A 47,333-nucleotide genomic window follows, 5' to 3' on the forward strand; every position below is an offset into this window, starting at 1 on the left:
CGTTTCAACTCCTTGTTGGGTTTTGTTTGGTCACTTACCTATTCGGAGTTGCCGATGGCTTTTCCTCTTTTCTATTTTTGCGAACTTAATTATACGTGATCTTCTGGCACATCAGAGGTGCAAAAGTGGACGAAAGCTAAGTTTTCTAATTAATAAGGAGGTGACGCAGCGCGTGTTCAAGCGTTTGCGTGAGGATCTGGCTGTCGTGTTTGATCAGGATCCAGCAGCCCGTCATTCGTTAGAGATTATATTGACTTATTCGGGATTACATGCGATTTGGGCGCATCGGTTAGCGCATTGGTTTTATAATCGTAAAGCGGTATTTATTGCACGAGCGATCTCGCAATTTAGCCGATTTCTAACAGGGATTGAAATTCATCCTGGTGCAAAAATCGGTCGTCGTTTCTTTATAGATCATGGAATGGGTGTCGTGATTGGGGAAACCTGTGAAATTGGTGATGATGTCACATTGTTTCAAGGAGTGACCCTTGGTGGAACAGGTAAGGAAAAAGGCAAGCGGCATCCAACACTAGGCAATAATGTTCTCATTGCTTCGGGAGCTAAGGTATTAGGCTCTATAACCCTAGGCGATAATGTGAAGGTTGGTGCTGGATCTGTAGTATTAAAGGATGTTCCAGCCAATTCGACTGTAGTGGGAATCCCTGGACAGATTGTCCGGCAAAATGGCATGAAGGTCAGAAGAGATTTGAACCATAGAGATTTACCTGATCCAGTGAATGAAAAATGCTACCAAATGGAAGAGGAAATCAAATGGTTAAAGCAAGAAATTGAACGGTTAAAGGAAGGGCGTGAAGTCAGTGACACTAAAAGTTTATAATTCGCTTACTCGACAAAAAGAGATTTTTAAGCCCATTGAAGAGGGCAAGGTTAAAATGTATGTCTGCGGTCCAACGGTCTATAATTATATTCACATAGGCAATGCCCGTCCTGCTGTCGCATTTGATACGGTCCGTCGTTATTTAGAATATATTGGTTATGATGTATTATATGTATCTAATTTTACAGATGTTGATGATCGTTTGATTAATGCATCTAAAGAACGTGGAGAAAGTGTATTAGATATTGCTGAGCGCTTTATCGGAGCCTATAAAGAGGATGTGCATGCACTCCATGTTAAGGAAGCTGATATTCATCCAAGAGCGACGGAAACGATGGATGAGATTATCCTGTTTATTGAACGCTTGATAGAAAAGGGTTATGCTTACGAATCGGGTGGCGATGTTTATTTTCGAACAAAACGCTTTAATGGCTATGGAAAGCTCTCGCAGCAATCTATCGATGAGCTCAAGGTGGGGGCGCGTATAGAGATTGGTGAGCACAAGGAGGATCCTTTGGATTTCACCCTTTGGAAGACGGCAAAGCCTGGCGAGATCAAATGGGAAAGCCCTTGGGGAGAGGGGAGACCAGGCTGGCATATTGAGTGCTCGGCAATGGTTGAAAAATATTTAGGAAACACTATAGATATTCATGCTGGCGGTCAAGACCTTGCATTTCCACATCATGAAAATGAAATTGCGCAATCCGAAGCTTTACATGATGAAACGATGGCTAATTATTGGATGCATAATGGGTATATACGGATCAACAACGAAAAAATGTCGAAATCACTTGGAAATGTGATTCTGGTTCATGATTTGGTTCGGCAGTATGATCCTAATGTCGTACGCTTTTTTATTCAGACGGTTCACTATCGTCATCCCATTAATTTTAGTGATGATTTGCTTAAAGGGGCTGAACAAGCCTTTGATCGTCTGCGTACTACCTATAATAATCTCTTACACCGCTTGGAAGTGAGTGCGGATCTATTAGATGCGGAGACAACTGACGCATACAAAGAAACCATTGCTGAGCTAAAAGCGCGCTTTATAAAAGAAATGGATGATGACTTTAATACAGCTAATGCTATATCTGTTTTGTTTGATGCTGCCAAGGAAGCAAATAAAGTGATGCAGGCGGATAATTCTTCAAGAGACCTTTTGCAACGGTTCATTGATTTATTTGATGAATTGACAGGGGTGTTAGGATTTGAGCTAAAGCAAGCTGTCTTGTTAGACGAAGAGATTGAACAGCTGATTGAACGACGAGAAGCGGCAAGGAAAACTCGTGACTTTCAAACGGCGGATAGCATCCGTGATGCATTGAAGGAAAAAGGCATTGTTCTAGAGGATACACCTCAAGGAGTTCGTTGGAAAAGGGCGCTTGTGAATGAGTAAAACAAAGGAAGATGTGAAACAAATCAATAGTTTGGCATTGGCGTATATGGGGGATGCAGTGATTGAACTCCATGTGCGTCACCATCTTATCGATCATGGTCATGTTAAGCCTAAAAAGCTTCATGAGCATGCGATTGACTATGTGTCCGCCAAAGCTCAGGCTTCCTATTTGTTCTATCTGATGGATCATCGCATTCTCACTGAGGAAGAAGAACAAGTCATCAAGCGTGGACGAAATGCCAAGTCCTACACAAAACCGAAACATACAGATGTTCAGACCTATCGCTACAGCACAGCTTTTGAAGCCTTGATTGGTTATCTTTATTTTTTGGATCAATCAGATAGAATTCAGTTTCTTATGGATAATATGTACCAATTTCAAGAAGAGGAAGGAGGGCTGAACCGTGGAAAAGTCAACAAATGAGTTCATTATTGGACGACATCCTGTTACAGAAGCACTGACGAGCGGACGTGAAATTAATAAAATTTGGATCAACGAGAAGAGCAAGGGATTTGACCCTAAAGTACTTAAAACAATAAAAGAAAGTAAGATTAAGTTTCAATTTGTTCCAAAGCAGAAGCTTGATCAGTTGGCCGGTACGAGCTCGCATCAAGGTATTGTGGCATCCGTAGCTGCTCATCAATATGCAAGCATTGACACGTTGTTTGAACGTGCCGAAGCTAAGGGAGAGCTCCCATTTTTCATAGTGCTAGATGGGCTGGAAGATCCACATAACTTAGGATCTGTATTAAGAACGGCAGATGCAGTTGGAGCGCATGGTGTGATTATACCGAAAAATCGCGCGGTTGGTTTAACATTAACTGTAGCGAAGGCCTCTACAGGGGCCATCGAGCATATTCCTGTGGCGCGCGTGACGAATCTTGCGCGCACAATGGACAAGTTAAAGGAGCGAGGGGTATGGTTTGTTGGCACTGCTGCGGAGGCAGAGCAAAGCTTCAAACAAATGACAACCGATGTCCCTTTATGCATGGTCATTGGTAATGAGGGGAAAGGCATATCACGACTCATTCGGGAAAAGTGTGATTATTTGGTGAGCATTCCTATGCGTGGACATGTGACATCTTTAAACGCATCCGTAGCTGCAGCGCTTTTGATGTATGAGATCTTTGATCAGCGCCATTTAACAGGAGAAAAATAATCATGGATGTGCTCCTAGTGGATGGCTATAATATTATCGGTGCTTGGCCGGACCTCCAAGCCTTGAAGAAGCAGGATGATTTTGCTGCAGCACGAGATCGGCTGATTGACAGGATGTCAGAATATAAGGCGTATACAGGGATGCGTGTGATTGTTGTGTTCGATGCTCATTTTGTGCCAGGAATCGAGACAAAGGTGAAGCAATATCAGGTAGAAGTGATTTATACAAGAGAAAAGGAAACGGCTGATGAGAGAATTGAGAAGCTCGTTTCTGTCTTAAAAAATATAAAAACACAAATCTATGTTGCCACTTCGGATTACACGGAGCAGTGGACTGTTTTTTCTCAAGGCGCACTTCGAAAATCAGCGCGAGAGCTCTACAATGAAATGCAGCATATCGATCGACAAATCACTGCAAGGGTTGTGCAGCAACAGCAGCAACAAAAGCGATCGACAATAACCTTTAGTGAAGATATTAAAAAACAGTTTGAGAAATGGCGACGCGGGCAGTAATTTGTTGACGATTCAAAATATTTTGTTGTACAATAGGTGGTATATTAGGCTTGTTTACGCTCGGGGGGATTTTTGTGAGTTTGGAAGTAGAAGCTAACGAGATCAGGTATAGAGCGATGGAAGACGATGATGTGGTCAAATGTGTTCAAGAAGGAGATCTGCAAGCTCTAGAATACATGATTAATAAGTACAAAAATTTTGTCCGTGCCAAGGCCAAATCCTACTTTTTGATTGGAGCCGATCGAGAAGATGTGATTCAGGAAGGGATGATCGGTCTTTACAAGGCGATTCGTGATTACAAAGGGGACAAGCTATCAACGTTTAGAGCCTTTGCAGAGCTTTGCATCACCCGCCAAATGATTACCGCTGTCAAAACAGCCACTCGTCAAAAACACATTCCTCTCAATTCCTACGTGTCTTTGGATAAGCCCATTTTTGATGAAGAATCCGATCGAACGCTATTAGATGTGATCTGTGGCTCTAGAGGAGCTGACCCCATGGAGATGATCATTAATCAAGAAAAGCATGATGATATCGAAGTCAAAATGTCCGAAATTTTAAGTGACTTAGAGCGTAAAGTATTAATGCTATATTTGGATGGCAGATCTTATCAAGAAATCTCTGTCGATTTAAAGCGGCATGTCAAGTCTATAGATAATGCGTTGCAGAGAGTCAAAAGAAAGCTTGAGCGTTACTTAGAGGTCAAGGAAATCAGCCTGTAAAAACTAAAGGTCAAGACGCAGCCGCGTTGACAGCCTTTGCTTAGCTGTGATAAAGTTTAACAAGCTATTACCAGTTTTATTATCTAGAAAAGGTGCCAAAATGCGAAAAAAAGCGATTCTAGCTTGTGAGGTTTGCAAGCAGAGAAATTATACGACTACGAAGAATACACAAAAGCAGACTGAGCGCATCGAAGTAAAGAAATTTTGTGGACGTTGTAATAAACATACCATCCATCGAGAAACCAAGTAGTTTATTACAGCATCGTGGATGTTGGAGGGCATTGGTTATGGCAGGCGTTTTAAAAAAATCAAACCAATTTTTTCGGAATGTTTTTAGCGAATTAAAAAAGGTAAAATGGCCCACGCGCAAAGAATTGGTGAGTTATACGATTACTGTTCTTGTTACCGTCGTCATTTTAGCTATTTTCTTTGCTTTAGTAGATTTAGGTGTGTCTAAAATCCTGGATTTAATTACAGATTAAACGTAGAGCCGATAGATGAGGCATTTTGGCACTTCGTAATGCTATAGATGGTTAGGGAATAAGGTGTTTAAGGAAAGGATTTTTTTGTTTATGGAAAAAAATTGGTACGTTGTCCACACCTATTCGGGATACGAAAATAAAGTCAAAACAAATCTCGAAAAGCGCGTCGAAACAATGGGTATGACCGATAAAATTTTCCGTATACTCGTTCCTATGGAAGAGGAGACGGAAATGAAAAATGGTCAGAAAAAAACAGCAATGAAGAAAGTGTTTCCGGGGTATGTCTTGACCGAGATGATCATGACAGATGATTCATGGTATGTTGTCCGCAACACGCCTGGAGTAACAGGGTTTGTAGGATCTGCTGGTGCGGGGTCTAAGCCTACGCCGCTTTTACCAGAAGAAGCGGATGCTATTTTGAAGCAAATGGGTCTAAAAGAAAAGAAAACAGAAGTCGACTTTGAGATTAAGGAACAAGTCAAAGTTAAAGAAGGGCCGTTTGCCGATTTCGTTGGGACCATTGAAGATATCGATTTTGAAAAAGAAAAAATCAGGGTTCATGTCAACATGTTTGGGCGCGAAACGCCTGTTGAATTAGATTTTGGTCAGATAGAAAAAATCTAATAAGCCCTTGCGTTATTGCTCATAAAATTGTATACTTTTTATGTTTGTGACAATACTTCATGGTTTTTTAGGGTATTGTCGTATTTAAATGGTTTACCGAACGCCCTATAAGCAGGCGAGATAGAGTGGGAGGGGACAACCCCGTACCACATCACGGACTAAGGAGGTGTGTCTCGTGGCTAAAAAAGTCATTAAAATTGTAAAGTTACAAATTCCTGCAGGTAAAGCCAATCCAGCACCACCAGTAGGACCAGCACTTGGTCAAGCAGGTATCAATATCATGGGATTCTGTAAAGAGTTTAACGCTCAAACATCAGATCAAGCAGGCATGATTATTCCGGTTGAAATTTCGGTATTTGAAGACCGTTCATTTACATTTATCACGAAAACTCCACCAGCTGCTGTACTTCTTAAAAAAGAAGCAGGCATTGAATCTGGTTCAGGAGAGCCAAACCGTAATAAAGTCGCTACTGTCAAACGTGACAAAGTACGCGCAATTGCTGAACTTAAAATGCCCGACCTTAACGCAGCTGATGTTGAAGCGGCTATGCGCATGGTTGAAGGTACAGCGAGAAGCATGGGTATTGTTATTGAAGACTAACGCATGTCGTTTATAGGGGTTGCGGGTTCGAAGCTCGCAACCTTGTTTTAAGGTGGGAGGTCAAACCGTTAATACCACAAAAGGAGGAAGCTATAATGGCTAAAAAAGGTAAACGTTATATTGAGGCATCCAAAAAAGTGGATCGCCAAACAACTTATAGTATTGAAGAAGCAATCAAATTAGTAAAAGAAGCAGCTTCTGCCAAGTTTGATGAATCTGTTGATATTGCTGTGCGTTTGGGTGTTGATACACGTAAAAACGACCAACAAGTACGTGGGGCGGTTGTTTTGCCACACGGAACAGGTAAAAGTCAACGCGTGCTTGTTCTTGCGAAAGGTGAAAAGGCAAAAGAAGCCGAAGCGGCCGGTGCGGATTATGTTGGTGAATCAGATTATATCAATCAGATCAACCAAGGGTGGTTTGAATTCGATGTGATCGTTGCTACACCAGATATGATGCCTGAAGTCGGTAAGCTTGGTCGGGTATTGGGACCAAAAGGCCTCATGCCTAACCCAAAAACAGGTACAGTGACAATGGATGTTGCCAAAGCTGTTAATGAGATCAAGGCTGGTAAAGTTGAGTACCGTGCACACAAAGACGGTAATGTTCATGCACCGATTGGTAAAGTATCTTTTGGTGAAAAAGAACTTGCAGAGAACTTCACAGCACTTATGGATGCTATTATTAAGGCGAAGCCGGCGGCATCTAAAGGCACCTATGTTAAAAACATCGCGATTTCATCAACGATGGGTCCTGGTGTGAAAGTTGCTACTCCAGCTAAATAAAAAGCTTGACAACAAAGTATATTATCCAGTATGATAAGTGCTGGTTAAACAATATATGGAACAGCCATAGACAGCAGGTGCGAGGATTCGCTTAATTTCCTGCCGAGGTGAAGAATTGATCGTTCGGTATTTTTGATGTCCGGATTAATACGCCTTCGTGTCTATGACATGAGGGCGTTTTTTGATAATGCCTCAGGCAACATGTTCCGATTAGGAGGTGGAAGTGTGAGCGCAATAATCGAAAAGAAACAACAGGTTGTACAAGAAATCGCTGAAAAGCTAAAAAATAGCGTTTCAACAATTGTTGTAGATTATCGTGGGCTTAATGTTGATGAAGTAACAGAACTTCGCAAACAGTTACGTGAAGCTGGCATTGAATTCAAAGTTTATAAAAACACATTGATTCGTCGTGCGACTGCTGAAACGGAATTAACTGATTTGGATGAATATCTTGTCGGCCCAACTGCTGTTGCTTTCAGCACAGAAGATGTTGTTGGTCCAGCAAAGATTATCCATTCATTTGCAAAAGAGCACGAAAACCTAGAAATTAAAACTGGCGTTGTTGAAGGTTCAGTCGCTAGCGTTGATCAAATCAAGGCGTTGGCTGAATTGCCATCTCGTGAAGGATTGCTTTCTATGGTACTCAGCGTGCTTCAAGCTCCAATCCGCAATTTTGCATTGGCTACAAAAGCTGTTGCTGAACAAAAAGAAGAACAAGGTGCTTAATCACCTAACTTATTAAGGAGGATCTAATAATGAGTAAAGAAGAAATCATTAGTGCGATAAAAGAAATGTCAGTATTAGAGCTTAACGATTTAGTTAAAGCAATCGAAGAAGAATTTGGTGTAACTGCTGCAGCTCCAGTTGCTGTCCAAGGTGGAGCAGGTGCCGCTGGTGGCGCTGAAGAACAAAGCGAATTTGATATTGTTCTTGCTGACGCTGGTAGCTCAAAAATTAAAGTCATCAAAGTGGTTCGCGAAATCACTGGTCTTGGCTTGAAAGATGCTAAAGAACTTGTTGACAATGCTCCAAAGCCAATCAAAGAAGGCGTTGCTAAAGAGGAAGCAGAAGAACTCAAAGGCAAGCTTGAAGAAGTTGGCGCAACCATCGAATTAAAATAGTAGGAATTAAAAGCCCGCCTTTTTGCGGGCTTTTTTCCACTAAAAAGATGCCGGGCGCTTAAGCGATTAGGGCGTTGGTGTAAAAGGTGTTGAGATCGCAACAATTGCTCTATCCTCTAGCTGCTTCGTGACTTCCTTAAAGTGACAAGCTTTTATTTCACCTTATTGGGGGGAACAGAATGAGTGATCATTATTACTCCGAAAGTCCGAACTCAGAAAGTCAACCGAGACAATTCCAGACAAAACTCAAGGGTGAAACATTCGTCTTTAACGGTGATAGAGGTGTTTTTTCCAAAACTGAAGTGGATTTTGGTTCGCGTTTACTCATTGAATCATTAGAACTACCCGACGTAAAAGGACCTGTTCTAGATGTTGGGTGTGGCTATGGGGCGATAGGAATAACCATTGCGCGTTTGTGGCAGAATCGTCAAGTCACCTTGATCGACATTAATGAAAGAGCGGTTGATTTGGCTCGGATGAATTGCCGGATCAATCATGTCAATGCCGAAGTCTTACAGAGTAACCTTTATGAAAAGGTAGAAGAAGGGCGCTATGCTCTTATTGTGACAAACCCTCCAATTCGCGCAGGGAAGCAGGTTGTTTTTGATATTTTTGAAGGGGCCAAAGCGCGATTGCTTAGAGATGGTGAGCTTTGGGTCGTTATTCAGAAGAAGCAAGGTGCGCCTTCAACGTTAGAAAAGTTAAAAACACTTTTTGGTGAGGTGGAGGTTGTGGTGAAAAAGAAAGGTTATTTTATTATAAAGGCAAAAAACATTGACGCGTCTATTTGATTATGATATTATAATTAAATGCCAATCTAACTAAAAAAATAGTTGTGTTTATTTTTTTAGAGATTTGGAAAAAATACTTAAAAATGTGTTATTTAACGGGAAACTTTTTGTTTGCCGGTTTTCAATATGTATGTATTGAGGGGTGAATTAGTTGACAGGTCAACTCGTACAATACGGACGCCACCGCCAACGCAGGAGCTATGCTCGAATTAAGGAAGTTTTGGAGCTCCCCGATCTTATTGAAATCCAAACGTCGTCGTATCAAGAATTTCTTGATGAGGGCATTCGTGAAATGTTCCAAGACATTTCACCGGTTGAAGATTTTACCGGAAACCTTATGCTGGAATTTGTCGACTATAGTTTGGGTGATCCAAAGTACAGCGTCGATGAGTCAAAGGAGCGCGATGTTACATATGCAGCGCCTTTGCGTGTAAAAGTCCGACTCATTAATAAGGAGACGGGCGAAGTTAAGGAACAAGAGGTTTTTATGGGTGATTTCCCATTAATGACTGAAGCGGGTACCTTTATTATTAATGGTGCTGAGCGTGTCATTGTTTCACAGCTTGTGAGATCTCCAAGTGTATACTTCAATCCAAAGTTTGACAAGAACGGTAAAAAAGGTTATACCGCGACTGTCATTCCAAACCGTGGTGCGTGGTTAGAATTTGAAACGGATGCAAAAGATGTTGTCTATGTCCGTATCGATCGTACCAGAAAATTGCCGATAACAGTATTGTTAAGGGCTTTGGGGTTTGGTTCTGATCAAGAAATCATTGATTTGATTGGCGAAGATGAGTATCTCAGAAATACTCTTGAAAAAGATAATACGGATGGGACAGATAAGGCATTAATTGAAATTTATGAACGTCTCCGTCCAGGTGAACCACCTACAGTGGATAATGCGAAGAGTTTGTTAGAAACCCGATTCTTCGATCCTAAAAGATATGATCTTGCTAACGTTGGACGTTACAAGATTAATAAAAAGCTTCATATAAAAAATCGTCTGTTTAACCAGAAGCTGGCCGAAAAACTTGTGGACCCTGAAACGGGCGAGGTGCTTGCTGAAGAAGGTACGTTGCTCGATCGCCGTACGCTGGATCGGTTACTTCCTGTAATTGAGGCCAAATTGGGCTTCGGTCAATATACCCCCACAACTGGAGTGGTTGAAGGTCAAGAAATTACCCTTCAATCCATTAGCATCTTTGCTCCTGATGATGAAGATGGTGAAAATGTCTTAAAAGTCATCGGTAACGGTGGTGTTTCTGAAAAAATTAAGCATATTACTCCGTCTGATATTATTGCCTCCGTTAGCTATTTCTTTAATCTTTTGCATAACGTTGGAGATACAGATGATATCGATCATCTAGGAAATCGTAGATTAAGATCAGTTGGTGAGCTGTTACAAAACCAATTTAGAATTGGTTTGTCGCGGATGGAACGTGTTATCCGCGAAAGGATGTCCATTCAGGATACGAATTCTATTACGCCGCAGGCGTTGATCAATATTCGCCCTGTCATTGCATCAATCAAAGAATTTTTCGGAAGCTCTCAGCTTTCTCAGTTCATGGATCAAACCAATCCATTAGCTGAATTGACACATAAACGTCGTTTATCTGCTTTAGGACCAGGTGGTCTTACTCGTGAACGCGCAGGTTTTGAAGTGCGTGACGTTCACTATTCACACTACGGTCGCATGTGTCCGATTGAAACGCCGGAGGGACCGAACATCGGATTGATTAACTCTTTATCATCCTATGCTAAGGTCAACAAATTTGGGTTTATCGAAACGCCTTATCGAAGAGTCGATCCTGAGACTGGTAAAGTGACAGGACATATCGATTATTTGACAGCTGATGAAGAAGACAACTATGTTGTTGCCCAAGCGAACGCCTTGCTTAATGAAGATGGATCATTCGTTAATGATTCTATCATTGCGCGTTTCCGTGGTGAGAATATTGTGGTTCCTAAGGATCGCATCGATTACATGGACGTTTCACCAAAGCAGGTCGTCTCAGCGGCCACTGCGTGTATTCCGTTCTTAGAAAACGATGACTCTAACCGTGCGTTGATGGGAGCGAACATGCAGCGTCAAGCTGTTCCGTTATTACAGCCTGAAGCCCCAATTGTAGGTACAGGTATGGAATACGTATCAGCACAGGATTCAGGGGCTGCTGTTCGTGCAAAGCGCCCAGGCAGAGTGGAATATGTGGCTTCTAATGTCGTTCGTGTTCGTACTATCGAAGAGGTTGATGGTAAGGAAGTTGAAGGTGACGTTACTTCATATAAACTTTTGAAATATGAGCGTTCGAACCAAGGAACTTGTTATAACCAACGTCCGATTGTGTCGGTAGGGGACCGCGTTGTAAAAGGAGAAATTCTTGCCGATGGTCCTTCTATGGAAAAGGGCGAGCTTGCACTCGGCCGTAATGTGCTCGTCGCATTTATGACATGGAATGGTTATAACTATGAAGATGCGATTATCATGAGTGAACGTCTTGTTAAAGACGATGTTTATACGTCTGTTCATATTGAAGAATATGAATCAGAATCACGTGATACGAAACTAGGACCTGAAGAAATTACAAGAGACATCCCCAATGTTGGTGAGGATGCTCTGAAAAACCTAGATAGCCGTGGCATCATTCGTATAGGTGCTGAGGTTAAAGATGGAGACATTCTTGTTGGTAAGGTCACGCCTAAAGGTGTTACCGAGTTAACAGCTGAAGAACGCCTCTTGCATGCTATTTTTGGAGAAAAGGCTCGTGAAGTGCGTGACACATCATTGCGTGTACCGCATGGTGGCGATGGCATTGTTCATGATGTGAAGATATTCAATCGTGAAGATGGCGATGAGTTACCACCAGGAGTCAATCAATTGGTTCGCGTCTTTATCGTTCAAAAGAGAAAAATTCACGAGGGCGATAAGATGGCTGGTCGTCACGGTAACAAAGGTGTTATATCCAAGATTTTACCAGAAGAAGACATGCCATTTATGCCTGATGGAACACCTGTCGATATCATGCTTAATCCACTAGGTGTACCATCGCGTATGAACATTGGTCAGGTACTTGAGTTGCATTTAGGAATGGCCGCTAGACAGTTGGGTATTCACGTGGCTACACCTGTATTTGATGGAGCGCGCGAAGAGGATGTCTGGGAAACTCTTGAAGAAGCTGGACTTCCTAGAGATGGTAAGACCATTCTTTATGACGGACGGACAGGTGAACCGTTTGATAACCGCGTATCTGTTGGTGTCATGTACATGATTAAGCTTGCCCACATGGTAGATGATAAGTTACATGCACGTTCTACCGGTCCATACTCACTGGTTACTCAACAGCCATTGGGCGGTAAAGCACAATTCGGTGGTCAAAGATTTGGTGAGATGGAAGTTTGGGCGCTTGAGGCTTACGGTGCTGCTTACACACTTCAAGAGATCTTAACCGTAAAATCTGATGACGTCGTTGGACGTGTGAAAACCTATGAAGCCATTGTCAAAGGTGAAAATGTACCAGAAGCAGGGGTTCCTGAATCATTTAAAGTATTGATTAAGGAATTGCAAAGCTTGGGTATGGATGTCAAGGTCCTATCAAGTGATGAAGAAGAAATCGATATTCGTGAACTTGATGATGAAGATGAAACAACCAGTGAAAATTTAAATGTCAATGCTTGATCGGAAACTCAACCAATAATCTAGGAATATAAGGGAGGTCTCCCCCTTGTTGGATGTCAATAAATTTGAGTTTATGAAAATAGGTCTCGCTTCCCCTAACAAGATTCGTTCATGGTCACGTGGAGAAGTAAAAAAACCTGAAACAATAAACTATCGGACTCTAAAGCCTGAGAAGGATGGACTTTTCTGCGAACGAATTTTTGGTCCGCAAAAGGACTGGGAATGTCATTGTGGTAAATACAAACGCGTTCGCTATAAAGGCGTAGTTTGTGATCGTTGTGGCGTCGAAGTAACACGTGCAAAGGTAAGAAGGGAACGCATGGGGCATATCGAGCTTGCTGCCCCTGTTTCCCACATTTGGTATTTCAAGGGCATTCCAAGTCGGATGGGTCTTTTACTAGACATGTCTCCAAGAGCGCTAGAAGAGGTCATTTACTTTGCTTCTTATGTCGTTACTGAAACAGGTGACACACCACTTGAGAAGAAACAGTTATTATCTGAGAAGGAATACAGAAGTTATCGTGAAAAATACGGTTCTTCTTTCAAAGCAGGAATGGGTGCTGAATCCATTAAAAAGCTGCTTCAAGATATTGACTTAGAAAAAGAAGCAAACCTACTAAAAGAAGAGTTGAACACAGCACAAGGCCAAAGACGTACACGTGCGATCAAGCGCTTGGAGGTCATTGAAGCCTTCCGCCATTCCGATAATGATCCATCTTGGATGATTTTAGAGGTTCTACCGATTATTCCACCAGAGTTAAGACCAATGGTTCAGCTTGATGGTGGTCGTTTTGCTACAAGTGACTTGAACGATTTGTATCGTCGGGTTATCAATAGAAACAACCGACTTAAAAGATTATTAGATCTAGGTGCACCTAGCATCATTGTGCAAAATGAGAAACGCATGCTTCAAGAAGCGGTTGATGCACTCATTGATAACGGACGTCGCGGACGCCCGGTAACTGGGCCTGGTAATCGTCCTTTGAAATCTCTTTCGCACATGCTTAAAGGGAAGCAAGGACGTTTCCGTCAAAACCTTCTTGGGAAACGTGTTGACTATTCAGGACGTTCCGTTATCGTTGTAGGACCAAACCTACACATGTACCAATGTGGTTTGCCAAAAGAAATGGCTATTGAGCTTTTCAAACCATTTGTAATGAAGGAGCTTGTCAATAAAGGCATCGCTCATAATATTAAGAGCGCAAAACGCAAGGTTGAAAAGGTACATCCAGATGTTTGGGGTGTGCTTGAAGAGGTTATCAAAGAGCACCCAGTGCTACTTAACAGAGCACCGACCTTACACAGATTAGGTATTCAAGCTTTTGAGCCTACGCTTGTTGAAGGACGTGCTATTCGTTTACACCCACTCGTTTGTACAGCTTATAATGCTGACTTTGACGGTGACCAAATGGCCGTTCACGTACCGCTGTCTGCAGAAGCTCAGGCAGAAGCCCGATTATTAATGCTTGCTGCCCAAAACATCCTAAATCCTAAGGATGGAAAACCGGTTGTTACGCCTTCTCAGGATATGGTTTTAGGTAACTATTACCTCACCCTTGAGAGAAAAGGGGCAACAGGTGAAGGTCGGGTCTTTAAAAATGCCGATGAAGCCTTGATTGCTTATCATAACGGTTATGTGCACTTGCATTCTCGGATTGCTATTCCTGCGAAAGTGTTGAATAACCCTTCATTTACAGAAGAGCAAAACAGCCAATATTTAATCACGACCGTTGGTAAGTTAGTATTCAATCGGATTTTGCCAAAATCCTTCCCGTATATTAATGAACCAACGACGTATAACTTAGAGGTTGCTACGCCAGAAAAATATTTTGTTCCTAAGGGAACCGATATTAAGAAGGAAATTGCAAGCCGTGAAGAGGTCTCACCATTTAAAAAGGGAATTTTGGGGGACATTATCGCCGAAGTTTTCAAGCGATTTAAAATCACTGAAACCTCAAAAATGCTTGACCGCATGAAAGCATTGGGCTTCGCTTATTCAACAAAAGCTGGCATAACGATCGGTGTCGCTGATATCGTTGTCTTACCAGATAAACAAGAGATCTTAGAAAAAGCTGAAGAACAAGTGACTAAAGTGATGAAGCAGTTCCGCCGTGGTTTGATTACGGAAGAAGAGCGCTATGAACGCATCATTTCGATATGGAGTGGCGCTAAAGATACCATTCAAGAAAAACTCATGGGATCGTTGGATAAACGCAACCCAATCTTTATGATGAGTGATTCTGGAGCGCGTGGTAACGCTTCTAACTTTACACAATTGGCGGGGATGCGTGGATTGATGGCTAACCCTTCAGGACGTATTATCGAGTTGCCTATTCGCTCAAGCTTCCGAGAAGGACTTACCGTTTTGGAATACTTTATTTCAACACACGGTGCGCGTAAAGGACTTGCTGATACTGCGCTCAAAACGGCTGACTCAGGTTATCTTACAAGACGTCTCGTAGATGTTGCCCAAGATGTTATCGTTCGTGAAGATGACTGTGGCACAGATCGTGGCCTTTTGGTTAGAGCGATTAAAGAGGGCAACGAAGAAATTGAAAGCTTATATGACCGTCTAGTTGGTCGTACAAGTAATCAAGACATCTACCATCCAGAGACAAAAGAATTGCTTGTTGCCAAAGATGATGTCATCACAGAAGATCAAGCAAGAATTGTAACTGAAGCAGGTGTTACAGAAGTCAATATACGTTCAGTCTTTATGTGTGATACTCCGCATGGCGTATGTAAGAAATGTTATGGCCGCAACCTCGCTACCGGATCAGAGGTAGAAGTAGGAGAAGCTGTTGGTATTATTGCTGCTCAATCCATTGGTGAACCAGGAACTCAGTTAACCATGAGAACCTTCCATACCGGTGGTGTGGCTGGTGACGATATTACGCAAGGTCTTCCAAGGATTCAAGAGCTCTTTGAAGCGCGTAATCCTAAAGGTCAAGCGACTATTTCTGAGATTGCAGGTACAGTCACCAACATTTCTGAACAAAAGGATAAGCGTGAAATCACTATCCAAGGCGAGATTGAAACACGCACTTACAATGTTAACTTGGGTGCTCGTTTGAAAGTTGCTGAAGGAGATACAGTAACACCAGGACAGGTGTTAAACGAAGGTTCTATTGATCCTAAGGAATTGTTGGTTGTCTCTGGTGTAGAAGGCGTTCAAGCTTACCTTTTACGTGAAGTGCAAAAGGTTTATCGCATGCAGGGTGTTGAAATTGGTGATAAACACGTTGAAGTTATGGTAAGACAGATGATGCGTAAGATTCGCATCGTGGATTCTGGAGACACAGATGTCTTGCCAGGAGCGTTAGTCGATGTCCAGGCCTTTAAAGAAGTCAATAAGAAGGTCTTCCTAAACAATGGCAATCCTGCTACAGGTCGCCCATTGTTACTCGGAATTACAAAGGCATCTCTTGAAACAGAATCATTCTTATCAGCGGCTTCCTTCCAAGAAACCACTCGCGTCTTAACCGATGCTGCGATTAAAGGTAAGCGCGACGAGCTTCTAGGGTTGAAGGAAAATGTCATCATTGGTAAATTGGTTCCTGCTGGAACAGGTATGAATCGTTATCGTCGCATCAGCGTTCTAAAACCTACCGAAGCAGAGGAACAAAGTCTTGAGCTACAAGAGGATGAACTTGTGAATCAAGAAAGCTGATTTCTAGTATTGACAAGGAGGAGCGCTCGGTGTTATTATAACTGAGTGCTCCAGAACCCTTGTTACTTTGGAGGGCTGTAAGAATGTCTTATGATAAAGTAACACAGGCCAATAACAATATTATTATCGGTACCAAACAATCTTTAAAGGCATTAAAAGATGACCGCATCAAAGAAGTTGTCATTGCTGCTGATGCAGATGTTTATATTACCAGTCGTGTCGTAGATTTGGCAGAGGAAAAGCAGGTCCCTGTTTTTACTGTGGATTCGATGAAAAAACTTGGTAAGGCATGCGGCATTGATGTTGGTGCAGCGGTTGTTGCCATTAAAAAATAATCAAAGCTTGGGATTTCCCATGCACATTTTTTTGCCCGATAATGATTCACCTGGATCTGTGGGTCTAGTAAAAGATATTAAGAAGGGAGGAAAACGAAATGCCAACAATTAACCAATTGATTCGCAAAGGTCGTCATTCAAAAATTAAAAAGTCTGACTCACCAGCGCTTAACAAGAGCTATAACAGCCTTGAAAAGAAAATGAACGATCTATCTTCACCACAAAAGCGTGGCGTTTGTACCCGTGTTAGTACGATTACTCCTAAGAAGCCTAACTCGGCGTTGCGTAAAATTGCCCGTGTTCGTTTAACTAACGGAATTGAGGTAACGGCATATATTCCTGGTATTGGTCACAACCTTCAAGAACACAGTGTTGTTCTTATTCGTGGAGGCCGTGTAAAAGACCTTCCTGGTGTGCGTTATCACATTGTGCGTGGTGCATTAGATACTGCCGGTGTTGAAAACCGCCAACAAGGCCGTTCAAAATACGGTGCGAAAAAGCCAAAAGCTTAAGTTAGAGTTTCTATATATGAATCAGTTTGAAAGGAGGGTATCTTAAATGCCACGTAAAGGTCCAGTAGAAAAACGTGATGTCTTACCAGATCCGCTTTATAATTCGAAGTTGGTTACGCGTTTAATCAACCGCATTATGAAGGATGGTCGTAAAGGTAAGGCACAAACGATTTTATATCATGCATTTGATCTTGTGAAAGAACGTACGAACCAAGAACCAATGGAGGTTTTTGATCAAGCGATCAAGAACGTTATGCCAGTATTAGAGGTTCGTGCAAGACGTGTAGGTGGTTCCAACTATCAAGTACCAGTTGAAGTTCGCCCAGAGCGTCGTACAACACTTGCTCTTCGTTGGTTAGTTAACTATGCGCGCCTACGCGGAGAGAAAACCATGGTTGAGCGTTTAGCTAACGAAATCATCGATGCAGCGAATAACACAGGTTCAGCAGTTAAAAAGCGTGAAGATACGCACAAGATGGCTGAAGCGAACAAAGCATTCGCACACTATCGTTGGTAATAGACTTTACAGTAGAAAGGAGAGTTACCAATGGGAAGAGCCTTCTCACTCGAGAAAACAAGAAATATTGGTATCATGGCGCACATTGATGCTGGTAAAACGACCACGACAGAACGCATCCTTTTCTATTCAGGACGCATTCACAAAATTGGTGAAACCCATGAAGGTGCGTCCCAAATGGACTGGATGGAACAAGAGCAAGAACGCGGGATTACCATTACATCTGCGGCAACAACAGCGCAATGGAATGATCACCGTGTCAACATCATTGATACACCAGGACACGTAGACTTTACTGTTGAAGTTGAACGTTCATTGCGTGTATTAGATGGTGCTGTTGCTGTTCTTGATGCTCAGTCAGGCGTTGAGCCACAAACAGAAACTGTATGGCGTCAGGCCACAACTTATGGGGTTCCTCGTATTGTATTTGTTAACAAAATGGACAAAATCGGTGCCGATTTCCTTTTTTCAACAAATTCATTGCATGAACGCCTCCAAGCCAATGCACATCCTATCCAATTGCCAATCGGCGCTGAGGATGATTTTCAGGGCATCATCGATCTAGTGACGATGAAAGCTTATTTCTATGAGGATGACCTTGGAACACGTACTAAAGCTGAAGATATTCCCGAGGAATATCTTGATCAAGCACAAGAATATCATGACAAACTTATCGAAGCGATAGCTGAATTCGATGAAGAGCTTATGATGAAATATCTTGAGGGCGAAGAACTTACAGTTGAAGAGATCAAAGCTGCAATTCGCAAAGCGACTTGTAGCGTTAACTTCTTCCCAGTACTTTGTGGTTCGGCCTTCAAAAATAAAGGTGTTCAGCTTGTTCTTGATGCGGTTATCGACTACCTCCCATCACCACTTGATGTTCCTGCTATTAAGGGTGTCATTGCTGGTACCGAAGAGGAAGTGGAACGCAAAGCGGATGATAATGGTCCTTTCTCGGCCTTAGCATTTAAGGTTATGACGGATCCATTCGTAGGTAAGTTAACCTTCTTCCGTGTTTATTCTGGAACAGCTACGGCGGGTTCTTACGTGAAGAACTCTACAAAGAATAAAAGAGAACGTCTTGGACGTATTCTTCAAATGCACGCTAACACTCGCGAAGAAATCAAAGAGGTTTTTTCAGGGGATATTGCAGCGGCAGTTGGTTTTAAAGATACATCAACTGGAGATACTCTTTGTGATGAAAAGGATAATGTCATCCTTGAGTCCATGGAATTCCCAGATCCAGTTATCTCTGTAGCAATCGAACCTAAGACAAAAGCTGACCAAGACAAAATGTCAGTGGCTCTTGGTAAGCTTGCTGAAGAGGACCCAACATTTAAAACTGAAACAAACGAAGAAACCGGTCAAACCATTATCTCTGGTATGGGTGAGTTACACCTTGACATCATTGTTGACCGTCTAAAACGTGAATTTAAAGTTGAAGCTAATGTTGGTTCACCTCAGGTTGCCTATCGCGAAACCATTCGCAAAGCAGGTAAAGCTGAAGGTAAGTTCGTACGTCAATCTGGTGGTCGTGGACAATATGGTCACGTATGGATTGAATTTGAACCTCTTGAAGAGGGTGGCGGCTTCGAGTTTGTTGATAAAATTGTTGGTGGTGTTGTTCCACGTGAATACATCCCATCGGTTGAAGCAGGTTTGAAAGATGCGCTACCAAATGGTTTGCTGGCAGGTTATCCATTAATTGATGTCCGTGCGACACTTTATGATGGTTCATATCACGATGTCGACTCTAACGAAATGGCGTTCAAGATCGCTGCTTCTATGGCTTTGAAAAAAGCGCGTGAAGTGTGTGATCCTGTTATTCTTGAGCCAATCGAGAGAGTGGAAGTGGTTATCCCAGAAGAATACTTGGGTGACATCATGGGTGATATCACAAGCCGTCGTGGCCGGGTTGAAGGTATGGAAAGCCGTGCAGGTGCCCAAGTGGTTAAAGCATTTGTACCACTTTCGGAAATGTTCGGTTATGCAACAACCTTACGTTCAGCCACACAAGGTCGCGGTGTTTACACCATGCACTTTGATCACTATGAAGAAGTGCCAAAGAGCATTGCAGAAGAAATTATTAAAAAGGCAACTGGACAATAATATTCTTGCTGATCACATAAGTTTATTGTAAGCTAGGGTAGACGAGCAATCGTCCTATCTTAGATCACATATTAAAAAAATAATTGGTTATATAAAAAGGAGGAAATTTTCTCATGGGTAAAGAGAAATTCGACCGTTCTAAACCACACGTTAATATTGGTACAATTGGACACGTTGACCATGGTAAAACTACTTTAACAGCTGCTATTACAACTGTTCTTCATAAGCGTTTTAACCGCGGTACTGCGATGGCTTATGATTCAATCGACGGTGCTCCAGAAGAAAGAGAACGCGGTATCACAATCGCAACTGCTCACGTTGAGTACGAAACTGACAACCGTCACTATGCACACGTTGACTGCCCAGGACACGCTGACTATGTTAAAAACATGATTACTGGTGCGGCACAAATGGACGGCGCGATCTTAGTTGTTTCTGCTGCTGATGGCCCAATGCCACAAACACGTGAACACATTCTACTTTCTCGTCAAGTTGGTGTACCTTCCATCGTTGTTTTCTTGAACAAAGTTGACATGGTTGACGATGAAGAGCTTCTTGAATTAGTAGAAATGGAAGTACGTGACCTACTTACTGAATATGAATTCCCTGGCGACGATGTACCAGTAGTTGCTGGTTCTGCTCTTAAAGCACTTGAGGGTGACGAAGCTTATGAAGAAAAAATTCTTGAGCTAATGAACCAAGTTGATGAGTACATCCCAACTCCAGAACGTGACACAGACAAACCATTCATGATGCCTGTTGAGGACGTCTTCTCAATCACTGGTCGTGGTACGGTTGCTACAGGTCGTGTAGAACGTGGTCAAGTTAAAGTCGGCGACGAAGTTGAAATCCTTGGTCTTCATGAAGAAAACAAAAAGACTACTGTTACTGGTGTAGAAATGTTCCGTAAATTGCTTGACTATGCTGAAGCTGGGGACAACATTGGTGCGTTGCTTCGTGGTGTTGACCGTGAAGAAGTAGAACGTGGCCAAGTTTTAATCAAGCCAGGTACTGTAAATGCTCATAAAGAATTTGAAGGTGAAGTATACGTATTGTCAAAAGAAGAAGGTGGCCGTCATAAGCCATTCTTCACAGGTTACCGTCCTCAGTTCTACTTCCGTACAACTGATGTAACAGGTACAATCGAACTTCCAGAAGGTACTGAAATGGTAATGCCTGGCGATAACGTATCAATGAAGGTTTCACTTATCGCTCCAATCGCTATCGAAGAAGGTACTAAATTCTCTATCCGTGAGGGTGGACGTACTGTAGGCGCTGGCGTTGTTACTAAAATTACTCAATAATAAAGTTGTTTTAAGGAAAAGCACTCTTCTCAGAGTGCTTTTTTCTTTGTTTTGTTAGATCATACAAGACCGAAGTTAAAGTCTTTATAATTAAGAGTATTAAGTAAATTACGTTATTATTCGAGAATCCCATAAAGTCTTGTCATTGGGTATAAAACTCTATATAATGGGGGAATGTTGCTAAAGAGATCGACGCATTATGTAGAATATTAAAGGTGATGAGGGCTTTTTTATAAGATAAAAGTTTTGGTGGGGAAAATTCACTACTGGAACTTGTGAGAAATACTTAATGAATCTGCTAAAAACAGTTGCAATTGCCTTATATTTTTTATATAATAGGAAATGTTGGTTTCAGCAATGATGCGGAAGGTTGCGGATACACCCGGCCCCTTTGCCATGGCTAGTGTATGCGGATATTTTCGTGGAGCAAGTCTATTTATAAAAATGGGCGAAAAGGAGGGAGTAAAATGGCAAAACAAAAAATACGTATTCGTTTAAAAGCTTATGATCATCGTATTTTAGACCAATCAGCAGAAAAAATCGTAGAAACGGCTAAACGTTCTGGTGCGAAGGTTTCAGGACCAATTCCGTTACCTACAGAAAAATCTATTTACACAATCTTAAGAGCTGTTCACAAGTACAAAGATTCTCGCGAACAATTCGAAATGCGCACGCATAAGCGTTTGATCGATATCGTTGAGCCAACGCCACAAACGGTAGATTCACTCATGAGACTTGATTTACCATCCGGCGTTGACATCGAAATAAAACTATAATCATGACAATACACAAATGTAGGAGGTGTTACGGATGACCAAAGGAATCTTAGGTAAAAAACTTGGCATGACTCAGATCTTCAGTGAGAACGGAGATGTCATTGCTGTCACAGTAGTAGAGGCTGCACCAAGTGTTGTTTTGCAAAAGAAAACAGTAGAATCCGATGGCTATGAAGCGATACAAATCGGTTTTGACGATAAGAAAGAAGTCAGAACGAATAAAGCAGAAAAAGGCCATTCTGGTAAAGCAAATACTGCGCCTAAGCGCTTCATCAAGGAAATCCGTGATGTGAATCTTGACGACTATGAAGTCGGCCAAGAGGTTAAGGTTGATATTTTCAAAGAAGGCGACATTATCGACGTAACGGGCCAATCCAAAGGTAAAGGATTCCAGGGCTCTATCAAGCGTCATAATCAATCACGTGGGCCAATGAGCCACGGTTCTCATTATCATAGAGCACCGGGTTCTATGGGGGCGGTTGATCCAATGCGCGTCTTTAAAGGAAAAGCTCTACCAGGACGTATGGGTGGAGAACAAGTGACTGTGCAAAACCTTGAAGTTGTAAAAGTGGACGTAGAGCGTAATCTTTTGCTTATTAAAGGTAACGTGCCAGGCGCGAAAAAGAGTTATTTAACGATCAAAAGCGCGATCAAGAGCGCTGAAGCCAAATAAGAAAGGGGGATGCTTCCATGCCAAAATTAACAGTATTAGATAAATCCGGTTCTAATGTTGGAGAAATTGAATTAAAGGACTCCGTATTTGGTATTGAACCTAATGAACACGTGATGTACCAAGCGATTATCATGCAACAAGCTTCTTTACGACAAGGAACACACGCTGTTAAGAATCGTTCTGCAGTAAGAGGCGGAGGCGTTAAACCATGGCGCCAAAAAGGAACGGGTCGTGCACGCCAAGGTTCTATTCGTTCACCACAATGGGTAGGCGGCGGTGTTGTCTTCGGGCCAACTCCACGTAGTTATAGCTTTAAGTTACCAAAAAAAGTTCGTCGTTTAGCAATCAAATCAGCGCTTTCTTCTAAAGTGAAGGATAACGAAATCATTGTTTTGGATGATCTTACACTTGATGCTCCGAAAACAAAAGAATTCGTCAATGTGCTTAGCAACTTATCCATTAATGAAAAAGCATTAATCGTGACAAGTGAGCTTCATGAAGCGACTGCTTTATCGGCGAGAAACATCCCAACTGTTAAACTTGTAACAGCAGATCAAGTCACAGTTTTAGATGTCGTTAACTATAACAAGCTTATTTTGACAAAAGCTGCTGCAGAAAAGCTAGAGGAGGTGCTTGGATAATGAAAGATCCACGCGATGTTATTAAGCGCCCCATTATTACAGAACGTTCAACTGAACAGATGGCAGACAAAAAGTATACTTTTTCTGTAGACCGTCGTTCAAACAAATCCGAAATTAAACGTGCTGTGGAAGAAATCTTCGGCGTGAAGGTTTCCAAAGTAAACACGATGAATTACAAAGGTAAACTCAAACGCTATGGCCGTTATTCGGGTTATACTGCACAACGTAAAAAAGCTATTGTTACACTAACACCTGACAGCAAAGAATTAGACTTCTACGAAGGTGTTTAAGCCAGAATCAATAGTGAAGGAGGGAAAAAACCATGGCGATTAAGAAGTATAAACCAACATCCAATGGCCGTCGTAACATGTCATCATTGGATTTCAGTGATATCACTACAGATCAACCAGAAAAATCGTTGCTTGCTCCGCTACCTAAAAAAGCTGGACGTAATAATCAAGGTAGGCTAACTGTTCGTCATCAAGGCGGCGGTCATAAGCGCAAATATCGTATCATCGATTTCAAGCGTAATAAAGACGGAGTACCAGGACGTATTGCTACTATCGAGTACGATCCAAACCGTACAGCAAACATTGCTCTTGTTCATTACGCCGATGGTGAAAAACGTTATATCCTTGCACCTAAAGGTGTTACAGTGGGTACAGAGATTATTTCAGGCCCTGATGCTGACATCAAACCAGGGAATGCACTTCCACTTAAGAACATCCCAGTAGGTACAATCATTCATAACATCGAGCTTAAGCCAGGACACGGTGGACAACTTGTACGTTCTGCTGGTGCAGAAGCACAGATCCTAGGTAAAGAAGAGAAATATGTTCTTGTTCGTTTGGTATCTGGCGAAGTGCGTATGATTCTTGATACTTGCCGTGCAACAGTCGGTCAAGTCGGAAACCTAGAACACGAGCTTGTTACAGTTGGTAAAGCTGGTCGTTCACGTTGGAAAGGCATTCGTCCTACAGTTCGTGGTTCTGTTATGAACCCTAATGATCACCCACATGGTGGTGGTGAAGGACGCGCACCAATCGGACGTAAATCACCAATGTCACCTTGGGGCAAACCAACTCTTGGTCTTAAGACAAGAAAGCGCAACAAGCCATCTGATAAATATATTGTACGTCGTCGTAAGAAAAAGTAATCGAATTTATGTAAATAAACGGAGGGAGGTTGACCCATGGGTCGCAGCCTGAAAAAAGGACCATTCGTTGATGATCATCTCATGAAAAAAGTTGAAGGTCTCAATGAAAACAACGACAAGAAAGTGATCAGAACATGGTCAAGACGTTCAACAATCTTCCCAGAGTTCATTGGACATACGATCGCAGTTTATGATGGACGCAAACATGTACCAGTCTATGTTACTGAAGATATGGTTGGTCATAAACTAGGAGAGTTTGCACCAACTCGGACATATCGTGGACACTCCAAAGACGATAAGAAGACAGGTCGTTAAGTAATCCCGAGAGGAGGAAAGAAACATGGAAGCAAAAGCTATTGCACGACAAGTTCGTGTTGCTCCTCGTAAAGCTCGCCTGGTCGTAGACCTTATTCGCGGTAAAGCTGTTGGTGAAGCTTATGCAATCTTAAAGAACACACCAAAGGCAGCTTCGCCGATTGTTGAGAAGCTATTAAAATCAGCTATTGCCAACGCAGAGCATAACTATGAGATGGAAGCCGACAGCTTGTTCGTTAAAAGTGCATTCGTTGATGAAGGCGTTACGTTGAAACGATTCCGTCCACGTGCCCAAGGCCGTGCAGGAAGAATTAATAAACGCACAAGTCACATCACCATCATCGTTTCAGAAAAGAAGGAGGGATAATGCGTGGGTCAAAAAGTAAATCCTAATGGTTTTCGTATTGGATACATCCGTGATTGGGAATCCAAGTGGTATGCGGATAAAAACTATGCCGATTACCTACACGAAGACATCAAAATTCGTGAATATATCGAAGAACGTTTAAAGGATGCTGCTGTGTCATCTATTGAATTAGAAAGAGCAGCTAATCGTATTAATGTCACTATTAAAACTGCTAAGCCTGGTATGGTTATCGGTAAGGGTGGATCAGAAGTAGAAGCACTTCGCAAATCCCTTAATGCTTTAACAGGTAAAAAAGTTCATGTGAATATTTTTGAAATCAAACAAGCCGATCTTGATGCTAAGCTTGTTGCTGAAAATATCGCGCGTCAGCTAGAAAACCGTGTAGCATGGCGTCGTGCTCAAAAACAAACTCTCACTCGTACAATGCGTGCCGGTGCTAAAGGTATTCGTACACAAGTCTCTGGACGTCTTGGCGGTGCTGATATTGCTCGTTCTGAAGACTACAGCGAAGGAACTGTTCCGCTTCATACACTTCGTGCAGACATCGATTATGGCACTGCAGAAGCAGACACCACTTACGGTAAGCTTGGTGTAAAAGTATGGATTTATCGCGGCGAAGTCCTTCCGACGAAAGGGTCGAACAAGAAGGAAGGAGGACAATAATATGTTGATGCCTAAACGCGTTAAATATCGTCGTCAACATCGCGGCAGAATGAAAGGCCGTGCGAAAGGCGGCACTGAAGTTAGCTTTGGTGAATTTGGTTTACAAGCAACAACATCTTCATGGATTACCAGCCGTCAAATCGAGGCTGCGCGTATTGCCATGACACGTTACATGAAGCGTGGCGGTAAAGTATGGATCAAGATCTTCCCACAAAAGCCGTACACTAAAAAGCCTCTTGAAGTCCGAATGGGTTCTGGTAAAGGTGCTCCTGAAGGCTGGGTTGCTGTTGTTAAGCCTGGAAAAATAATGTTTGAAATCGGAGGCGTTTCTGAAGAGGTTGCTCGTGAAGCGTTGCGTCTTGCCTCTCATAAACTCCCTGTTAAAACTAAATTCGTAAAACGTGAAGAAGTGGGTGGTGACGTCAATGAAGGCTAATGAAATTCGTAATTTGACCACTGCCGAAGTTGAACAAAAGATTAAATCGTTGAAAGAGGAGTTATTTAATCTTCGCTTTCAATTGGCAACAGGGCAGTTAGAAAACCCAGTTCAACTCAGTAAAGTCCGCAAGGATATTGCTCGTGCAAAAACTGTTCTACGCGAACGTGAACTAAAAATACAAAACGGCTAACAGAAAGGAGGCAATCCTGAATGGCTGAAGAACGGAACAGTCGTAAGACATATGTCGGTAAAGTCATTTCCGATAAAATGGATAAAACCATTACGGTGCTTGTTGAAACATACAAAAAGGCTCCGTTATATGGCAAACGCGTAAGATATTCCAAGAAGTATAAAGTGCATGATGAACAAAACACTGCCAAAATTGGTGATGTTGTTCGAATTATGGAAACTCGTCCATTATCTAAAGACAAGAGATATCGTCTCGTCGAGGTTGTGGAAGAAGCCGTAATTATCTAATGCGTTCGGAAAGTTATCCGAAGGGAGGTCCTTTGAATGATTCAACAAGAAACCCGATTGAAGGTTGCTGACAATTCAGGTGCTCGTGAAGTTTTAACAATTAAGGTTCTAGGTGGATCTGGTCGTAAGACTGCTAATATTGGTGACGTCATCGTTGCAACGGTAAAACAAGCAACACCAGGAGGCGTTGTCAAAAAAGGTGAAGTTGTTAAAGCTGTTGTTGTTCGTACACGCAGTGGTGTGCGCCGTGCTGATGGCTCCTATATCCGTTTCGATGAAAATGCTGCCGTAATTATCCGTGATGATAAGAGCCCACGTGGGACTCGTATTTTTGGACCGGTAGCCCGCGAATTGCGCGACAAACAATTCATGAAAATTGTCTCGCTCGCTCCGGAAGTTTTATAATATGTTGGTTTGACCAAAAGGAGGTGCGTGATTCACAATGGCTAGTATGCATGTGAAAAAGGGAGATAAAGTACAAGTTATCTCAGGAAAAGATAAAGGCAAACAAGGAGTTATCCTCGAAGCCTATCCAAAGAAAGATCGTGTCTTGGTTGAAGGCGTAAATATTGTCAAAAAACACGCCAAACCTTCACAAGTTAATCCACAAGGTGGTATTACAGACATCGAAGCACCAATCCATGTTTCCAATGTCATGCCACTTGATCCGAAAACGAATGAACCAACACGTGTTGGTTACCAAACAGTGGACGGTAAAAAGGTACGCGTTGCAAAAAAATCTGGCGAGCCTTTGGATAAATAAGAATTGTTTCTGAAAGGAGGTCACTGGCTTGAATCGTTTAAAAGAGAAGTATAACAGTGAAGTCGTTGCTGCATTAACTGAGAAATTTAATTACAGCAATAAAATGCAAGTTCCAGGTGTTGAAAAGATCGTTATCAACATGGGAATCGGTGATGCGGTTCAGAATTCAAAAGTGCTTGATGAAGCCGTTGAAGAACTGACTGCACTTGCAGGTCAAAAACCTGTCGTTACACGCGCTAAAAAATCTATTGCGGGCTTTAAGCTTCGTGAAGGTATGCCTATCGGTGCAAAAGTGACATTACGTGGCGAAAGAATGTATGAGTTCTTAGATAAATTGATCTCAGTATCATTACCTCGTGTGCGTGATTTCCGTGGTGTTTCTCCAAAATCATTCGATGGTCGTGGAAACTACACATTAGGTGTTCGTGAACAGCTTATTTTCCCGGAAATTGATTACGATAAAATTAATAAAGTCCGTGGAATGGATATTGTAATTGTTACAACTTCCAATACTGATGAAGAAGCAAGAGAGCTTCTTACATTGCTTGGAATGCCATTCAGAAAATAGGGAAGCAAGGAGGGAACGCATTGGCTAAGAAATCAATGATTGCAAAAAACAATCGTCCAAAAAAATTCAAAGTACAAGATTATACACGATGCCAACGTTGTGGACGTCCGCATTCTGTCCTTCGTAAGTTTAAACTTTGCCGCATTTGCTTCCGCGAATTAGCTTACAAGGGTCAAATCCCAGGCGTCAAAAAAGCCAGCTGGTAAACCCCAAGTTAGGGAAGGAGGTCACTCAAATGGTCATGACAGATCCGATAGCAGATATGCTTACTCGTATCCGGAATGCAAATAATGTGCGTCACGAATCATTAGAGCTTCCAGGTTCGAGAGTGAAAAAAGAAATCGCTGAAATTTTAAAGCGTGAAGGTTTTGTAAAAGATGTGGAATTTGTTGAAGATGACAAGCAAGGCGTACTTCGCATTTTCTTAAAATATGGTCAAAATCAAGAACGTGTTATCACAGGTTTGAAACGGATAAGCAAGCCTGGCCTAAGAGTATATGCAAAAGCTGACGAGGTTCCTCGTGTTCTCGGCGGACTTGGTATCGCGATTGTATCTACTTCAAAAGGTATCATCACGGATAAAGAAGCCCGTCAACAAAAAGTCGGCGGCGAAGTTTTAGCATACGTTTGGTAATCGTCTATAAGGGAATGGAGGTGTCATTACATGTCTCGTGTTGGTTTAAGACCTACAGAAGTACCACAGGGTGTAACGGTCACAATTGATGAAAAAAATCATGTGGTTGTAAAAGGACCAAAAGGAGAATTAGCCTTTACTTTTCATCCTGATATGAAAATTAATCTTAACGACAATGTAGTCACTGTGGAACGTCCAAGTGATTCAAAACAGCATCGCTCATTACACGGAACAACCTCTAGCATCATCAGCAATATGGTTGAGGGTGTAACAAAGGGTTACGAAAAAACGCTTGAGCTTGTTGGTGTCGGTTATAGAGCGAGCAAACAAGGGAAGAATCTTGTATTAAATGTTGGTTATTCCCATCCGGTTGAGATCGTTCCTGAAGAAGGAATTGAAATAGATGTCAACGGCAATAACAAAGTTATTGTTAAAGGGATTAGTAAAGAACGTGTCGGCGCTGTTGCAGCTAACATTCGTTCTGTACGTTCACCTGAGCCTTATAAAGGTAAAGGGATTCGTTATGAAGGCGAAGTTGTACGTCGTAAAGAAGGTAAGACCGGTAAATAGTCATCTGTAACAGAAAGGAGTGACTAGAATATGATCACGAAACCAAATAAAAATGCGATTCGTAAAAGAAGACATAAGCATATTCGTCGTCGTGTAGCCGGTACGGCTGTACGCCCACGTTTAAATGTATATCGTTCATCTAAGCATATCTATGCGCAAGTTATCAACGATGAAACAAGTGAAACTTTAGTGGCTGCTTCTTCATTAGATAAAGAAGTTGGTCTTGAAAAGGGTTCAGATATCGAAGCTGCAAAAAAGGTTGGCGCACTTGTTGCCAAGCGTGCTCTTGAAAAAGGCGTAAAAGAAATCGTCTTTGACCGAGGGGGCTACCTCTACCACGGTCGCGTAAAAGCTCTTGCAGATGCAGCTCGTGAAGCTGGATTAACATTCTAAGAAAAGGGAGGGAAATACATGCAATCTCGTGAGCGTAACAAGTCTGAATTAGAAGAACGTGTTGTAGCCATCAATCGCGTAGCAAAGGTTGTAAAAGGCGGTCGTCGTTTCCGTTTTGCTGCGTTGGTTGTTGTTGGTGATAAAAAGGGCAATGTTGGCTTCGGTATGGGTAAAGCACAGGAAGTACCTGAAGCTATTCGCAAAGGCGTTGAAGCTGCGAAGAAAAATATGATCAATGTACCGATCGTTAATACCTCTATTCCTCATCAGGTCACTGGTAGATACGGCGCAGGTAGTGTGCTTTTAAAACCAGCTGCAGAAGGTACTGGAATTATCGCTGGCGGACCTGTTCGTGCCGTTCTTGAACTTGCAGGGGTTGGCGATATCCTTTCTAAATCCTTAGGCTCAAATAATCCTATCAATATGGTTCGGGCAACGATTCAAGGCTTACAAAGCTTAAAGCGTGCAGAAGATGTTGCAAAGTTGCGTGGTAAATCCGTTGAAGAATTGTTAGGATAAGGGAGGGATAAAGAATGGCTAAAAAATTAGAAATCACCCTCGTTCACAGTGTGATCGGACGTCCTAAGAGTCAAAGAATTACGGTAAAAACTCTCGGTTTGAAAAAAACGAACCAAACTGTAGTACAAGAAGATAATCCCGCGATTCGTGGTATGATTAACAAAGTCTCACACTTGTTAAAAGTGGAAGAAGTCGCTGAATAATCAGCGTCCTCCGCGCAAACGTGGTTGATCGATAAATGTATGCATTGCATTGTCAATGAAATATTGTACGTTAAGTACACATTCATTGACCATTATAGAAGTAGGAGGTGCCGAAATGAAACTACATGAGTTGAAGCCTGCTGAAGGTTCCCGCAAAGAGCGCAAACGTGTTGGTCGTGGTTACGGATCTGGTTTAGGTAAAACCTCTGGCCGTGGTCAAAAAGGTCAAAAGTCACGTTCAGGTGGTGGTGTGCGTCCAGGATTTGAAGGCGGACAATATCCATTAATCCAACGTGTACCTAAACGTGGATTTACGAATCCAACAAGAAAAGAATATGCAATTGTTAACTTAGCTACCCTGAACCGCTTTGCGGAAGGTACTGAAGTGACACCTGAGTTATTGATTGAGGAAGGGATCGTTAGCAAAGCCAAAGACGGCATTAAGATTCTTGGTAAAGGCCAGATCGAAAACAAGCTTACAGTAAAAGCTCATAAATTCTCTGAGTCTGCTAAGAGTGCAATCGAAGCTGCCGGTGGAACAGCTGAGGTGATTTAATGTTTGAGACGATCTCCAACATACTGCGTGTGGGTGATATACGACGCAAAATCATTTTCACTTTGCTAATGCTCATTATTTTTAGAGTAGGAACTTTCATACCTGTTCCTAAGGTAGATAGCAGTGTTATTAATCTCGAAAGCAATCAGGTTTTCGGATTTCTGAATACATTTGGTGGTGGGGCATTACAAAACTTCTCAATCTTTGCATTGGGAATTATGCCTTACATTACCTCCTCTATCATTGTTCAGCTTTTGCAAATGGAGGTCGTACCAAAGTTCACTGAGTGGTCAAAACAGGGTGAAATGGGCCGGAGAAAGCTAGCACAGGTCACACGGTATGGAACGGTTATTCTAGGATTTATTCAAGCGATTGGAATGGCATATGGCTTTAATGCTCAATTTCCAGGTCTTGTCCAAAGTCCTAGTATTGCAACCTACGTACTCATCGCCCTTGTCTTAACTGCAGGTACCTCTTTCCTGATGTGGCTTGGAGAACAAATCACTTCACATGGTGTAGGAAATGGCATATCTGTTATTATTTTTGCAGGCATTGTTGCACGCATACCGAATGCGGCCAATCAGCTTTATGCCCAAAAGATTCAAGGTGCAGATAACTTATTTTTACAGCTTGTTTACTTGCTGATCATTTTGGTGGTTATCATCGCGATTATCGTTGGAACCATCTACATCCAACAAGGGATGAGAAAAATTCCAATTCAATATGCAAAGCGTACAGCAGGACGTAATACTTACGGTGGGGAGTCGACTCACTTGCCGATTAAAGTCAATGCTGCAGGAGTTATTCCTGTTATCTTTGCCATCGCCCTTTTGATTACACCAAGAACAATAGCAAGCTTTTTTTCACAGAATGCAGTGACGAACTGGATCATTAAAACCTTTGATTATACCCATTTAACTGGGATGATTATCTACGCTGCATTGATCATTGCTTTCACGTATTTCTATACGTTTGTTCAAGTTAATCCGGAAAAGATGGCCGATAACTTGAAAAAGCAAGGTGGTTATATACCAGGAATACGCCCTGGAAAGCAGACGGAGAAATATATCACGCGTATACTTTACCGTTTGACTTTAGCGGGTTCTATATTCTTGGCAATCATTGCAGTCTTGCCAATGCTTTTCGTTGATATTGCTCAGCTTCCTGCCAATATCCGTGTTGGTGGAACGAGTCTTTTAATTATCACAGGTGTTGCGCTAGACATCATGAAGCGGATTGAGAGTCAATTGATTAAACGTCATTACCGAGGCTTCATAAGAAAATAGGTAAGACGACCTTACGCCAACCTAGACCAGAAATTCATTGAGGAATGTGGAGTGGTGGCATGAACCTAATACTAATGGGACTTCCCGGTGCAGGAAAAGGCACACAAGCAGAGCGCATCGTTGAGCGCTATGGCCTTCCCCATATTTCTACAGGGGATATGTTCCGAGCAGCCATAAAAGAAGAAACCGAATTAGGAAAAAAAGCAAAGACATTTTTAGATGCTGGTGAGCTGGTGCCTGATGAGGTCACGAATGGAATCGTTAATGAACGTCTAAAAAAAGACGATTGCCGCAATGGTTTTTTGTTAGATGGATTTCCACGAACGATCGCTCAGGCAGAAGCTTTAGAAGATATGCTGAAACAAAGCGACCGCCAAATTGACGCCGTGCTTTACATTAATGTTGATGAAAGCATGCTACTCGAACGCCTTACTGGTCGACGGGTATGCAGCAAATGCGGCGCGACTTATCATGTCATCTTTAATCCACCAAAGGTTGAAGGGGTTTGTGATAAGTGTGGCGGAGAGCTTCTTCAAAGAGATGACGACAAAGAAGAAACTGTGAAGGCACGTCTCGAAGTGAATATTAAACAGCAAGAACCGCTTCTATCTTTTTATAGAAATAAAGGCAGTTTACATGAGATCGACGGCAACCGGAACATCGATGACGTATTTCAATCCATCGAAGCGATTCTAGGGGACCTCTAGCAGGAAAACTTTAGGGCTTGAAATCAGCGGTTGACTAGTATATAGTATACTGTCATCTGGACTGTGATAGTCCTAACAAGGTTCACCTTGTCGATATAACGAGATGTCAACAGGATGACGATCTAGGTTGAGACAGCTGCCAGTTCTAAAAAGCCTTAAGTGAAGGTGATGACTGATTGGTTAGCGAATCGGATACAACTCCCATACCCGGTCAAATCGTTCGTATAGTAAGGGGCAGAGACGCAGGGAAATATTGTGTCGTTGTGGATATTATAGACAACCGTTTCGTAAAAGTAGCTGATGGTGATAAGCGGAAGTTTGATCGGGCGAAAAAGAAGAATGTGAATCATTTGGAGCTCCATTCCGAAATATCGGTAGAAGTGAAGAATAGTATCGATGAAACCGGTAAAGTCACAAACGGTAAATTGCGATTTGCCATTGCGAAGTTTTTAGAAGAAAATGATAGTGACCTAAGGAAGGGTGAATCGATCGATGGCTAAAGAAGACGTCATTAAAGTAGAGGGTACGGTTATCGAGCCTTTACCTAATGCTATGTTTCGTGTTGAGCTAGAAAATGGCCATAAGATCCTAGCTCACATATCGGGTAAACTGCGTATGCACTATATACGAATTTTACCTGGAGATCGTGTGACGATAGAATTGTCACCGTACGATTTATCGCGCGGCAGGATCACTTATCGTAATTAATAAGAGCCTGCGCTCTAAGGAGGTTTTTTAAGTGAAAGTTAGACCGTCGGTAAAGCCCATATGTGAAAAGTGTAAGGTCATCCGTCGTAAGGGCACCGTCATGGTGATTTGTGAAAACCCAAAACATAAACAAAAACAAGGATAACCGTTAGGAGGTGTACGCATTTGGCACGTATTGCAGGTATTGATATACCAAGAGAAAAACGCATTGTCATTTCTTTAACCTATATATATGGTATCGGAAAAACGACAGCGCAAAGCATCTTAAAAGACGCAAATGTTTCAGAAGATACGCGTGTACGTGATTTAACTGAAGAAGAGTTAGGTCGCATTCGTGAACAAGTCGACAAGTACAAAGTTGAAGGTGATCTTCGTCGTGAGGTTTCCCTAAACATCAAACGCTTGATCGAGATTGGTTCCTATCGTGGTATTCGTCACCGTCGCGGCTTACCAGTTCGCGGACAGAACACTAAAAACAATTCTCGTACGAGAAAAGGTCCACGTCGGACCATGGCAAACAAGAAAAAATAAGGGAGGTTAAACAGTTATGGCTAAACGTAATGATAATCGTACAGGACGTAAGCGTCGTGTCAAAAAGAATGTCGAGAGCGGTATCGCTCATATTCGTTCAACATTTAACAACACGATTGTCACAGTAACAGACCCACATGGTAACACGGTTTCTTGGGCAAGTGCTGGTGGTCTTGGATTCAAAGGTTCACGTAAATCCACTCCATATGCTGCGCAAACTGCTGCTGAAACGGCAGGAAAAACAGCGATGGAAAATGGTATGAAATCCATTGAAGTTTCCGTAAAAGGCCCTGGTGCTGGTCGTGAAGCTGCAATCCGTGCTTTGCAAGCAGTAGGTCTTGAAGTAACGGCAATTCGTGACGTGACACCCGTTCCTCATAACGGATGCCGCCCGCCAAAACGCCGTCGCGTCTAATACCCGTATTAAAACCGTCATTTCTGTCTATAATGGCAAGTATGTGTAAAGGACGAGATAGCTTTTCAAAGAGGCTCAGGCTGCATGCCCATATTTTTGGGCAAGCTTCTTGCTCTGAGTTTCTACGATTGAAGGAGGGTTTAGTTGAATGATTGAAATCGAAAAGCCGTGATGCGAAGTATGGCAAATTTGTCATAGAGCCGTTGGAACGTGGATATGGTGCGACAATGGGGAACTCCCTTAGACGTATTCTATTATCCTCCCTCCCGGGTGCAGCAGTGTCTACTGTCCAGTTTGATAACGTACTGCACGAATTTACAACAATGGATGGTGTTGTTGAGGATGTCACCGCGATTATCCTTAACATTAAGAATCTCGCAATGAAGATTTACTCTGATGAAGAGAAAACACTCGAGATTGATGTCCAACGTGAAGGAATTGTAACGGCAGCAGATATCATTCATGATAGTGATGTGGAGATCCTTAATCCTGATCTTGTAATCGCAACACTAGCAGATGGTGCTCGATTCCATCTGAGAATGACAGCGAGAAAAGGTAGAGGATACGTTCCGGCAGAAGGCAATAATCATGATGATCTGCCAATTGGTGTCATTCCTATTGACTCGATTTACACGCCTGTTTCTCGAGTCAATTACCAAGTAGAAAACACGCGTGTCGGTCAAGTCACCAACTATGATAAGTTAACCCTCGATGTGTGGACTGACGGTAGTATTAGACCTGAAGAGGCGGTTTCTCTAGGTGCTAAGATTTTAACAGAACATCTTAATATCTTTGTTGGCCTGACTGATCAAGCACAAAATGCTGAAATCATGGTCGAAAAAGAAGAGGACCAAAAGGAAAAGGTTCTAGAAATGACGATCGAAGAACTTGATCTTTCCGTAAGGTCTTATAACTGTCTTAAGCGCGCTGGTATCAATACAGTTCAAGAGCTTGCTCAGAAGTCTGAAGAAGACATGATGAAGGTTCGAAATCTAGGTCGTAAGTCACTTGAAGAAGTGCAAGAAAAGCTCGCCGATTTAGGCTTGGGCTTAAGAAGTGAAGATTAAACCTGTCCCAACTTTCTTTTTTGCGCAAAAAAGAAACTAGACTGATGAAAAGGAGGGTTCTTTAATGGCATACGCAAAATTAGGTCGAAATACTTCTGCACGTAAGGCGTTATTTCGAGATTTAGCTACGGATTTAATCATCAATGAAAGAATTGTGACGACTGAAGCCAAAGCTAAAGAATTACGTCCTATCGTTGAGAAGTTGATCACTTTAGGTAAGCGCGGCGATTTACATGCCCGCCGTCAAGCCGCTTCATTTGTTCGTAATGAAGTTGCGAATGAAGAAACAGGACAATATGCTGTCCAAAAATTATTTGATGACATTGCATCTCGTTACCAAGAACGTCAAGGTGGATATACACGCATCCTTAAGCTAGGACCTCGCCGTGGTGACAACGCGGAACAGGCTATCATCGAATTAGTATAAACATCAAAAGGGCAAAGCGGGTTGATAAGGCCTTGGCTTTATTGCCCTTTTTTTCTTTATACTTTCAGAATTTATAACTTCTCTTACGCTCATAAAGGAAGAGAGCATAAGTTCAGGCTTCGACTTTCGCCATCTGAGAACTTGCGGGCCACCTTAATGTATGATTTGAAACATCATATGAGGCGTACCAGAGGGGTTTCCTTTCTTTACACTCACGTTCTATGCGAGGGGTGATTCATTGGATAAAGAGACGATCATCACCATAGATAATGTATGGTTTAGATATGCGGATGATGCAGAGGATTGGGCGCTTCAGGATATTCATTTAGATGTGTATTCAGGGGAATGGTTAGCGATTACCGGACACAATGGGTCTGGCAAGTCGACGCTGGCTAAATGTCTCAATGGGCTATTAATGCCGGAAAAGGGCGAGATCAAGGTGAGGGACAATGCCATCACAGATGCTAATGCGCTTTGGGAAATTCGCAGGCTTGTTGGCATGGTCTTTCAAAATCCTGATAACCAATTTGTTGGGACGACGGTCAGAGATGATGTGGCTTTTGGGATGGAAAACCACGGGATAGAGCGCGGGGATATGCTCAAACGTCTTGAGGCGTCCCTAAAGGCTGTCGATATGCAGGAATTTGCAGAGCGTGAGCCTCACCGTTTATCAGGAGGACAGAAGCAGCGTGTGGCGATTGCTGGGATCATTGCTTTAGAGCCCGCAATTGTTATTTTAGATGAAGCGACATCGATGTTAGATCCGCGGGGGAAAAAGGATGTCCTCGATGTCATGCGGCGTTTGAATGAGGAAAAGGGGATAACCGTGATATCCATTACCCATGATTTAGAGGAAGCCTCTAGTGCTGATCGCATGGTCGTCATGGATCGCGGCAAAGTGGTACGAGAAGGTCAGCCTTCTCATATTTTTATGGAGCCAGAGGGGCTTGTTGAACTTGGATTGGATTTGCCTTTTACGGTGAAGCTGCGTCAAGCGCTTAAAGAACATGGTCATATTCAATTATCTGATAAAGCTTTTACGCAAAAGGAATTGGTGGACGAACTGTGGACATTATCATCAAAAATTTAACTCATGTTTATCAACCGAATTCTCCTTTTGAACGTATTGCCCTTCAGGATATTAACGTGTCAATTGCCTCGGGTACCTTTTTAACGATTATTGGACATACGGGCTCTGGAAAGTCCTCGCTCCTGCAGCATCTCAATGGCCTATTAAAGCCAACCCGGGGTGAAGTGATCGTTGGCAATACCGTGCTTGCCTCAGGCAGCAAAACAAAGGATTTGAAGGCTTTACGGCAAAAGGTAGGTATGGTCTTTCAATACCCTGAACACCAGTTGTTTGAAGAAACCGTTGAAAAAGACATCATGTTTGGCCCGATTAATTTTGGTGTTTCAACGGATGAGGCGCGGCGAAGAGCGCATAAAGCCGTTGAGCTTGTGCATCTCCCTAAGACAATTCTGGAAAAATCCCCCTTTGATTTAAGCGGCGGACAAATGCGTCGGGTAGCGATCGCCGGTATTTTGGCGATAGAGCCAGAGGTACTTATACTCGATGAACCGACGGCAGGGTTAGATCCTAGAGGGCATCGCGAGATCATGGATTTATTTGTTCATTTAAATAAACGTGAGGGGCTGACAACGATAATGGTCACTCACAATATGGATGATGCAGCGCTCTACTCTGATGAGGTCATGGTCATGGATCGGGGACATCTGGTGGTTAAGGACCGCCCGGAGGTTGTCTTTCAGGATGTGGATCGTTTAAATCAGCTTGGTTTAGATATCCCGCAGACCATGCGATTCCTGCAGCTTTTGAGCGCAAAGGCAGAGAAAGATTTTGTCACGCCTCTCTTCGGCATTGATGAGACAGCGGATTACATTGCTGAGCGTTTGAAGAAGGAGTGGGATGGGGTATGAATATCATTATCGGACAATACGTACCGGGTCAATCGGTCATTCACCGTATGGATCCCCGCTCCAAGCTCATTGCTGTCTTTGCCTTTGTCATCATCGTTTTTATCGCCAATAGCTGGTTAAGCTATGCTGTTTTAGCTGCTGTAACCTGTGCCGCGATTTTGCTTTCACAAGTTCAGTTAAGATTTATTTACAGAGGGTTAAGGCCAATTTTATTTGTGATTATCCTTACGTTCTTATTAAATGCTTTTTTTACACGAAGCGGCCATGAACTCTTTGGCTATGGGTGGTTTCAATTAACGACAGGCGGGTTGCGGCAGGCGGCACTCATTTCAATTAGACTGTTGATGATTGTCATCTCGACCACCTTGTTGACCCTGACGACAACGCCAATTGATATCACTGATGGATTAGAAAGCCTGCTGGGACCCTTGAAAAAAATTCGTTTCCCCGTCCATGAATTTGCATTAATGATGTCTATTTCGCTACGTTTTATTCCGACGCTTATGGAGGAAACCGAAAAAATCATGAAGGCCCAAGCAGCAAGAGGAGTAGAATTCTCTTCTGGACCGCTCCTGCAGCGTATAAAGGCGATCTTACCTTTGCTTATTCCATTATTCATCAGTGCCTTTAGACGGGCTGAGGATTTAGCCATGGCCATGGAGGCGCGGGGGTATCGGGGGGATGAAGGGCGGACAAAATTACGTGTATTCCATTGGGGTCTACGTGATACGAGCCTGCTCATTCTCATTTTTCTATTAATTCCTGTGCTATGGCTGTTAAGGAGTTGACCTTATTGGCGCGATTAAAATGTGTGATAGCCTACGATGGGACGAGATTCTCGGGCTATCAGGTTCAGCCTAATCAGAGAACGGTCCAGGAGGAGCTGGAAGCAGCTCTGAAGCGGATGCACAAGGGAAAGGCTATCCGAGTCACTGCATCAGGTAGAACTGACGCTGGCGTCCATGCTGTCGGTCAAACCATTCATTTTGATAGTCCTTTAGCGATTCCAGAGGAAAATTGGTGCAGAGCGCTGAATACATTGCTTCCAGATGATATTTTAATTAAGCAGGCTCAGGGTGTTGCCGATGATTTTCATGCCCGTTTTGACGTGAGTCAGAAGGAATACCGCTATCGGATTCTGAATCGCAAGGAAGCAGACCTGTTTCGGCGCTTCTACACTTATCATGTCCCTGATATTTTAGATATTCAAGCTATGCGCGAAGCCACTACACATATCATAGGGACCCATGATTTTTCAGCCTTTTGTGCTGCGGGCACGCAGGTGGTAGACAAAGTGAGGACAGTCTATGATGTGCGGATTGAGCAGCAGGGAGATGAGCTCGTCATCGCTATGGTGGGCAGCGGCTTTCTCTACCAAATGGTCCGGATTGCGGTGGGCAATTTACTGGCTGTTGGGCAAGGCAAGGCGCCTCCTGCAGCTATTGCTGCAATCCTTGAGACGAAAGATCGCAGGAAAGCTTTTGCTACAGCGCCACCACAGGGGTTATATCTCTGGGAGGTTGGCTATGACACGGATAATTCACATGCTGTAAATGCAAATTGACCTTGACATAAAGCCGTATTTATTATATATTATGATGTGGCATTTCTATAAATGAACCACTAATAGCCCCGTAAACTATATAGATGGATTTTTATAAAGAAATGACGCCTTTAGAGGAGGGAATACTGTGCGTACCACTTATATGGCAAAAGCACAAGACGTAGAACGCAAATGGTTGGTTGTTGACGCAGAAGGCCAAACAATTGGTCGTTTAGCAAGTGAAGTCGCATCCATTTTGCGTGGCAAACATAAGCCAATCTACACACCACATGTTGATACTGGTGATAATGTTATCATCATTAATGCTGAAAAAATTGAGTTTACTGGTAAGAAACTTCAAGATAAAAAATATTATAACCATAGCGGATGGGCTGGCGGTCTTAGAGAGCGTACAGCAGCTGAAATGCGTGATAAATATCCTCGTGAATTGCTTGAAAGAACAATCAAAGGGATGTTACCACACAATAGCTTAGGTCGTAAAATGGCTAAAAAGCTTCATGTCTACGCAGGCAGTGAACATCCACATCAAGCACAAAAACCTGAAAGCTACCAATTAAGAGGTTAATCTGATAGGAGGGAAACCATTGGCACAAGTGCAATATATAGGTACAGGCCGTCGTAAAAAATCCGTTGCTCGTGTCCGCCTTGTTCCTGGGGATGGCAGAATTACAATCAACAAACGCGACATCGATGATTACATGGCTTTTGAAACCTTGAAAAAAGTAATCAAACAACCTTTAGTAGAAACTGACACAGAAGGAAAATATGATGTATTAGTCAATGTAAATGGTGGAGGCTTTACTGGTCAAGCAGGCGCTATCCGTCATGGTATTGCTCGTGCATTATTACAAGCGGATCCTGAGTTCCGCCCAGCCCTTAAGCGTGCCGGTTACCTAACACGTGACCCACGTATGAAAGAACGTAAGAAATACGGTCTTAAAGGCGCTCGTCGTGCACCACAGTTCTCAAAACGTTAATAAACCTTATACACCAAGGGTTTACCCTCTTTGCTTTTATAAAGCAGAGAGGGTTTTTTGTATGAAAGTTTACGTTCTTTATTCAGTGTTATTTTTCAGAGTGGCGAGTTCACCGATATAAAAGGCTAAAGCCTACTCTTGCTATTTTCACGATCACTTTCGAAAGCGTGGGTGAAAATGTAATTATATAATTATTTATAAGCCATAGGGAGATTAAAGGAGCGTGATTGAGATGAAGGAACCTCGCAAAGTCACTCGAACGGGAAATAGCCTTAGTGTCGGATTACCGAAGAAAATAGTTGACATTTTAAATGTAAAACGTAGTGATGTAATTGAATGTGATGTAGAAGAAGATCGAATGATTTTAAATAAAAGGGGAAGTGGAAAGGTCGGGTGGATACCGAATGGTTAGAAATGCTAACTGAAACATTCCAAGAATACGATAATGTGTTCAAAAATTTAAAGGAAAGATAAAGTACCAAAGATGTTGCTTTAATTTACTTCATGATTATGAAAAAATATGGGAAAGATGAATAAGTAGGGATTAAAGATCAGGGGTTATTCGAATCGGCAATGCATCTTCGGTTATCGTATATGACGGCTTTCCTTATCTTTTCACTTTATTGGGATATTCATACGGACAAAAACAGAGAGAAAGGGCTTGGGTGTGTACTGCCGGTTAGTCGTTTTTCTGAAGACCAACTCTAGAGCAATCATAATCAAAACGAACATGAAGTAAAGTATCACGTGAGGTATAGAAACAAATTTTTCGCTTGTAAGAAGCCATTAAATGTATAGCTTTGTTCATTTCAGAATATATAATTTTTTTATCACTTGGGCATTAAACTTTTCCATGGCAAAAGGTGTTAGCATTCCATTTTCCTCTTGGTAAAGACTAAGAATGAAAGGAGGAGAAATGGATGGGAACAATCATGAATTTTCATGATAAATATCGCAATAAACAGCTCGACTTTGAACGAAAGACATTAAGAGAGCTTTCAATTCCCGAGGTTGAAACCGTCATTTCGGATTACTTCGATCCCTTTCTTCAAGTGGTCATTGGGGGCTACCGCCAAACGATTTCAGATATGTGCTTGGATTATGCTATAGAGGCTTACTTACTCGGTGCTTCTTATGGAAGGCACGGCTACTATGGTGAAGATGTTCAAGACATATACATGCGAAGTGAAAAACCATTTAAGCTATTGACAGATGATTTATTTGACTTTTGGATGTTTTGGTATGCTCCGGATCAAATTATGGTGCAGACGCTATATAAAGCCTGCAAAGACTTTTTATATTATTGGTGGAAGGAAGGGTTAGATAGTGCGGTTCGCCGCTATCGACTGAAATTGCACTAATACAATATTTTTTTCATATATTTTGCCCTTGTCCCATATAGATGTATAAGGACATGCATTGGTTGGGATGGAGGGTATAATTCATGCAAGGACGTTTTAAAAAGGCAATTATAATATTAGGGGTTTTATTACTTATATTGATACTTAATTATGAAGTCTTAACAAGAAATTCGTGGGAGCACTGGAACTTGCCTCTAGCGGGCAGAATCATTATATTGGATCCTGGGCATGGGGGTCCGGATGGTGGTGCGGATAGCAATGATGTCCAAGAGGATGATATTGCCCTGGAAATAACTAAAAAAGTCAGGGACTACCTTCAAGAGGCCGGGGCGCTTGTTATCATGACACGAGAGCGCGATGTAGATCTTGCTGATGAAGATACAAAAGGGTTGAGCAATCGTAAATCACAGGACTTGAATAGACGATTGGATATCATCAAAAAGTCTGATCCCGATATGTTTATCAGCATTCATTTGAATAAAATACCGTCGTCTAAGTGGCGGGGAGCTCAAACCTTTTATCACCCTAAATCAGATGAGAATAAGAAATTAGCCTCTTTTATCCAGGATTCCCTTCGTAAGGATCTTGCAAATACAGATCGGCAAGCCAAAGCGATAGAGCACGTATTTCTACTGAAACAATCGACAGTTCCCTCTTCTTTAGTGGAGGTTGGATTTTTATCTAATGATGTGGAGAGAAGCTTGCTGGTAAAAAATAAGTATCAAAATAAAATAGCCGAGTCGATCTATAAAGGGATTTTTCGATATTATACAAATGAGAAAGAGCCAGCGTCTTAAGGGCTCTTTTTTATGTGGGTCAAAGTGTCCGGTCTTTTTAATTTGATTAATTAAAATAATCAGTATTTTTTAAAACTGGACTTCTTTTTTTCTTTTTTACTGGGAAATTGTTATACTAAGTGTAGAGTTGAAGGAGGTCTATATATGATCACGAAAGAGCACGTCCTTGAAGTGCTTCAAACAGTAACCGATCCACATTTACATAAAAATATTGTTGAGACCAATGGTGTGCGGGAAATCAAAATAGCCGAGTCCTTTGTGAGCGTCAAGGTCGCCCTCGCTAAAACGCAAACTGCTGAGCAAATGCAGGTTCAACAAGAGATTGTCCAAAAGCTTAAAAAAGCAGGGGCGGAATCTGTGGGTTTAAGGTTTGAGCCTTTAACCGAAGAAGAAATCGATCAATTAGGTGGTATTCCTGAAGGTCGGCCAACCCTTTTGTCTAAAGGAAGCAAAACAAAGTTTATTGCCATTGCCAGTGGTAAAGGCGGCGTTGGTAAATCAACGGTGTCGGTTAACCTTGCTGTTGCCTTGAATCGTTTAGGGAAAAAGGTAGGGATTCTTGATGCCGATATTTATGGATTTAGCGTTCCTGATATGATGGGGATTGAAAATCGTCCTCAAGTCGTGGACAAGCGGATTATTCCTGTTGAACGCTTTGGTGTTAAAGTGATTTCCATGGGGTTCTTTGTAGAAGATAATTCTCCAGTCATTTGGCGAGGACCGATGCTTGGAAAAATGTTGAATAATTTCTTTACCGAAGTGGATTGGGGAGACCTCGATTATTTAATTCTTGATCTTCCTCCTGGAACGGGGGATGTTGCGATGGATGTGCATTCCATGATTCCACATTGTCAAGAGATTATTGTCACAACGCCTCATGCGACAGCGGCCTTTGTTGCAGCGCGTGCGGGGGCAATGGCCATTAAGACGGAGCATAATATTCTTGGGGTTATCGAGAACATGTCCTATTTTGAAAGCAAGGTAACTGGAGAGAAGGAGTACGTGTTTGGCAAGGGCGGTGGCGAGAAGCTGAGTGAAGTGCTTGAAACGGATCTTCTCGGTCAAATTCCTTTGGATCAGCCTGATGAACAAGAGGATGTCTTTGCCCCATCCGTTTATGCAGGAGATCATAGGGTGGGTCAGATCTATATAGAGATCGCGACAAAGGTGATTGATAAACTGTCTGATTAAAGCAAAAGGAAAGCCGAGGACCAAGCCTCGGCTTTTTGCAATAGTGTTTGCTCTAGGCGTAGCCAAGGTTTATTGAGAAGCTTGGCTTGCCTTTTGTTCTTCGCTATTGTTTCCTTTTTTCATTTCTTCCTTAACAGTGCTCTCAAGCGCTTGAGTGATCTGTGTACGGAAGAGTGGGCTTTCCATGGTTTCGATGATTTCTTTTTGGATTTGTTTTCTAAAGGGTTCCGTTGCTAATAGATCTAAATATTGATCTTGGAGCTCTGGTGCTTTCAAAATACTCATCATGGATTGCTGATAAGAGGGGTCCTTCATCAATTGTTTAAGTATCTTTTCGTTATTTTTTTGCATGGTCTGAGCCAGTTTGTTCGAAAATTCAGGGTCAGCAATCATTTGTGTCCACAAGGCTTTTGATTTATCAGAGGTCAGGGAGTCTGTAATCGTTTTTTTTACAAAATCCTGATTCATCACGAGTTGCTTTTGAAATTGCTCACTGCCTAATATATCTTGAAGAGCTTTCTTACCCTCATCACTTTTTAGCATATCGATGACCATTTTTTTAGTGGCTTGGTAATCAGGTTCATTCCCCTGGGTAGAAGGCTGAGAGGAACAGCCTGTTACCAGAAAAATAAACAGAAAAAGATAACATGTCCTACGAAGGGTTTTCACTTTTGATATAGCCTCCTTTTTCTACAGTATTAGGAAAGGGATAAGAAGACGGTTGATCGATAAGAAGTAGATGATTTAACCTATCCTTTAAGATGGCGTTCAGAAGGGTATTTTATTCTGAGCAGAAAAATCCTGGTTGGCTTTTTCAGATACCCTTGGTAAAATGAGTGTGACAGATGATTTGGGGGATGTTGGGTGAGCATAAGAAAATGGGTATCGCTTTTTTTGAAAACGTTATTATTGGGCTGCGTTGTAGGGCTAGTCATTGGTATCATTGTGCAATGGCATTCCCAACTACACGGCCTTCGTGATGGGCATATCAGTGGATTTTTTATCAACCTTTTTGTCATTTTTGTCCTTGGTGGTCTGTTCAGTGTTATTAGCCAAATGGGTTTTTTCTTCTATTTAACCTTGCATCGCATTGCTTTAGGAATCTTTCGCTCGCACTCCCGATGGGGGATTGTACAATGGTTTCTCATAGTTGTAACCTTTGTTGATTTTATCTATTTACGCTATAAAGCCTTTGGACATGGGGAGAGCGTTATCGGTTATCTTATTCCTCCGGTTGTTCTCTTTATTATTGCGCTTGTGATCGCCGAGGTGAAAAAGAGAGAAACGAATAAAATTGCTTACATACCTGCTTTGTTTTTTATGTTTGTTGTGACGACACTAGAGTGGTTACCCGTGCTCAGACAAAAGGAAAACAGCATGTTTTGGGTTATGGGGCTAACCTTGGTTGTCTGCAACGCCTATCAAATGTTAAAATTACATCGTTTATTAAAGGAGACGCAGTGACGGTCTTCTTTTTTTGTACTTGAATTTTCCTGAAGCGATTTAAGGAAAAAGTATAAGTCTCACATCAGCGAACCAAAGTGGGATGGCGCATGACCAAGTTTTTCAAACGATATAAGGTGGAAAAATTAAAGGGCTCCCCCAATGAATGAGAGAAAAAAATGAAAGCAGTGCGCGGATGTCTATAGAAGGGTGAGAAATTAAGAGGATAAGACAAAACGAAAGAGATCGACCTCATACCAAACGATAAGATTTTAAAAGTGGCCAGGGAAACCGAAAGCGTAGTCAAAATATGGAGATTTCTTCGAGAACGGGGCGAAGGTTACTGCATGAATAAACGATGCGTTGTTCAGAGGAAGCTGACGACGAAGCAAGTCTAGCAGACGAAGGAACAGGGGCTTTTTAGTCTAAGCATCTTACATTTTTCAAGGCACTTCGGCTAAAAACATCACATCCATGTGATAACACCGAGGCTAGCGCATCCTGCGCGCGTGATGCGGTGCCCGTGGCAAGCGAATGTTTTTTCATGATTTACTCAAAAATCCGAACGCATGCCTTTAAAATTGTGAATGCGTCCGGATTCTCTATGAGCTGAATACTTCTGTTCCAGCCCCAAGGCCTAATCGATGTTTTCGGTGTTGAGCGTTGAATCAGAAACGAGTTCTGTTAAAGTGACAAAGGTGAAGCCCTTTTGTTTTAGCTCCTTAATGATGACAGGTAATGCTTTAAGGGTTTGTATGGCTGAATCGGAGCCATGTAGTCTGATAATGCTTCCCTTTTTGGTGTTCTGGATAACCTCCTGAGCAATCTTTTGTGCATTCTGTGATTTCCAATCTTGCGGATTAACACTCCAAAGGACCATTTGCTGCTGAGTAGTGCCTACGGTCTTGATCACCTCTTTATTGATTTTCCCTTCAGGGGGACGGATATAGGTGGGTTTCCCTCCCCCAGCCTTTTCGATCGCTGTATTGGCAAGAGAGATATCCTTCGTGATTTCATTAGATTTTAGAGCGGTATAAGGTTCGTGATTATAACCATGAGATTCAATTTCAAATCCCTTGCTCTTCATCTCTTCTACTAATTCTGTATGACGCTCCGCCCATTCACCTGTAATGAAGATCGTTGCATGAATTCTGTTTTCATCAAGGTAGTCTATTATAGGCTCTAGATTATCGTCTCCCCAGCCGACATCGAAGGTTAAAGCTGTCTGTTTTTTACTCGTTTCTACATTAGATAAAGCACGCGGCCCATTAGAGGTCGAAAAAACGGTCACTTCTTCATTTTGGATATAGGCAACTAAAGCAGCAAAGAAGGCGGCAACTAAAATAAATAATAGGTTTTTAATTTTACGCCCATTCAATATCCAGATAAAGAGCATAGGCTTGCCTCCCGTCAAACGGTTTGTACTATTTTATTTTTGTTTGGACAGGATATGACTAGATTACAATTTGAAAACACGAAAACATTTTGGAATGATGGAGTTGATGAAAGGTGCTTGGTGTCCTTCTTAGAGATGAAGAAGTAAGAGAGATAGAATACCTTCTAAAAAAGGAGTTAGAAGAATTAAGCACGGAGATGGCGGATGATGAGATGAATCATATTGTTCGTCGAGCGATGGAGGAGCGATATCAAGGATTGTTTAAAATCATGAAACGTTTTACCCCTAGTGAACAGTGCATAAAGTATTTGCGAAGAGAATACGATGAAAGTTTTTAGATTAAAATTCTTATACTGATTGAGACATATTGACACTGACCTATTGGGATGCTAATATATTTGTCGACACTAAAATTTATGAGCTTATTGCATAAAATTTTTCACCTTGACTCAAACTCGTTTTATGTGATATATTATTCAAGTCGCCATTAAAGAATGTCAGTACTCCATTAAAAAAGTTATTGACGTCTGATGTGGTTCTGTGTTATGATAATTGAGCTGTCATTGAAAGACAGCGCGATCGTTCTTTTAAAACTGAACAAAAGCCAAGCGCAAAAAGGGAAACCTTTTAAATGACGCCAAGATTTAACTTTTAACCATA

At 42.1% G+C, this 47,333-nt stretch carries 65 protein-coding genes and 1 other annotated feature; of the genes, 63 read left to right on the plus strand and 2 right to left on the minus strand.

Going from position 1 to position 47,333, the window contains the following annotated elements; translation table 11 throughout:
* Positions 1 to 172 precede the first annotated feature (172 nt).
* From cysE to salA, 61 genes are all read left to right on the plus strand, one after another.
* Positions 173 to 838 (plus strand): serine O-acetyltransferase, encoded by a 666-nt coding sequence (cysE, locus tag IEW82_RS17885; protein WP_188698096.1) that lies wholly within the window; start codon positions 173 to 175, stop codon positions 836 to 838.
* Positions 819 to 2,234, plus strand: coding sequence for a cysteine--tRNA ligase (gene cysS / locus IEW82_RS17890; RefSeq protein ID WP_188698099.1), 1,416 nt, complete (start codon positions 819 to 821; stop codon positions 2,232 to 2,234). The genes cysE and cysS overlap by 20 nt, the downstream gene beginning before the upstream one ends.
* Entirely contained in the window at positions 2,227 to 2,658 is a 432-nt protein-coding gene (locus IEW82_RS17895; RefSeq protein WP_188698103.1) for a Mini-ribonuclease 3, read from the plus strand. The genes cysS and IEW82_RS17895 overlap by 8 nt, the downstream gene beginning before the upstream one ends.
* Entirely contained in the window at positions 2,639 to 3,394 is a 756-nt protein-coding gene (gene rlmB / locus IEW82_RS17900; RefSeq protein WP_188698106.1) for a 23S rRNA (guanosine(2251)-2'-O)-methyltransferase RlmB, read from the plus strand. The genes IEW82_RS17895 and rlmB overlap by 20 nt, the downstream gene beginning before the upstream one ends.
* 2 nt (positions 3,395 to 3,396) lie before the next feature.
* Entirely contained in the window at positions 3,397 to 3,906 is a 510-nt protein-coding gene (locus tag IEW82_RS17905) for an NYN domain-containing protein (protein WP_188698109.1), read from the plus strand.
* A gap of 101 nt (positions 3,907 to 4,007) precedes the next feature.
* Positions 4,008 to 4,628 (plus strand): RNA polymerase sporulation sigma factor SigH, encoded by a 621-nt coding sequence (gene sigH / locus IEW82_RS17910; RefSeq protein WP_373285740.1) that lies wholly within the window; start codon positions 4,008 to 4,010, stop codon positions 4,626 to 4,628.
* A gap of 100 nt (positions 4,629 to 4,728) precedes the next feature.
* Positions 4,729 to 4,878, plus strand: coding sequence for a 50S ribosomal protein L33 (gene rpmG, locus IEW82_RS17915; protein ID WP_188698112.1), 150 nt, complete (start codon positions 4,729 to 4,731; stop codon positions 4,876 to 4,878).
* 37 nt (positions 4,879 to 4,915) lie between these two features.
* The gene (gene secE, locus IEW82_RS17920; protein ID WP_188698115.1) at positions 4,916 to 5,110 is read left to right on the plus strand and encodes a preprotein translocase subunit SecE; all 195 of its coding nucleotides are present in this window, start codon (positions 4,916 to 4,918) and stop codon (positions 5,108 to 5,110) included.
* Between the two features lie 90 nt (positions 5,111 to 5,200).
* On the plus strand, positions 5,201 to 5,734 hold the full coding sequence (gene nusG / locus IEW82_RS17925; protein ID WP_188698118.1) for a transcription termination/antitermination protein NusG: 534 nt from the start codon (positions 5,201 to 5,203) through the stop codon (positions 5,732 to 5,734).
* A 175-nt stretch (positions 5,735 to 5,909) separates the two neighbouring features.
* A complete protein-coding gene (gene rplK, locus IEW82_RS17930; RefSeq protein WP_188698121.1) occupies positions 5,910 to 6,335 on the plus strand; it encodes a 50S ribosomal protein L11 in 426 nt (141 codons plus the stop codon).
* Between the two features lie 95 nt (positions 6,336 to 6,430).
* Positions 6,431 to 7,120, plus strand: a complete 690-nt coding sequence (gene rplA / locus IEW82_RS17935) for a 50S ribosomal protein L1 (RefSeq protein ID WP_188698124.1) — start codon at positions 6,431 to 6,433, stop codon at positions 7,118 to 7,120.
* Between the two features lie 46 nt (positions 7,121 to 7,166).
* Positions 7,167 to 7,312: a sequence feature (ribosomal protein L10 leader region), on the plus strand.
* Between the two features lie 33 nt (positions 7,313 to 7,345).
* Entirely contained in the window at positions 7,346 to 7,846 is a 501-nt protein-coding gene (gene rplJ / locus IEW82_RS17940) for a 50S ribosomal protein L10 (protein ID WP_188698127.1), read from the plus strand.
* Positions 7,847 to 7,875: 29 nt separating this feature from the next.
* Positions 7,876 to 8,241 carry a 50S ribosomal protein L7/L12 gene (gene rplL, locus IEW82_RS17945; protein WP_188698130.1) on the plus strand — a complete coding sequence of 122 codons (366 nt, stop codon included), beginning with the start codon at positions 7,876 to 7,878 and terminating at the stop codon, positions 8,239 to 8,241.
* 179 nt (positions 8,242 to 8,420) lie between these two features.
* The gene (locus tag IEW82_RS17950) at positions 8,421 to 9,032 is read left to right on the plus strand and encodes a class I SAM-dependent methyltransferase (RefSeq protein WP_188698133.1); all 612 of its coding nucleotides are present in this window, start codon (positions 8,421 to 8,423) and stop codon (positions 9,030 to 9,032) included.
* Between the two features lie 151 nt (positions 9,033 to 9,183).
* The gene (rpoB, locus tag IEW82_RS17955; RefSeq protein WP_188698136.1) at positions 9,184 to 12,705 is read left to right on the plus strand and encodes a DNA-directed RNA polymerase subunit beta; all 3,522 of its coding nucleotides are present in this window, start codon (positions 9,184 to 9,186) and stop codon (positions 12,703 to 12,705) included.
* Between the two features lie 46 nt (positions 12,706 to 12,751).
* Positions 12,752 to 16,375: a DNA-directed RNA polymerase subunit beta' gene (rpoC, locus tag IEW82_RS17960; RefSeq protein ID WP_188698139.1), complete on the plus strand. Its 3,624-nt coding sequence runs from the start codon at positions 12,752 to 12,754 to the stop codon at positions 16,373 to 16,375.
* Between the two features lie 83 nt (positions 16,376 to 16,458).
* The gene (locus tag IEW82_RS17965; RefSeq protein ID WP_188698142.1) at positions 16,459 to 16,710 is read left to right on the plus strand and encodes a 50S ribosomal protein L7ae-like protein; all 252 of its coding nucleotides are present in this window, start codon (positions 16,459 to 16,461) and stop codon (positions 16,708 to 16,710) included.
* Positions 16,711 to 16,808: 98 nt separating this feature from the next.
* A complete protein-coding gene (gene rpsL, locus IEW82_RS17970; protein WP_188698146.1) occupies positions 16,809 to 17,222 on the plus strand; it encodes a 30S ribosomal protein S12 in 414 nt (137 codons plus the stop codon).
* A 46-nt stretch (positions 17,223 to 17,268) separates the two neighbouring features.
* Positions 17,269 to 17,739, plus strand: coding sequence for a 30S ribosomal protein S7 (rpsG, locus tag IEW82_RS17975; RefSeq protein ID WP_188698149.1), 471 nt, complete (start codon positions 17,269 to 17,271; stop codon positions 17,737 to 17,739).
* A gap of 30 nt (positions 17,740 to 17,769) precedes the next feature.
* Complete coding sequence (gene fusA, locus IEW82_RS17980; protein ID WP_188698152.1) at positions 17,770 to 19,848, plus strand: elongation factor G; 2,079 nt, start codon at positions 17,770 to 17,772, stop codon at positions 19,846 to 19,848.
* A 113-nt stretch (positions 19,849 to 19,961) separates the two neighbouring features.
* Complete coding sequence (tuf, locus tag IEW82_RS17985) at positions 19,962 to 21,152, plus strand: elongation factor Tu (protein ID WP_188698155.1); 1,191 nt, start codon at positions 19,962 to 19,964, stop codon at positions 21,150 to 21,152.
* A gap of 467 nt (positions 21,153 to 21,619) precedes the next feature.
* Positions 21,620 to 21,928 (plus strand): 30S ribosomal protein S10, encoded by a 309-nt coding sequence (gene rpsJ / locus IEW82_RS17990; protein WP_188698158.1) that lies wholly within the window; start codon positions 21,620 to 21,622, stop codon positions 21,926 to 21,928.
* Between the two features lie 34 nt (positions 21,929 to 21,962).
* A complete protein-coding gene (gene rplC, locus IEW82_RS17995) occupies positions 21,963 to 22,601 on the plus strand; it encodes a 50S ribosomal protein L3 (RefSeq protein WP_188698161.1) in 639 nt (212 codons plus the stop codon).
* A gap of 17 nt (positions 22,602 to 22,618) precedes the next feature.
* Positions 22,619 to 23,242, plus strand: a complete 624-nt coding sequence (gene rplD, locus IEW82_RS18000; protein ID WP_188698164.1) for a 50S ribosomal protein L4 — start codon at positions 22,619 to 22,621, stop codon at positions 23,240 to 23,242.
* Positions 23,242 to 23,532, plus strand: coding sequence for a 50S ribosomal protein L23 (gene rplW, locus IEW82_RS18005; protein ID WP_188698167.1), 291 nt, complete (start codon positions 23,242 to 23,244; stop codon positions 23,530 to 23,532). Before rplD ends, rplW begins: the two co-directional genes overlap by 1 nt.
* Before the next feature lie 32 nt (positions 23,533 to 23,564).
* Positions 23,565 to 24,398, plus strand: coding sequence for a 50S ribosomal protein L2 (gene rplB, locus IEW82_RS18010; protein ID WP_188698170.1), 834 nt, complete (start codon positions 23,565 to 23,567; stop codon positions 24,396 to 24,398).
* Between the two features lie 36 nt (positions 24,399 to 24,434).
* A complete protein-coding gene (gene rpsS / locus IEW82_RS18015) occupies positions 24,435 to 24,713 on the plus strand; it encodes a 30S ribosomal protein S19 (protein WP_188698173.1) in 279 nt (92 codons plus the stop codon).
* A 25-nt stretch (positions 24,714 to 24,738) separates the two neighbouring features.
* Positions 24,739 to 25,080 (plus strand): 50S ribosomal protein L22, encoded by a 342-nt coding sequence (gene rplV, locus IEW82_RS18020; protein WP_188698187.1) that lies wholly within the window; start codon positions 24,739 to 24,741, stop codon positions 25,078 to 25,080.
* 3 nt (positions 25,081 to 25,083) lie between these two features.
* A complete protein-coding gene (gene rpsC / locus IEW82_RS18025) occupies positions 25,084 to 25,743 on the plus strand; it encodes a 30S ribosomal protein S3 (RefSeq protein WP_188698191.1) in 660 nt (219 codons plus the stop codon).
* Position 25,744: 1 nt separating this feature from the next.
* Entirely contained in the window at positions 25,745 to 26,179 is a 435-nt protein-coding gene (gene rplP / locus IEW82_RS18030; protein WP_188698193.1) for a 50S ribosomal protein L16, read from the plus strand.
* Positions 26,169 to 26,372 carry a 50S ribosomal protein L29 gene (gene rpmC, locus IEW82_RS18035; protein WP_188698196.1) on the plus strand — a complete coding sequence of 68 codons (204 nt, stop codon included), beginning with the start codon at positions 26,169 to 26,171 and terminating at the stop codon, positions 26,370 to 26,372. Before rplP ends, rpmC begins: the two co-directional genes overlap by 11 nt.
* 20 nt (positions 26,373 to 26,392) lie before the next feature.
* Positions 26,393 to 26,659 (plus strand): 30S ribosomal protein S17, encoded by a 267-nt coding sequence (gene rpsQ / locus IEW82_RS18040; protein ID WP_188698199.1) that lies wholly within the window; start codon positions 26,393 to 26,395, stop codon positions 26,657 to 26,659.
* 36 nt (positions 26,660 to 26,695) lie between these two features.
* Positions 26,696 to 27,064, plus strand: coding sequence for a 50S ribosomal protein L14 (gene rplN, locus IEW82_RS18045; RefSeq protein ID WP_188698202.1), 369 nt, complete (start codon positions 26,696 to 26,698; stop codon positions 27,062 to 27,064).
* A gap of 46 nt (positions 27,065 to 27,110) precedes the next feature.
* The gene (gene rplX / locus IEW82_RS18050) at positions 27,111 to 27,422 is read left to right on the plus strand and encodes a 50S ribosomal protein L24 (protein WP_188698311.1); all 312 of its coding nucleotides are present in this window, start codon (positions 27,111 to 27,113) and stop codon (positions 27,420 to 27,422) included.
* A gap of 28 nt (positions 27,423 to 27,450) precedes the next feature.
* Positions 27,451 to 27,990 (plus strand): 50S ribosomal protein L5, encoded by a 540-nt coding sequence (rplE, locus tag IEW82_RS18055; RefSeq protein ID WP_188698204.1) that lies wholly within the window; start codon positions 27,451 to 27,453, stop codon positions 27,988 to 27,990.
* Between the two features lie 20 nt (positions 27,991 to 28,010).
* The gene (locus tag IEW82_RS18060) at positions 28,011 to 28,196 is read left to right on the plus strand and encodes a type Z 30S ribosomal protein S14 (RefSeq protein WP_188698220.1); all 186 of its coding nucleotides are present in this window, start codon (positions 28,011 to 28,013) and stop codon (positions 28,194 to 28,196) included.
* 29 nt (positions 28,197 to 28,225) lie between these two features.
* A complete protein-coding gene (rpsH, locus tag IEW82_RS18065; protein ID WP_188698224.1) occupies positions 28,226 to 28,624 on the plus strand; it encodes a 30S ribosomal protein S8 in 399 nt (132 codons plus the stop codon).
* 30 nt (positions 28,625 to 28,654) lie between these two features.
* A complete protein-coding gene (gene rplF / locus IEW82_RS18070) occupies positions 28,655 to 29,194 on the plus strand; it encodes a 50S ribosomal protein L6 (RefSeq protein WP_188698227.1) in 540 nt (179 codons plus the stop codon).
* A gap of 30 nt (positions 29,195 to 29,224) precedes the next feature.
* Positions 29,225 to 29,587 carry a 50S ribosomal protein L18 gene (gene rplR / locus IEW82_RS18075; protein ID WP_188698231.1) on the plus strand — a complete coding sequence of 121 codons (363 nt, stop codon included), beginning with the start codon at positions 29,225 to 29,227 and terminating at the stop codon, positions 29,585 to 29,587.
* 18 nt (positions 29,588 to 29,605) lie between these two features.
* A complete protein-coding gene (gene rpsE / locus IEW82_RS18080; protein ID WP_188698233.1) occupies positions 29,606 to 30,106 on the plus strand; it encodes a 30S ribosomal protein S5 in 501 nt (166 codons plus the stop codon).
* Positions 30,107 to 30,120: 14 nt separating this feature from the next.
* Complete coding sequence (gene rpmD / locus IEW82_RS18085) at positions 30,121 to 30,309, plus strand: 50S ribosomal protein L30 (protein WP_188698238.1); 189 nt, start codon at positions 30,121 to 30,123, stop codon at positions 30,307 to 30,309.
* Between the two features lie 115 nt (positions 30,310 to 30,424).
* The gene (gene rplO / locus IEW82_RS18090) at positions 30,425 to 30,865 is read left to right on the plus strand and encodes a 50S ribosomal protein L15 (RefSeq protein WP_188698242.1); all 441 of its coding nucleotides are present in this window, start codon (positions 30,425 to 30,427) and stop codon (positions 30,863 to 30,865) included.
* Positions 30,865 to 32,151 (plus strand): preprotein translocase subunit SecY, encoded by a 1,287-nt coding sequence (secY, locus tag IEW82_RS18095; RefSeq protein ID WP_188698245.1) that lies wholly within the window; start codon positions 30,865 to 30,867, stop codon positions 32,149 to 32,151. The genes rplO and secY overlap by 1 nt, the downstream gene beginning before the upstream one ends.
* Positions 32,152 to 32,210: 59 nt before the next feature.
* A complete protein-coding gene (locus IEW82_RS18100) occupies positions 32,211 to 32,858 on the plus strand; it encodes an adenylate kinase (protein WP_188698249.1) in 648 nt (215 codons plus the stop codon).
* Positions 32,859 to 33,034: 176 nt separating this feature from the next.
* Positions 33,035 to 33,358, plus strand: coding sequence for a KOW domain-containing RNA-binding protein (locus tag IEW82_RS18105; RefSeq protein ID WP_188698252.1), 324 nt, complete (start codon positions 33,035 to 33,037; stop codon positions 33,356 to 33,358).
* Positions 33,351 to 33,566: a translation initiation factor IF-1 gene (gene infA, locus IEW82_RS18110; protein WP_188498241.1), complete on the plus strand. Its 216-nt coding sequence runs from the start codon at positions 33,351 to 33,353 to the stop codon at positions 33,564 to 33,566. The genes IEW82_RS18105 and infA overlap by 8 nt, the downstream gene beginning before the upstream one ends.
* Before the next feature lie 31 nt (positions 33,567 to 33,597).
* On the plus strand, positions 33,598 to 33,711 hold the full coding sequence (gene rpmJ, locus IEW82_RS18115) for a 50S ribosomal protein L36 (protein WP_003322638.1): 114 nt from the start codon (positions 33,598 to 33,600) through the stop codon (positions 33,709 to 33,711).
* A gap of 20 nt (positions 33,712 to 33,731) precedes the next feature.
* Complete coding sequence (gene rpsM / locus IEW82_RS18120; protein ID WP_188698255.1) at positions 33,732 to 34,097, plus strand: 30S ribosomal protein S13; 366 nt, start codon at positions 33,732 to 33,734, stop codon at positions 34,095 to 34,097.
* A gap of 16 nt (positions 34,098 to 34,113) precedes the next feature.
* Positions 34,114 to 34,512 (plus strand): 30S ribosomal protein S11, encoded by a 399-nt coding sequence (gene rpsK / locus IEW82_RS18125; protein ID WP_188698258.1) that lies wholly within the window; start codon positions 34,114 to 34,116, stop codon positions 34,510 to 34,512.
* A 152-nt stretch (positions 34,513 to 34,664) separates the two neighbouring features.
* A complete protein-coding gene (locus IEW82_RS18130; protein WP_188698262.1) occupies positions 34,665 to 35,579 on the plus strand; it encodes a DNA-directed RNA polymerase subunit alpha in 915 nt (304 codons plus the stop codon).
* Positions 35,580 to 35,643: 64 nt separating this feature from the next.
* Complete coding sequence (gene rplQ / locus IEW82_RS18135; RefSeq protein ID WP_188698265.1) at positions 35,644 to 36,006, plus strand: 50S ribosomal protein L17; 363 nt, start codon at positions 35,644 to 35,646, stop codon at positions 36,004 to 36,006.
* Positions 36,007 to 36,244: 238 nt separating this feature from the next.
* A complete protein-coding gene (locus IEW82_RS18140) occupies positions 36,245 to 37,096 on the plus strand; it encodes an energy-coupling factor ABC transporter ATP-binding protein (protein ID WP_188698268.1) in 852 nt (283 codons plus the stop codon).
* Entirely contained in the window at positions 37,072 to 37,944 is an 873-nt protein-coding gene (locus IEW82_RS18145; protein WP_188698269.1) for an energy-coupling factor ABC transporter ATP-binding protein, read from the plus strand. Before IEW82_RS18140 ends, IEW82_RS18145 begins: the two co-directional genes overlap by 25 nt.
* Positions 37,941 to 38,732 carry an energy-coupling factor transporter transmembrane component T family protein gene (locus tag IEW82_RS18150; protein ID WP_188698272.1) on the plus strand — a complete coding sequence of 264 codons (792 nt, stop codon included), beginning with the start codon at positions 37,941 to 37,943 and terminating at the stop codon, positions 38,730 to 38,732. The genes IEW82_RS18145 and IEW82_RS18150 overlap by 4 nt, the downstream gene beginning before the upstream one ends.
* A gap of 5 nt (positions 38,733 to 38,737) precedes the next feature.
* Positions 38,738 to 39,508: a tRNA pseudouridine(38-40) synthase TruA gene (gene truA / locus IEW82_RS18155; protein ID WP_229672769.1), complete on the plus strand. Its 771-nt coding sequence runs from the start codon at positions 38,738 to 38,740 to the stop codon at positions 39,506 to 39,508.
* Positions 39,509 to 39,635: 127 nt separating this feature from the next.
* A complete protein-coding gene (gene rplM, locus IEW82_RS18160) occupies positions 39,636 to 40,073 on the plus strand; it encodes a 50S ribosomal protein L13 (protein ID WP_188698278.1) in 438 nt (145 codons plus the stop codon).
* A gap of 19 nt (positions 40,074 to 40,092) precedes the next feature.
* On the plus strand, positions 40,093 to 40,485 hold the full coding sequence (gene rpsI, locus IEW82_RS18165) for a 30S ribosomal protein S9 (protein WP_188698281.1): 393 nt from the start codon (positions 40,093 to 40,095) through the stop codon (positions 40,483 to 40,485).
* 232 nt (positions 40,486 to 40,717) lie between these two features.
* Positions 40,718 to 40,897, plus strand: coding sequence for an AbrB/MazE/SpoVT family DNA-binding domain-containing protein (locus IEW82_RS18170; RefSeq protein WP_188698283.1), 180 nt, complete (start codon positions 40,718 to 40,720; stop codon positions 40,895 to 40,897).
* A gap of 508 nt (positions 40,898 to 41,405) precedes the next feature.
* Entirely contained in the window at positions 41,406 to 41,846 is a 441-nt protein-coding gene (locus tag IEW82_RS18175; protein WP_188698286.1) for a DUF2521 family protein, read from the plus strand.
* 83 nt (positions 41,847 to 41,929) lie between these two features.
* The gene (gene cwlD / locus IEW82_RS18180) at positions 41,930 to 42,643 is read left to right on the plus strand and encodes an N-acetylmuramoyl-L-alanine amidase CwlD (protein WP_188698290.1); all 714 of its coding nucleotides are present in this window, start codon (positions 41,930 to 41,932) and stop codon (positions 42,641 to 42,643) included.
* Between the two features lie 144 nt (positions 42,644 to 42,787).
* A complete protein-coding gene (gene salA, locus IEW82_RS18185; protein ID WP_188698293.1) occupies positions 42,788 to 43,834 on the plus strand; it encodes an iron-sulfur carrier protein/transcriptional regulator SalA in 1,047 nt (348 codons plus the stop codon).
* Positions 43,835 to 43,903: 69 nt separating this feature from the next.
* On the opposite strand, the gene gerD is transcribed toward salA, so the two are convergent.
* Positions 43,904 to 44,503 (minus strand): spore germination lipoprotein GerD, encoded by a 600-nt coding sequence (gene gerD, locus IEW82_RS18190; RefSeq protein ID WP_188698296.1) that lies wholly within the window; start codon positions 44,501 to 44,503, stop codon positions 43,904 to 43,906.
* Positions 44,504 to 44,698: 195 nt separating this feature from the next.
* On the opposite strand from gerD, the gene IEW82_RS18195 reads away from it, so the two are divergent.
* Positions 44,699 to 45,298 carry a KinB-signaling pathway activation protein gene (locus IEW82_RS18195; RefSeq protein ID WP_188698299.1) on the plus strand — a complete coding sequence of 200 codons (600 nt, stop codon included), beginning with the start codon at positions 44,699 to 44,701 and terminating at the stop codon, positions 45,296 to 45,298.
* Between the two features lie 616 nt (positions 45,299 to 45,914).
* On the opposite strand, the gene IEW82_RS18200 is transcribed toward IEW82_RS18195, so the two are convergent.
* Complete coding sequence (locus IEW82_RS18200; RefSeq protein ID WP_188698302.1) at positions 45,915 to 46,673, minus strand: polysaccharide deacetylase family protein; 759 nt, start codon at positions 46,671 to 46,673, stop codon at positions 45,915 to 45,917.
* Positions 46,674 to 46,786: 113 nt separating this feature from the next.
* On the opposite strand from IEW82_RS18200, the gene IEW82_RS18205 reads away from it, so the two are divergent.
* A complete protein-coding gene (locus IEW82_RS18205; RefSeq protein ID WP_188698305.1) occupies positions 46,787 to 47,011 on the plus strand; it encodes a hypothetical protein in 225 nt (74 codons plus the stop codon).
* Positions 47,012 to 47,333: the final 322 nt, after the last annotated feature.

Source organism: Pullulanibacillus camelliae, assembly GCF_014642655.1.
GTDB classification, from domain to species: Bacteria; Bacillota; Bacilli; order Bacillales; family Sporolactobacillaceae; genus Pullulanibacillus; species Pullulanibacillus camelliae.

Coding starts and splice junctions, on each gene's coding strand:
- cwlD (WP_188698290.1), top strand. CDS start 41,930: ATGCAAGGACGTTTTAAAAAGGCAATTATAATATTAGGGGTTTTATTA.
- IEW82_RS17965 (WP_188698142.1), top strand. CDS start 16,459: ATGTCTTATGATAAAGTAACACAGGCCAATAACAATATTATTATCGGT.
- IEW82_RS18200 (WP_188698302.1), bottom strand. CDS start 46,673: ATGCTCTTTATCTGGATATTGAATGGGCGTAAAATTAAAAACCTATTA.
- rplC (WP_188698161.1), top strand. CDS start 21,963: ATGACCAAAGGAATCTTAGGTAAAAAACTTGGCATGACTCAGATCTTC.
- rpmC (WP_188698196.1), top strand. CDS start 26,169: ATGAAGGCTAATGAAATTCGTAATTTGACCACTGCCGAAGTTGAACAA.
- tuf (WP_188698155.1), top strand. CDS start 19,962: ATGGGTAAAGAGAAATTCGACCGTTCTAAACCACACGTTAATATTGGT.
- rplR (WP_188698231.1), top strand. CDS start 29,225: ATGATCACGAAACCAAATAAAAATGCGATTCGTAAAAGAAGACATAAG.
- rplX (WP_188698311.1), top strand. CDS start 27,111: ATGCATGTGAAAAAGGGAGATAAAGTACAAGTTATCTCAGGAAAAGAT.
- IEW82_RS17905 (WP_188698109.1), top strand. CDS start 3,397: ATGGATGTGCTCCTAGTGGATGGCTATAATATTATCGGTGCTTGGCCG.
- rplL (WP_188698130.1), top strand. CDS start 7,876: ATGAGTAAAGAAGAAATCATTAGTGCGATAAAAGAAATGTCAGTATTA.
- rplA (WP_188698124.1), top strand. CDS start 6,431: ATGGCTAAAAAAGGTAAACGTTATATTGAGGCATCCAAAAAAGTGGAT.
- IEW82_RS17895 (WP_188698103.1), top strand. CDS start 2,227: ATGAGTAAAACAAAGGAAGATGTGAAACAAATCAATAGTTTGGCATTG.
- fusA (WP_188698152.1), top strand. CDS start 17,770: ATGGGAAGAGCCTTCTCACTCGAGAAAACAAGAAATATTGGTATCATG.
- rpsE (WP_188698233.1), top strand. CDS start 29,606: ATGCAATCTCGTGAGCGTAACAAGTCTGAATTAGAAGAACGTGTTGTA.
- IEW82_RS18150 (WP_188698272.1), top strand. CDS start 37,941: ATGAATATCATTATCGGACAATACGTACCGGGTCAATCGGTCATTCAC.
- rpsS (WP_188698173.1), top strand. CDS start 24,435: ATGGGTCGCAGCCTGAAAAAAGGACCATTCGTTGATGATCATCTCATG.
- IEW82_RS18175 (WP_188698286.1), top strand. CDS start 41,406: ATGGGAACAATCATGAATTTTCATGATAAATATCGCAATAAACAGCTC.
- rplP (WP_188698193.1), top strand. CDS start 25,745: ATGTTGATGCCTAAACGCGTTAAATATCGTCGTCAACATCGCGGCAGA.
- secY (WP_188698245.1), top strand. CDS start 30,865: ATGTTTGAGACGATCTCCAACATACTGCGTGTGGGTGATATACGACGC.
- rpsL (WP_188698146.1), top strand. CDS start 16,809: ATGCCAACAATTAACCAATTGATTCGCAAAGGTCGTCATTCAAAAATT.
- rplN (WP_188698202.1), top strand. CDS start 26,696: ATGATTCAACAAGAAACCCGATTGAAGGTTGCTGACAATTCAGGTGCT.
- rplQ (WP_188698265.1), top strand. CDS start 35,644: ATGGCATACGCAAAATTAGGTCGAAATACTTCTGCACGTAAGGCGTTA.
- rplF (WP_188698227.1), top strand. CDS start 28,655: ATGTCTCGTGTTGGTTTAAGACCTACAGAAGTACCACAGGGTGTAACG.
- secE (WP_188698115.1), top strand. CDS start 4,916: ATGGCAGGCGTTTTAAAAAAATCAAACCAATTTTTTCGGAATGTTTTT.
- infA (WP_188498241.1), top strand. CDS start 33,351: ATGGCTAAAGAAGACGTCATTAAAGTAGAGGGTACGGTTATCGAGCCT.
- IEW82_RS18170 (WP_188698283.1), top strand. CDS start 40,718: ATGAAGGAACCTCGCAAAGTCACTCGAACGGGAAATAGCCTTAGTGTC.
- IEW82_RS17950 (WP_188698133.1), top strand. CDS start 8,421: ATGAGTGATCATTATTACTCCGAAAGTCCGAACTCAGAAAGTCAACCG.
- rpsQ (WP_188698199.1), top strand. CDS start 26,393: ATGGCTGAAGAACGGAACAGTCGTAAGACATATGTCGGTAAAGTCATT.
- rplW (WP_188698167.1), top strand. CDS start 23,242: ATGAAAGATCCACGCGATGTTATTAAGCGCCCCATTATTACAGAACGT.
- nusG (WP_188698118.1), top strand. CDS start 5,201: ATGGAAAAAAATTGGTACGTTGTCCACACCTATTCGGGATACGAAAAT.
- rpmG (WP_188698112.1), top strand. CDS start 4,729: ATGCGAAAAAAAGCGATTCTAGCTTGTGAGGTTTGCAAGCAGAGAAAT.
- rplV (WP_188698187.1), top strand. CDS start 24,739: ATGGAAGCAAAAGCTATTGCACGACAAGTTCGTGTTGCTCCTCGTAAA.
- rpsJ (WP_188698158.1), top strand. CDS start 21,620: ATGGCAAAACAAAAAATACGTATTCGTTTAAAAGCTTATGATCATCGT.
- rpsK (WP_188698258.1), top strand. CDS start 34,114: ATGGCTAAACGTAATGATAATCGTACAGGACGTAAGCGTCGTGTCAAA.
- IEW82_RS18100 (WP_188698249.1), top strand. CDS start 32,211: ATGAACCTAATACTAATGGGACTTCCCGGTGCAGGAAAAGGCACACAA.
- rplB (WP_188698170.1), top strand. CDS start 23,565: ATGGCGATTAAGAAGTATAAACCAACATCCAATGGCCGTCGTAACATG.
- rpsG (WP_188698149.1), top strand. CDS start 17,269: ATGCCACGTAAAGGTCCAGTAGAAAAACGTGATGTCTTACCAGATCCG.
- rpmD (WP_188698238.1), top strand. CDS start 30,121: ATGGCTAAAAAATTAGAAATCACCCTCGTTCACAGTGTGATCGGACGT.
- rpsH (WP_188698224.1), top strand. CDS start 28,226: ATGGTCATGACAGATCCGATAGCAGATATGCTTACTCGTATCCGGAAT.
- salA (WP_188698293.1), top strand. CDS start 42,788: ATGATCACGAAAGAGCACGTCCTTGAAGTGCTTCAAACAGTAACCGAT.
- rplD (WP_188698164.1), top strand. CDS start 22,619: ATGCCAAAATTAACAGTATTAGATAAATCCGGTTCTAATGTTGGAGAA.
- rplO (WP_188698242.1), top strand. CDS start 30,425: ATGAAACTACATGAGTTGAAGCCTGCTGAAGGTTCCCGCAAAGAGCGC.